We start from the raw sequence: 57,671 nt of genomic DNA, 5'->3' as shown, positions 1-57,671 counted from the left end.
CGCTTTCCCCACGTCTTATGCGGGGAAAGTCCCCTTCAGCTCAGCGCGGCCAGAGTCTCCCCGAAGCTCCGTACGAGTGACTCCAGCACCAGCCGTCCCTTCTCCGCCGTCCCCAGCGAAGGGCGCCCCACCACACCGGACTCCGAGTACGGCCGCAATCCGGCCGTCAGCAGGTGTCGCCGGTCGTCGGCCAGGTGATCCGCCGCCGCGAAACCGGGCCGGACCAGCGAAGGATGTGCGTGCAGCAGAAGGGAGGTCTCCAGTTCCCCGGCGTGCATGTCACTGTCCAGGGACGTCTCCAGCCCGGCCGCGTCGTGCGCGGCCTGCCAGCCTTCGACACCGGGGAACAGCGCCATCGGCGAGGAGGACTCCTGGACCACATTGGACAGGACGTAGTTGCCGCCGTGCGCGTTCACCAGCACCAGTTTCGGCACCCCGGACCGCCGCAGCGAGGCGGCGACGTCGTTCACCACGGCGTACAGCGTCGCGGCCGAGATGCTGACCGTCCCTGCCCAGTCCGCGTGTTCGTGTGAGCACGCGATCGTGATCGGCGGGAGCCGCAGCACCGGGTACGCCGAGGCGAGGGCGTCGGCGATCGTCGTCGCGATCACCGCGTCGGTGGCGAGCGGGAGGTGCGCGCCGTGCTGTTCGAAACTGCCGATCGGCAGCACCGCGACGTCGGCGCCCCGGGCGCGCTCGTCGGCCGTCGTGGCCGTCGGGAACAGGTTCACCGGGCTACGGTACCCATATGTCCGACCACGCCGCATTGTTGTCCATCGCCCGCGAGGCCGTCGCGAAGGCGACCGGGATCATCCGCTCGATGACGTCGTTTTCCGTTGTCACCAAAGGTGATCGTGACATGGTGACCGACGTCGACCTCGCCGTCGAGGACGCCGTGCGCGAATTCCTGGCGCGCGAGACCCCGGAGATCGGCATCCTCGGCGAGGAACGCGGTCACGAGGGTGACAAGGACCTCTGGTGGGCGCTCGACCCGGTCGACGGCACGGCCAACTTCGCGCGCGGCATCCCGCTGTGCGGGGTTTCGCTCGGCCTCGTCGACGGCATGAAGAGTACGGTCGCGGCGATCTCCCTCCCGTTCCTCGACGTCACGTACACCGCTGTCGAGGGCCAGGGCGCGTACGCGGGCGATGAGCGTCTCGAAGCCTCGAAGGCGGCGAAGCTGTCCGACGCGATCGTGTCGATCGGCGACTTCGCGGTCGGTGAGGGTGCGGAGGTCAAGAACCGCGTCCGGATGGCGTTGCTGGCCGAACTCGGTGGCCGCGTGCAGCGGATCCGGTTCCTCGGCTCCGCGGCGATCGACCTGGCCTGGATCGCGCACGGCAAACTCGACGCGAGTGTCATCCTCGCCAACAAACCGTGGGACACGATGGCGGGTGTCCTGCTGGTCCGCGAGGCCGGGGGAGTGGTCGTCGACACCGACGGCGGTGACCACACGGTGCGCTCGGCGGCCACCATCGCGGTCGGGGCGGGCCTGCGCGACGAGATCGTCGCCGCCATCGCGCGCGTGAACGGTTGAAACTTCTTCTCCACGAGTGTGAACCGTTCGGGCGCCGCATCCGTGTCTCCTGGTAAGGCCGCCGTCCGCATCTGGAGGTAATCCGTGTTCACCTCGACTTTCCGTGGCACGGAGCCGGTGGTGTTCGTCCTGCCGGGGGACGTGGAGGACACCAGCGGCGAGTACGACCGCCGCATGTGCCAGAACCTCCCGGCCACCGGTCTCCCGCTGCTGGAACTGCCGATCGCCGGTGACTGGCCGATGCCGGGGCCGCCGGCCCGGTCGAGACTGGCCCGTTCGCTCGCCGCGTTGCCCGACGACACCGTCGTCCTGATCGACGGCACGGTCGCCTGCGGCGTCCCGGAGATCGTGATCCCGCACGCCCGGCGGCTGCGGCTGGCCGTCCTGGTGCACCGGCCGCTCGCCGACGATCCCGCGCTCGATCCGGCGCGGTCCGCCGAACTCGACGCGTGCGAACGGGAGACCCTGCGGCTGGCGGGAATGATCGTCGCCACCGGGCCGTGGCTCGCGCGGCAGCTGATCGACCGGCACGATCTCGACCCCACCCGCGTCTACGTCGCGACACCCGGCACGGACGCGGCGCCGCTCGCCGCCGGCGCCGACGGCGTCTCCCGGCTGCTTTGTCTCGCACCGATGAGTCCGCGCCACGGCCAGGACGTCCTGATCCAGGCGCTCTCGGTGGTCGACGAACTGGCGTTCAAATGCGTGTTCGCCGGGGCGACGCACCACGATCCGGCCTACGTAGACGAACTGCGCTGGACGGTCGAACGGCTCGGGCTCGGTTCCCGGATCAGCCTCATCCAGCCGCCGGACGACCTCGACCTGGTCTACGACGGCGCGGATCTGCTCGTCCTCCCGTCGAGGGGAGGCACGTCCGGGCTGGTCGTCGCCGAGGCGCTGGCGCGCGGGATCCCCGTGGTGGCCACCGAAACCGCCGGCACGCACGACGCGCTCGGCATGGCGCCCGGCGGGGGAGTCCCCGGCATGCTGGTGCCGCCGAACAATCCGTCGGCGCTCGCGACGGCGTTGGCACGCTGGTCGCTCGACGCCGAACTCCGGCATTCCCTGCGGACGTCCGCGCTCGCGCGCAGCAGCGTCCTCGAGGAGTGGGACGTCGCCGCGGGCAGACTCACCGACGTCCTTTCCCGGTTGCAGGCCACACCACGCCAGCTTGCTTGATCATCGCCCGGAAGCAGCTATCGGGCCGATCATCGTCTCGGTTGACTTGGTGGCATGCGAATCGTCGATCTTGCGTCCCGTCCCGATCTCCTCGATCCCGCGCTGAATCTCGGCGATGTCGGGGGTGAGTTCATCTACCGGGGTTTCAGTGGCAAGATGATCACCCCGGAGCGGTTCCTGCGGCACTGGGCCCGGTATTTCCTGATCGCGCTCGACGACGAAGGTGTGCCGATCGCGCGGGCGCTGTCGGTTCCGCTGACCTATCCCGCCGAGGACCGCCGGGAGCTGCCGGAACACGGCTGGGACGAAGCGATCCAGTGGGCCGCGCAAGACCTCATGGACGGCCGCGCGCCGGACACGCTGTGCGCGCTCGAAGTCGTCGTGGCCCCGCATCTGCGTGGCACCGGGCTCTCCACGCCGATGCTGAAGGCACTCAAGGCACGAGCGGCGGAGACACGGCTGGAGCGGCTGATCGTCTCGGTGCGCCCGATCGGCAAGGAGGACGAGCCGAACGTCCCCATGGAGGAGTACGCCGTCCGGCGCCGTGCGGACGGCCTGTTCGCCGACCGCTGGCTGCGCACCCACGAACGGCTCGGCGCGCGGATGATCAAGGTCTGCCCGTTCGCCGTGACCATTTCGGGCTCGATCGCGGACTGGCGGAGGTGGACCGGTGTCAAACTCGCCGACGGTGACAACGCGATCCCCGGCGGGATCGCGCCGGTGCACGCGAACATCGAACGGGACTGCGGGGTCTACGTGGAGGCGAATGTCTGGATGGTGCACCCCTTCTGACCGGCTCGTGAGTGGTAAGGACGGTTAGGGCCAAGGGTGTTTAGGTACCTGCTGCGGTGTGCGGGTGGCGGTTTCGCGTGACCAGAGGGACGACTCGCGTGACGGCCGGCCCGACAAAAGGTCTGGTGAGCGGTAGGACACCGAGGGGCGGAACGGACCTGCTTTCGGGTGGCCGTAGGGGCATTCCTCGCGATTTCCGGCGGGAACATCTCATCGGCCACCCTGGTTCGCGACCATGCTGCACAGTGGGTCCCATGGTCATCTCACGAGTCGGTTTCGCCGGGCTGGGCAGCATGGGCGGGCCGATGGCCCTGAACCTGGCGCGGGCCGGAATCCCGCTGCTCGTCTGGAACCGCACTCCCGGAAAGACTTCGGAGCAGGTGGCCGCGGGGGCCGAGGTCGCCGGGGACGCGGCGGAACTCTTCACGCGGTGCGAGGTCGTGATCCTGATGCTGAAGGACGCGGCCGCCGTCGATGCCGTGCTCGACCGCGGACGGCCGGCGCTCGTCGGCCGCACGATCGTCCACATGGGAACGACGGCACCGGAGCATTCCCGCGGACTCGAGACCGAACTCCTCGCGGCAGGGGCGATGTACGTGGAGGCGCCGGTTTCCGGCTCGAGGGTCCCGGCCGAGGCCGGTGAGCTGGTCGCCATGCTCGCGGGCGACCCGGGGGCGATCGGGGAAATCCGGCCGCTGCTCGGGGCCTTGTGCCGGGAAGCCGTGGACTGCGGGCCGGTACCCAACGGGCTTCTGATGAAGCTGGCGGTCAACGTGCAGCTGACCGCGGTCGTGACCGGGCTGGCCGAGACCGTTCACTTCGCCAGGACGCACGGGCTCGACCTCGGCCTGCTCACCGACGTCCTCGGTGCGGGGCAGCTGGCCAGCCCGATCCTGCGGGTCAAGGCACCCAAACTGGCCGAAGAGGATTTCGCGCCGCAGGCCTCGATCGAGAACGTCCTGGCCAATGTCGAGCTGATCGCGGCGGCGGCAGGGCGAGCGGGACTCACCCTGCCGCTGCTCGACGCGTCCCGTGCCCTTTACGCCGAGGCCGCGCGGCTCGGTTTCGGCGACGAGGACATGGTCGCCGTCGTCAAGGCACTCCGAAGGCGGTGACGTCAGCCGCGCAGGGCCGCGGCGATCCGGCCCGCCGCGGCGAAGGACTCCTCCTCCGGCTCACCGAGCAGGGGGAGCAGGACGACGGATTCGGTCCCGGCCGCGTACAGCGCGCGGACCTGCTCGACACAACGGTCGAGCGGGCCGCTGATGCTCAGCCTGTCGATCCACTCCGGACGGAGCCGCCGCGCCAGATCCGCTCCATCGGCGCTCGCCTCGACCTCGGCCAGCAGTTCGGCGCCGAAGTCCAACGGATTCAGCGCCGGTCCCGAGTTCGGCCCGATCGCGGAAGCGACGTCGGCTCGTGCCCGCTCCCGGGCTCGCTCGGGGTCGGCGTCGAGGGACAGCCAGTTGTAGGTGGCGATCGAATGACCCTCGACCCCGATGAGGTCCCGCGTCGCGCGGACGTACTCCGGGGTCGCCGGTTCGGCCAGTAGCGTCCCGTCGGCCACCCGGCCCGCGGCGGCGAGGGACTTCGGGCCGCGCACGCCGGCGATGAGCTTCGGCGGCACCGCGGGTGGGAACTCCAGCTGGACGTCGTCGAGCCGGACGTGCTTGCCCTCGAAGGAAACGCGTTCACCGGCCAGCAGCCGCCGGATGACCGCCAGCGTTTCCTCGAACGCGGCGAGCGCGGACTTCGGCCACGCGTTGATCTGCCGCATCCAGTCCGGCACGCCGTGCCCGAACCCGACGATCAGGCGTCCCGGATACAGCTCCGCCAGTGCCGCGATCTCCATCGCCGCGATGGCCGGATTCCTGGCCACGGCGGGCATGATGCCGATGCCGAGGGTGATCTTCTCGGTCGCCGCCAGCACCGCCGACGCCGTGGCGATCCCGCCCGCGTAGAAGCAGTCCTCGACGATCCAGACCTCGTCCAAGCCTTCCTGTTCCGCGCGGCGGGCCAGACGATCAGCCGTGCGGCGGGCAGTTCTCGCGGGATCCTGACTCCGAGCCGTGAAACCATGGTGTTCTCCGTTCCTCAGTCACTTGAAAACTCGGACGTGCCGGTAGCCGTGGGAGACGGTCTCCCTCGCACCCTCTCCCCGGGACGCCGAGGGCAGGAAGCGGTGCACCTCATGGGTTTTCGCCGCCGGGATCTCGTCGTCAAGCTCCGCGGTCGTGCCTTTCGTGAGCGTCGTACGCGGGACGGCGTGAGCCCGCGCCAGCAGCGCGGTGACCTGCCCGAGTGTGTCGGCCGGGGCCTGGACGGTGAACCGGTGCATCGGTTCGTGCGCGGTCGTCCCGGCCTCACGCAGTGCCGCCATCGGCACCAGTGGCGTCAGATCACGGAAGTCGCCCGCGGTGCTGGACATGCTCTTGTCGGAGGTGCCGTGGGCGTGGCTTTGCCTGGCGTGGTAACCGGATCGCGTCATCGTCACCACGCAGTGTCTCCTAGGCCGGGACCCGATCTTCCCGACTACACACCCCTGTCGCCCGCTTCGCAACCGAATAACCCCTCAACGCAATTCGTCCTCTAGTTGCGGTAGTTGCACGTGCAACTACCGCAACTAGAGGACGAATTGCGAGGGGCGTCAGGCCAGGTATTCCGCGGCGGCGCGGAGGCTGACGTAGGACCCGCTGAAGGTGTCGATCCGCGGCCCGTCGGTGTCGGGGCCGGGAACGCCGGTCTCGACCCGGATGTAGTCCACGCCTGCCTCCCGGAGCCAGGTCAGGAACTCGCGGACCTCGGGATGCCGGTGCGCCTCACGTGTCACCACGACGAGGTCGCGGGTGCCGTGGACGGCGTCGATCGCGGTCGCGATCCCGTCCGCGGTGACCTTGAGCGCGCGGGTGCCCGGCACGAGTTCGGTCAGCTGCGACCCGAGCCCCCACGGCATCGGACCCGCGGCGATGATCGGCTCGGTCTCGATGTCGATCACCAGCGGCGGCCCGGCCAGCTTCGGCGAACCCTGGATCCGCAACGCCTTGCGCGCCGCCTCCAGGCCGAGCCGGTGATCCACCGGCGAGACTGGCGTCGACACCGGGGGAGTGCCGAGCGCGGCGACCCGTTCCGACGCCTCCACCAGCCGTTCCAGCGGCAGCTCACCGGATTCGACCGCGGCCGCGATGACCGCGGCGATCTGGTTCAGCTCGTCCTCCTCGAACGACACACCGCCGAGGCAGAGCGCGTCGGCGCCGGCGATCAGCGCACGCACCGACGCCCGGCCGACACCCTCGGTCTTGCCGAGTTCGCCCGCGACGGCGCCCATGTCGAGCGCGTCGGTGACCACCGCGCCGGTGAAGCCGAGCTCGCCGCGCAGGACGTCGGTGAGCGCCTTCGGGTTGAGCGTGGCGGGCAGGTCACCCCACGCGGGCACGACGAGGTGCCCGGTCATCACCGCGCGCACCCCCGCCGCGATCGCCGCCTTGAACGGGACGAGTTCGATCTCGTGCAGTTCCGCCTCGGTCCGGGGCAGCACCGGCAGCGCGTGGTGCGAATCGTCGGTCGCCGCCCCGTGCCCGGGGAAGTGCTTCGCCGCCGCGGCCACGCCGTACTTCTGCAGACCGGTGATGTACGCCGCGACGTGCGGCGACGCCTTCACCGGATCCGAACCGAACGCCCTGACCCCGATGGAGGGATCCTCCGCCGCCAGGGTCAGGTCCGCGCACGGGGCGAAGTTGATCGTGACCCCGCAAGCGGCCAGCCGTTCGCCGAGCGCGGCGGCGACCGACGCCGTCAGCTCGACGTCGTCCGCGGCGCCGAGTGCGAGTGGTCCCGGGACGAACGAGCCGGTGGCGACGTCGAGCCGCGTGACGTCACCGCCTTCTTCGTCGATGCCGATGAGCACGTCGGGCCGTTCGGCCCGCAGCTGCGCGCTCAGTGCGGCCACCTGCTCGTCGTCGACCACATTGCGGCCGAACAGGATCGCGCCGCCGAGACCGTCGGCCACTTTGCGCCGCAGCCAATCCGGTGCGGTGGTGCCGTCGAAGCCCGATACGAGAACGGAGCCGGCGAGCTTTTCCGGTGAAGACAAGGATTATCCCTTCACTGCGCCTGCGGTCAGGTTGGACACGAGTTTGCGTTGAACGAGGATGAAGAACACCAGCGCGGGGATGGCGTAGATGACCGACGCCGCCATGATCCCGCCCCAGTCCACGGAAAACGCCGTCCGGAACGACGAAAGCCACACCGGCAGCGTCTGCTTGTTCTGGTCGCGCATGAACACGAACGCGAACAGGAACTCGTTCCACGCGGTGATGAAGCTGAACACCGACGTGGTCACCAGTCCCGGTGCGAGCAGCGGCAGCGTCACCCGGCGGAAGGCGCCCGCCCGGCTGCAGCCGTCGATCATCGCGGCCTCTTCGAGGTCGTACGGGATGCCGTTGACGAAGCCGTAGAGCATCCAGCACGTGAAGGGCAGCGTCGCCGCGAAGTACACCAGCAGGAGGGAAGGCAGCTGGTTGAGCAGCCCGGCGTCCCGCATCAGCAGGTACATCGGGATCAGCAGCGCCTCGAACGGGGCGAGCTGAGCGATCAGCACCAGCATCAGGAAACCCTTGCGTCCGCGGAATCGCATCCGGGACAAGGGAACCGCGGCCAGCACGCCCGCGACGAGCGAGCACAGCACCGCGCCGATCGTGACGATCAGGCTGTTGGCGAGGTACGTGGTGAAACCGGGCTTCGTCAGCGCCGTGACGAAGTTGTCGAACGTCACCGAGAGCGGGATCAGGTCGTAATTCGGCGACAGGACCTCGCCCGGCGTCTTGAGCGCGGACGTGACCATCCAGTACGTCGGGAAGACGAACAGGAACGCCACGAACACCCCGAACGTGCCGAGGCCGATCCGCTGTGCCAGGGACTTCTTCATGACAGGTCGGCCTCCTTCGTGCGCACCAGCAGCTGGACGTACCGGGCGGTGAGCAGGATCAGCACGAGCATCATCAGCAGGGCGGCGGTCGCCGCCAGGCCGAAGTGGTTACCCGCCAGACCCTTGAGGTACATGTAGACCGGCAGCGTCGTGCTGGAGCCGTCCGGCCCGCCCTGGCGGATCGTCCACACCTGGGCGAACAACTTGAAGTCCCACAGGACCGACAGGAACGTGACCATGGTCAGGATCGGCCGGATCGCCGGCCAGCTGACCGCCCAGAACGCCTGCCAGCCGCTCGCGCCGTCGATGCCCGCGGCCTCGTACTGCTCCTTGGGGACGCCGAGGAGCCCGGCGTAGAGCGTGAACGCCACGAACGGCACGGCCTGCCAGACGACCAGCAGGCCGATCACGGTCAGCGTGCTCGGGCCGGTGGAGAACCAGGAATACCCGATGAACCCTTCGAAGCCGAGTTTCGCCAGCGTTTTGTTCAAGATCCCGTACTGCTGATCGAAGATCCACTGGAAGATCGTGGTCGTCGCGAGCACCGGGGTCGCCCACGCGAGGATCAGCGCGACCTGCAGGGTCACCCGGACCACCGGGTTGAGGTGCCGCATCAGCAGCGCCATGAACAGCGCGAGCAGCAGGGTGGCGATCACGACCGTGGCGGTGAACACCAGCGTGCGGACGGTGATCTCCCAGAATTCGGAGTCGGCCAGGATTTCGGAGAAGTTCTCGAACCCGATCCAGACCATCTCTCCGGAGACCAGCTCACGGAGGTCGAGCTTGCGGAAACTGATCCCGATCAGCTGCATCGTCGGCCAGCCCAGCAGGACCAGGATCGCGATCAACGCGGGAAGGATCAGCAGATACGGCGCCGTCCGTTCGCCGAGACGGAGGCGCCGATTGAATTTCGGCGGCTTGATGCGCGGCGAAGCCGGCGGGGTGGCCCCCGCCGGCGTCGTCACATCTTTGGTCGTGGTCATCCGCCGATGAGCTTGTCGAGCGCTGCGTTGGCGTCGGCGGTCGCCTGATCGAGCGATTTCGTTCCGGTCAGGTAAGCGGTCAGCATGTCCTTGATCGGGTTCTGACCGGACTCGACGTCACCCCACTTGGGGCTGGTCGGCACGGCGCGGCCGTTCTTGGACGCCTCGGCCATGACCTTGGTGAGCGGGTTCGCGTCGAGCGCGGACACGTCGGTCGAGGTACCGGGGACGTAACCGGCCTTGGCCAGCTCGGTCTGGTACTTCGGGGTGGAGAACAGCTTGACGTAGTCCTTGGCCGCGGCCGCGTTCTTGCTGTTGGCCGGGATGACCAGGTTCGAACCGCCGAGGAAGACCGGGGCCGACTTGTCGGCGGCCTTGCCGGGGATCGGGAACGCGCCCGACTTCTCCTTGATCGTCGGGTCGGTCTTGGCCGCGGTGTCGGCCTCACCCGGGACACCGATCATCATCGCGACCTTGCCCGCGCCGTAGATACCGGCCTGCTGCGGGGTGGCCTCGTCGGCGTCCTTCGGCGCCTTGGTGCCCGAAGCGTCGGTGAGCTGCTTGTAGAACTCGAGCCCGGCCTTGGCCTGCGGGGAGTCCAGGGTCGCCTTGAAGGACTTCCCGTTGGCCTGCGCGATGTCGCCGCCCTCGTCCCAGATGAACGACAGCAGCTCGTACCAGTTCTGGCCCGGCTGGTAGAGGGCCTGGAACTCGGGGTCGCTGCCGAACTTGGCCTTGAGCTTGGTGATCGCGTCGAGCCACTCCGCGCGGGTCTTGGGCGTCGCGGTGATGCCCGCCTGCTCGAACATGTCCTTGCGGTAGATGACCTCACGGTTGGCCGCGTAGAACGGGACGCCGTAGGTCTTGCCGTCGTACTCGCCCGAAGCCTTGAGGCCCTGGAGCCACTGGGCGCCGTTGAAGTCGCCGACGCTCGAGGTGAGGTCGGCGAGCACGCCCTGGTTCGCGAACGCGGGGGTCTGGGTGTTGCCCAGCTCGATCACGTCCGGCGGGTTGTCACTGGCCAGCGCGGTGGTCAGCTTCTGCTGGATGCCGTTCCACTGCTGGATCTCGTACTTGACCTTGACGCCAGGGTGCGCGTCTTCGAATTCCTTGTGGAGCGGGTTCGTCAATGCTTCCGGGGCGGTCCCGGTCATGAGCCAGACCGTGAGCGCGCCGTTCGAGGCCGGAGCACTCGAATTCGTGCTGTCGCCACTGCCGGATCCGGCGCAGCCCGCCGTCGCGAGGGTGATGGCCGCGGCGCCCGCAGTCATCTTGAGCCAGCGCTTCACTCGTGCCGTCCTTTCGATGCCCGGCCACTGTGCCGGGCTCCCACAAAATGGTGTAGACCAATGCGGGCAGCGTGGTACGTACCACTCCGACTGTCAAGCAGGTGGCCGGTTCGTTGTAAACGAGCCGCAATCTTTCACCTTGAGTGAGCGAATAATCACGCTGCAGGACGGATTTCGCCGCCATCGTCAGTTGCTCGCGAGGCGGGCTGACATGCGGTTTTTCGCTGACTGTTCCGGTGAACGGTGCATTCGGCGGGAGCCTGTTGCGCCGTTCGGAGGAGGGCGGTCTCGCGTTCGCCTAGCGGTAGTCCTCGTCGTCCACGGGAGGCTCGATTCCGAGGAGTGCGCGAGTCTGATCTTGCTGGAACCACGCCAGCGTGGCGGAGACGATCAGCAGAATCAGGGGGAGGACCGGGTCGCCGTTGGTGAGGACGAACAGCTCGGTGACGCTCGCGCCCACCATGACGCCCGCCAGCAGCAATGCCGCGGGCCCGCCGAGGCGGGGGACGAGCAGTCCGATCGCGCCGACGACCTCGAGGACCCCGGTAACGTACCGGAGCCACTGCCCGAGCCCGATCTCGGCGAAGGTCTGTTCGGTGTGCCCGCCCGCGAACAGCAGGTACCCGCTGTAGAGGAACTCGGCGGCGAGCGCGACGCGCACGACCCACAGCACGATCGAGCCGATGGGCAGGCTTCGGGTACCGCTGGCTCCTTCGGACATGCCGGGGATCTTTCTCCTGCCCGTGAGGACAGGCAAGGTCGCCTTTAGAGGACTACTTGCGAGAGTTGGCGCTTCTCAGTACCGGCGCCCCGGTCGCGCCCTCGCTGTGACTGGTGGGGCTACCGGCGAGTGTTCCAAGTCCGTGAAGGACTCCTTGAGGGACCCAGAGTCCCCTAAGGAGTCCTTCACGGACTGCGGTCCCTGCCAAGACTGGCCCGCTGACAGAACAGGGCACCTGTCACTTTTGTTCACCGAGAAGTATTTGTTCGAGCAACAGGTCGACGTCGCGGGCGGACTCGGCTTCGCCTATCCGATGGAAGGTTTCGGCGGCGCGGAGCGCGCGGCGGGCGGCTTCCCGGACGAGGCCGGCGGCGCTGAGCACGTGCGCGGCGACGTGGTCGAGCTGCGCGAAGAGATGTTCCCTCGCGGGCGCGGTTTCGGTTTTCACCGCGTGCACGGCGGTTTCCGCGGCGTCGAGCGCGGTCAGCGCCGCGTCGAGGTCGCCGGAGCGCAGCCGGGAAAGTGTCGCGGCGTTACGGCAGGTGGCGGCCACGTAGCCGCCGCCGATCGCCAGTGCCGCGTCGGCGGCCCGCGCGTAGAAGTCGGCGGCGTTCGCGCCGTAGCCGAGCAGGTCCAGTTGTTCGGCGGCGGCCATGCTCACCGAGATGTAGGAGTGCCCGGTGTCGCCCGATCCCTCGAGGATCTCGGCGAGGACGGCGTATTCGTTGAAGGCGCGCGAAGATTCGCCGAGCGCGCGGTAGGTGTCGGCGTACATCCACCGGCAGCGGTGGCCCCAGTCCGGCAGCCCGCCGAGCAGTTCGATGGTGCGGGGCGCGACGTCGAGCACCTCGTCGTAGCGGCCGGCGCCGTGCAGCGCGGTGACGAGGACATACCACTGTTCCGCGGTGTCCTTGCCTCTCGACGCGGCGACACCGAGGGACGCGTAGGCGTCGTCGACGGCTTCGGCGAAACGGCCGGTGCCGATCAGGGACAGCGCCCGAAGCTGGCGGAGGTGCCCGCGCAACCGTTCCGGGCCACCGACGGGAAGCGTCGACAGCAGGTTCTCCACGAAGACGTCCAGTTCGTCGAGCGATCCGGTGCGCTCGTAGGCGATCCGGACCTGTTCGACGGCTTCGACGGCTTTCTCGCCGACGTTTCCGACGATGAAGGCGTCCGTCGCCGCCTGTGCGAGTTCCAGTGTGGTCACCGGATCTTTGCCGTCGCCGTTCCGCAGCGACGCCTCCAGGCACAGAAGAGTGCCGTGGAGCAAGGGATCGCCCGCCTCGCGGGCACGTTCGGCCCCACGTCGCAAGGCCTCGTACGCTTCGGGCGCCCGGCCCTGTCCGGAAAGCACGTGCCCCAGCCAGTACTCGCCCCAGCAGGCGGCGTGATCGTCGGTGCCTGCGCGCAACCGTGCGGCGGCCACCGTCGTCAGCGCCACCCCGGTCTCGGCCTGATCGTCGAAGACCAGCCACAGGCCGAGCCAGCACTGGTTGAGCAGGAACCGGGTTTCGTCGCCGTGCCGCCGGAACCCGGCGGCCGCGTGGCGCAGCCTTTCCTCGGTGACGTCGTCCTGGAGGAAGATCGCGCGCAGTTCGGCCAGCCGCGGGGCGATCTCGTCCCCGACGGTGCCGATCGCGGCGAGACAGGCTCGCGCCTCCTCCGGTTCGGACCGGTGATTGTGGATTTCGGCCCGGATGACGAGTTCCTCCGCCGACAGGCCCGGCGGCGGCAGGATCGGCACCCGGGGGAGCGCGGAAGGCAGAAGCGGCACGAACTCCGCGACCGGCTTCGCGGTCATCTTCCGCTCGACGTGCTCGATGAAGTAGTCGGTGTGGTCCTCTTCGTCGAGTTCCTCGGCCTCGACGAACGCCGCCGCCCGCATCCGCCGATGCAGCTGGCGCAGGGAAAGGCCGTCGTACGGGCCGTTGAGAACGAACGGGATCTCGCCGTATCCGGTTTCGACCAACCGGCGGGTGAGCAAGGCGGCCGAAGCGAAGAACTCCAGTCTGCCGATGGCGTCCGCGTGGTCACCGACACCGTCCAAAAGCGACAGAAGATCGAAACCGGTGTGCTCGTTGCCGGTGAGCGCGCAGAATTCCAGCCGCAGGGCGTGGTCGCCGTACCGGCGCGGGGCACCGGTCGAGGCCCTGGTCACCCATCGGTAGGTCGACGCGGCCTCGGCGTACTTACCCTCCGCCGCCAGCGGCACCAGGGTCCGGCAGAGCCGGGTGATCTCGGCCCCGCCGGAGTCGGAGCCGCCCGGGTCCGCGCGGCGTGGTTCCACTTCCATGGTCCTGCCCCCAGAACATGACGTCGACGCTGGATCCTAACGCCCGGAGTTCCGTCATGGCCCTGCTTTCGGGTGGTTCAGGGGACGCGTACGGCGGCGATTTGGGTCGCTTGCCCGATCAATCTGTTCTTTTCGTCCCAAAGCTCCGCGACCTCGTCCATCCGGTCGCCGCCGACCGCGCCCGCCCGCATCCGCACCCGGACCGGGCCCGGCGCCGGGATCCCGCGCAGGTACGCGGTGAACTGGACGGTCGGCGCCCAGCCCGCGATGCCGAGGTCGTAGGAGATCGGCGGCACCGGGTCGAGCGCCACGAGCAGGCTCACCGGATCCCAGTCGGTGCCGTCGGCGAGCCGCAACCAGGACGAGATGACGCCTTTCCGCGACGGTTGTCCCACCGCGAACCCCGCCGTAGCCGGGTCGATCCGCTGCTCGACGACGTCCATCAGGCCGATGCGGAACCCGCCGCCACCGTCGGCGGGTACGGGCAGGCAGTCCTGCTCCGCCGGGATCTCGACCGGGTCCACTCCGGACCACCACGCGTCGCCGTCCGCCAGGACGCCCTGCGTGATCAGGGCCTCGGTGCAGGGCGTGCCGCGCTGGCTCAGCCGCGCGCGCAACTGGGTGAGGCCGCGGCCTTCGCGCAGCACCTCGACCTCGACGACCACGGGGCCGGGCTCCGGGGCCACCGAGAACGAGCCGCTGATCGCGGTCAGATGCGGATGCGAGGAGATTTCGGCGGCCGCCTTGGCGAGGACGGCGAGCAGGTAGCCGCCGTGCATTTTCGCCCCGATCGTCCACTGTGCGTCGAGTTCGGTGTCGAATACCGGGTCGTTGCCCCGGCGGACCAGTGCGGTCGCGGTCTGGAAGTGCGCCATGAGGCAAGCTGACATCGTCAAGTTGACGGTGTCAAGTCGATACTGGCAGCATCACGGCATGGGCGCGAAGCGGACGAAGGCGCGGCCGGGTGAAGGGGAGAAGCTACGGGGCGAGATCCTGCTCGCCGCCGACACCCTGCTCGGGGAGACGGGCACCGACGAGGCGCTGACCCTGCGTGCTGTCGCGCGGCGGACCGGCGTCTCCACGCCGTCGGTCTACTCGCACTTCCCGAGCCGCGAGGCCTTGCTGGAGGCGGTCTGCCTGCGCGTGTGGGACGAACTCGCGCACCGGATGCGTGATCGCGCCGCCGAGGTCGCCGACCCGATGCGCGCGCTCAGCCGCTGCGCGCGGGTGTACGCTCGGTTCGCCCTGGATCATCCGGTGCAGTACCGCGTACTCCTGATGCGCCCGTCCAGTGGCTCGTCCCCCGGTGCGGTGGCCTGTTTCCGGCACCTCGCCGACGCGACCGCCGCCTGCGTGCGGGCAGGCATCCTGCGCGGCGAACCGGAAATCCTCGCGATGGGCCTCTGGTCGGCGATGCACGGCTGCGTGAGCCTGCTGATCGCCCAGCCGGGTTTCGACTGGCCGGAGGAGCCGGAGGCGCTGATCGACACCGTCATCCGGATGGCCGGGCTCGGCACGGCGCTCGCCTGCCGGGTCCCGCGAGACGCGATTCCGCCGAGTGTCGTAATGGCCGACGACTTGGACGCACTGGCGGCGGGCTGGACGACATCGCGCGATCGGGCTGGCTAGGCTCAGCGCATGTCCGAGACATCGACGGCCGACGAACGGCTCCAGGTGCTCGAGGCCATCACTGACACGGCGCTGGGTCACCTCGATGCGCACAAGGTGATCGCCACGATCCTCGCGCGCGTGCGGGACGTGCTCAAGGTCGACACGGCCACGGTGCTCCGGCACGATCCGGACGCGCAGCTGCTGCAGGCCATCGCCGCCTCCGGCATCGAGGAAGAGGTCTTCCAGGACGTCCGGATCGCCGTCGGCGCGGGTTTCGCCGGCCGGGTGGCCGCGGAACGGCGCCCGGTGATCCTCGACCACGTCGACGAGACCACCGTCGTCAACTCGCTGCTGCGGGAACGCGGCCTCCGGACGCTGCTCGGCGTGCCGATGGTGGCCGGGGACGACCTGATCGGCGTGCTGCACGTCGGATCGGTGACCCCGCGCGAATTCCCCGAGGCCGACGTCGAACTGCTGCGGCTGGTGGCCGCACGGCTCGCGCTGGCGGTGCAGATCGACCTCTCCGTCACCGACCGCGCCGCCGCGTCGGCTCTTCAGCGTGGCCTGTTGCCGGGACGCCTGCCCCCCGTCGCCGGTATGCAGTTCTCCGCGCGGTACGTGCCGGGAACCGAACCCGGGGTGGGCGGAGACTGGTACGACCTGTTCCCCCTGCCGGGTGACCGCCTCGGCATCGTGATGGGTGACGTCGCCGGGCACGGCCTCAACGCCGCCGTGATCATGGGGCGGCTGCGCAGCGCGCTTCGCGCTTACTCGCTCGAATCGGACGATCCGGCGGAGGTCCTGTCCAAATTGGACCGGAAGGTTCGGCATTTCGAGCCGGGCGCGCTGGCCACCGTCATGTACGGGCTGGTGCCCGCATCGCGGGACAGCGTGGCGATTTCGCTGTCCGGACACCTACCTCCGGTGCTCGCGGTGCCCGGTCACCCGTCGGTGTTCGTCGACGTCCCGGTCGACCCGCCCATCGGTGTCTCCGGGCCGCCGCGGCGAAGTACCGTGGTCGGCCTGCCACCCGGCGCCGTGCTCGCCTTCTACACCGACGGTCTCGTGGAACGCCGGGATCACCTGATCGACGTCGGCTTGCGGAGGCTCGCCGACGTGGTCACCCCCGACGATCCAGGAGTGGTGTGCGCGCGGGCGATGGCGGCGCTCGTCGGCACGACACCCGCGCAGGACGACATCGCCCTCCTCGTGGCCCGGCGCGAACCGAACTGAGTCACCGGACCGGGTGGTTGGCGCGGACGTTCACGGCCGCGAGTTCGACGGTCCTTGCGATCCGGCGCTCCCGGGTTTCCGGCCTCTTCGCCGTCAGAATCCACTCCAGGATCAGCCTTTTCGACGACGGCGGGAACTTCTCGAAGTGGCCGTGAGCCGTCTCGTCGGCGTCGAGGCGGGCGCGCAGGTCACCGGGGACACCTTCACCGTCGGGCACGACCTGCCAGCGGCCCTTCTCCTTGGCAAGGTCGATCATCGCCTGCCCCCGCTCGGTCATCAGTCCCTCGGCGACCAGGCGGGCCGCCCGCTCACGGTTGACCCGGCTCCACGAACTCCGGGGGCCGCGCGGGGTGAACCGCAGCCGGGAACTGGTGGCGTCGTTCTTGCGGTGCAGCCCGTCGATCCAGCCGAAGCACAGGGCCTGCTCCATCGCCTCCTCGATGCGAACGCTGGGAGTGTTGCTGCCCTTGTGCTGGATGATCAGCCAGACCTCCTTCTCGGTACCGGCGTTTTCAGCGAGCCACGCGCGCCACTCGGCGGGGGTGGCGGCGGTGAAGGTGGCCTCGTCCATGACCGGGTTCCTTTCGTCGTACCGTCTGTGACCATCATCGGAAGCAAAGTGCTCATCAAGTGAGCACTTCTCGAAAAGAGGTGGCCTGAGATGGAGATCTGGGTGAACCCGGCATGCGCCAAATGCCGTTCGGCGGTGTCGATGCTGGACGAGGCAGGCGCCGAGTACACCGTGCGGAAGTACCTCGAGGCGCCGCCGACGGCGAAGGAACTGAAGGCCGTCCTCAAGCGGCTCGGGCTCGAGCCGTGGGACATCACCCGCACCGCCGAGGCGATCGCGAAGGAACTCGGGCTGAAGACCTGGGGACGCACGCCCGCCGAGCGCGACCGGTGGATCGAGGCGCTCGTGACGCATCCGAAGCTGATCCAGCGGCCGATCATCACCGCGGACGACGGTACGACCGTTGTCGCGAGGACTCCGGAGGCCGTCCGGTCGGTGCTGCCCGGCTGATCCTCGTGAGTGGTAGGGACGGTTAGTCGAGAGGTAAGGCACAGGTGTCGTGTTCGAGCGCGGTGCCGGTGACCGGTCCCGTTGCGGACCGCGACCCACACGGTCCCGCACGAGGAGTCCCTGTGACCACCAGATCCAGAGGGGGTGTGTGGAAACAGGGACACCCCCTATTTCCACACACCCCTCACCTTGACGGCACCGCCACCCGTGACCCCGGAACCGGTCACGCCAGCTTGCGGAAGAACTCCCGGATGTCGCCGACCAGCAGATCCGGCGCGTCCTGCGTCGCCCAGTGACCGCCGCGGTCGAATTCCTGCCAGGAAACGATGTTCGCGTGGTCGCGCTCGGCGAAGCGCCGCAGCGGCCGGAAGTCGTAGGCGAAACTGGCCAGCCCGGTCGGCGCGGTCGTCGGCTCGGCGGGGTGCTCGGTGTGTTTGTCCTCGTAGTAGAACCGGGCCGCCGAGGCCGCGGTGTTGGTGAGCCAGTACAGCGTGGCGTTGGTGAGCACGTGGTCGTCGCTCGTGCCCGCCAGCAGTTGCGCGCTCCAGGCGAGCTGCCCGGTCGGCGAGTCGGCCAGCGCGTGCGCGAGGTTCTGCGGCGCGCTCTCCTGGAGTTTCGCATAGCCGGACATGTCGTCGTTGAAGGTCTGCAGGAACTGCAGGTACTCCAGTTCCTTCTCGGTCATGCCCTCGAACTCCGCCGGGTCGCCGCTGGGGAACGAGAACAGCTGCGTGACGTGCACGCCGAGCACGTGTTCCGCGTCGACGCGGCCGATCTCGGGGGCGACGAACGAACCGGCGTCGTTCCCGTGCGTGCCGTAGCGCTCGTAACCCAGCCGACGCATCAGCTCGGCCCATGCCCGGGCGGTGCGGTACCGGTTCCAGCCCTTCTCGCGGGTGGCACCCGAGAAACCGAACCCGGGCAGTGACGGGATCACCACGTGGAAGGCGTCCGCCGGGTCCCCGCCGTTCGCCCGCGGATCGGTCAGCTGATCGATCAGGCCGAGGTACTCGAAGACCGAGTTCGGCCAGCCGTGCGTGAGGATCAGCGGCGTCGCGTCCGGCTCCGGTGAGCGGACGTGCAGGAAATGGATGTTCTGCCCGTCGATCTCCGTCGTGAACTGCGGGTACTCGTTGAGCTTCGCCTCCCACTCGCGCCAGTCGTAGCCGTCGCGCCAGTACGCGACCAGGCGCTGCACGTACTCCAGGGGCACGCCGTACTCCCAGCCCGGCGTGACCGGTCCGCGCTGTACCCCGTCGGTCACCTGGTCGGCGGGCAGTTCGTTCGCCCAGCGGACCCGCGCGAGGCGGTCGGCCAGGTCGTCCAGTTCGGCCTGTGGGACGTCGATGCGGAAGGGCTTGATCTCGCTGTTTTCGTTCATGAGACCAAGGTAGAGTGCCATTAGGAACATTACGTTCCTAATGGAGGAGCAGTCTTAAGCTCATGTTGGAGAAAAGCGTGTTGGAGACCTCGGCAAGACTGCTCCGTCTGCTCTCCCTGCTGCAGACACCCCGTGACTGGACCGGCGCCGAACTGGCCGGACGCCTGGAAGTGAGCGCGCGGACGATCCGCAACGACGTCGAGCGGCTGCGCGCGCTCGGCTACCCGGTGAACGCGACCCGCGGTTCCGTCGGCGGCTACCGCCTCGGCGCGGGCGCCGACCTGCCGCCGTTGCTGCTGGACGACGAGGAGGCCGTCGCCGTCGCGATCGGCCTGCGCACCGCGGCGGGCGGCACCATCGCGGGCGTCGAGGAGACGTCGTTGCGCGCACTCGCGAAGCTGGAGCAGGTGCTCCCGTCGCGGTTACGGCGCCGCGTGAACGCCCTGCAGGCGTACACGATCCCGGTGCCCCGCGACGAGCCCGGCCCGCGCGTCGACGCCGGGACGCTGACCGTGCTGACCGCCGCCTGCCGGGATCGCGAGGTGCTGCGGTTCGGCTACCTGGCCCACGACGGGGCGGAGACCGTCCGGAAGGCCGAACCGTACCGCCTGGTGAACTGGGGGCGTCGCTGGTACCTGGTCGCCTGGGACCTCGACCGCGGCGATTGGCGCACCTTCCGCGTCGACAGGCTGACCCCGCGCGTCCCGACCGGCCCGCGCTTCACCGCGCGTGACCTGCCCGAGGACGTCACGGACCGGGTGCGGCGCGGCGTCTCGTCCGCCGCGTGGCGGTACCGAGCCGACGTCACCGTGCACGCGCCCGCCGACGAGGTGACCGCGCGGGTCAACCCGGCCGTCGGCACGGTGGAGGCCGTCGACGCGAGCACGTGCGTGCTGCACACCGGCGCCGACAGCATCGAGACCCTGGCTGTCCACTTAGGACTGCTCGGCTACCGCTTCACGGTCACCGAACCCCCGCAATTAGTCGACTACTTGCGAGAGTTGGCGGACCGGTACCGCGACGCCATCGGCTAGCGCCGGACGTCACGCGTGCTTGGGCGGCGATCTCACGTGATTGGACGGAGATCACGCGTGATTGGACGGAGATCACGCGTGATTGGACGGAGATCACGCGTGATCAGTGGGTGAAAGTGGTCAGGAACCGGTCCCGGAAAGCGTTCATCCGCCAGCTCGGCGCGTTCCGGTCCGGGTTCAGGCCCTCCTGCCAGTTCCACCCGGCGATCTTGTCGAGCACGGCCTTGTCCCGCGTGACGACGGTGATCGGGACGTCGCGATCGGCGCCTTCACCCGCGACGATCGGATGCGGCTGGTGGTCGCCCAAGAACACCAGTACGAGATCGTCGTCCCCGTATGTCTCGACGTACGAGATCAGCGCGTTCAGCGAGTAGGCGATCGAGTCGCCGTACGCGCCGCGCACCTTGGCCGGGTCGGTGAAGATCTCGTCGGGCGTTTTCCCTTGCGAGGGCATGGGGTTGTACACCGAACCATCGCCGACGGCGGTCCAGTCGACCAGGCGGGGGAGCGGCGTCCACGGCCAGTGACTGGTGACGAGGTCGATTTCCGCCATCAGCGGCGGGCGGTCCGGCTTTCGGCTTTCCAGTGCGCGTTCGGCGCGTTGGAAAGCCGAAAGCGTGAACTGGTCCGGCATCGTGGCGTAGGAGAACGGCGGGCCGTGGTATCCGATCCCGCGCGAGTCGTAGTAGCGGTCGTAGCCGTAGACCTTGCCCTCCGGCCAGTCCTCGGTGTGCGCCGGGACGACGCCGACGGTCTCCCAGCCCGCCCGTTCGAACGCGCCACCGAGGGTGAACCGGTCGGTCTTCACGAAGTCGTCGTAGCGGTGCTGACTGTCGATCCAGACACCGGACTGGAACGTCGAATGCGCCAGCCAGCTGCCCGCGCTCGTCGTCGGCGACGTCAGGAACGCGCTGCGCGAGCCGTATCCGGCGTTCTTCAGCCGCGCTGTCCCGGCGTCGAGAACCGCGTCGACCTTGGGCGCGATGTCGGAGTCCTGGACGGCCACCCGCCCGTAGCTCTCGATGAAGGTGAACAGGACGTCCTTTCCGCGTAACGCGCTCAGTAGTTCGGACGGCGGAGTGTCACGAAAGGCGTCGACGGCGACTTCCTCGGCGAAGGCCTCCCGGTCCCGGATGCCGGCTCGCACCTGCCGGAGGTCGTCATAGGCGAAGGCGACCGCGCTGCGCGACGCGAGCGGCTGTCCCGGAGCGAGTTGCACGCCGAACACCGCGCACACGATCCAGCTCACGCTGAGCACGGCGACCACCCGGGTCGACGTGGTGCGGTGCCCGGCCGCCACCCGGCTCAACCGCAGGACGGCCAGCGCCATCAGCACGATCACGGCCACGGCCAGCAGCGCCAGCCCGAGGAACGCCGCGATCGCGCCGGACCGGCCGATGGACGTGCCGAGCAGGTCGACGCCGTTGCCGAGCACACCCCAGTCGAACACCGGGTCGAACCGCCGGTTCAGCGCGAGCCCGAAGCCGATGTCGATGGCCTTGACGACGGTCAGGAGCCCGAGGAACGCGCCGGCCGACACCGCGACGGTCCGCTGGGCGCCGTCGCGCAGCATGAGCACGACAGCCACCCCGAGCAGCGCCTCCACCGGCAGCCGCACGAAGGCTTCCGGCGCCAGCCTGTCGAGGTCGTTCGGCGCGAGCAGGGCGAACAGCACGAGGACGGCCGAGAGCGTGGTCACCGCACTGGTCGCGACCTCGCCCAGCGCCGTCCGGTCGCCCGGCAGGCCCACCAGGGCGGGGCGCGGGAAAACGGACAACTCAGGTTCCTTCCTGGCGACGGCTTCAACTCGTTACACGGATGGCGGGCCGGACCGGTTCAGCCGGTAATCTGCGCCGGTGAGTGACAAGATCTGGGCCGCCCTCGAGGCGACACCCCTCGAAGAGGTGCGACGGCGCGCCGCGGTGGTCGACGCGATCACCGAGATCACGCCCGTCGCGGTGGACGGTGCGGAGCGGTTCGCCTGGAACGACGGCGGCGGGCAGTCGGCCGTCTGGTATTTCACGCCGGACAAGCGCGCCCTGTTGCTGACCTTCGACCACGAGTCGGCGTTGAACCTGTACGCCGAGGAGGACTACTCGGTGCAGGAGGCGCTCTATGGCGGCGTCCCCGGAGACCTCGTCGGACTGGTGCGCGACCGCCCCGAAAACTACGAGTCCCTGAACATCGTCGATGTGGAGACGGGAGCGACGATCCTCTACGCCGGTGGCGTGTTCTGGTTCGACGGTGAGCGGTGGTGGCAGGCCGAGGGCTTCCTCGACCACTGCCGCCGGGAAGGCCTGGACCCGCTGAGCGAGTCGGGATTCACCTACTGCCTCGGCGCCTACCGGTTCGGCGAGGAGTTCACCCCCGAGGCGATCGTCGAAGACCGGGCAGCCGACGGGCACTACGAAGACGACGCGGAACGGCAGGCCGAGCTGACCGAGTTTCAGAAGATCTTCTCCCGGCTCGGCTGACGTGACCACTCAGCGGACGATCTTGGCGCCGCTGTGGCACCGTTTCAGGAATGAGCCTGCGCCTGGGTCCCCTGCTGAGACACGTCGACGAGACATCGGCGACGGTGTGGGTCGAGACCGACACCGCGAGTGAGGTCGAAGTCCTCGGCACCACCGCGAGAACGTTCGAGATCCGCGGCCACCACTACGCCCTGCTGGTGCTCACCGGGCTCGAACCCGGCACCAGCGCCGAGTACGAGGTGCGCGTGGACGGCGAAAAGGTGTGGCCGGAGGCGGGATCGGAGTTCCCGCCCAGCCGCATCCGGACGCTGCCCGAGAACGAGTCCCGGTTCCGGCTCGTGTTCGGCTCCTGCCGCAAACCGCACGACGGCGACTCCTTCGGCCCGGACGCGCTGGCCGCGTACGCCCGCCGGATGGCGGACGGCGAGGAAACCGAGTGGCCGCAGGCGTTGCTGATGCTCGGCGACCAGGTCTACGCCGACGAGACCACCGATGAAACGCAGGAATGGCTGAAGCAGCGTCGTGACACCTCGAAGCCGCCGGGTACGGAGGTGACGGACTTCGAGGAGTACACCCACCTCTACCTCGAGGCCTGGGGTGAACCGTCGATCCGCTGGCTGCTGTCCACCGTGCCCACGTCGATGATCTTCGACGACCACGACGTCCGCGACGACTGGAACACCTCCCACACCTGGCGGGAGCAGATGCGCGCGCAGCCGTGGTGGCAGGAGCGGCTGCGCGGCGCGATCATGTCGTACTGGGCCTATCAGCACCTCGGGAACCTCGGCCCCGCCGAACTCGCCGAGGACGAGACCTTCCAGAAGGCCATCACCTCCGGTGAGGACAACGCCAACCTGCTCGTCGCGTTCGCCGACGAGGCCGACAACGAACGCGACGGCACCAAGGGCGCGCGGTGGAGTTACCGCCGCGACTTCGGCCAGGTGCGGTTGCTGGTCATCGACAGCAGGGCGGGCCGGATCCTGGCGGGCGGCACCCGGTCCATGGTGGACGACGACGAGTTCGACTGGATCGAGGACAACGCCGCGAACGACGAAGACCCCTGCGACCACCTGCTCATCGGGTCCTCGCTGCCCTGGCTGCTGCCGCCGGTGATCTCCCACCTGCAGTCGCTCAACGAGCAGGCCTGCGGCCGCCCCGGATGGCGCGGCCGTCTCGCGGAGAAGATCCGGCAGGCTTGCGACCTCGAACACTGGGCGGCGTTCCGCGCGTCGTTCGACCGGCTCGCCGCGATGATCGCGCGCGAGGGACGGCGGGAAGACCCGCCCGCCACCATCGCGGTGCTCTCCGGCGACGTCCACCACGCCTACATCGCCGAGGCGCGTTACCCCGAGCCGGTGACATCGGCGGTCTACCAGCTCACCTGCTCGCCGGTGCACAACGCGATGCCGCGACCGCTCCGGCTGGCCTTCGCCGCCACCTGGTCGGCCCGGCTGGCGTCCCTCGCGCGCCGATGGGCGGCGCGCGGCGGTGTCGAACCGCTTCCGGTCGACTGGCAGAAGACGTCGGGGCCGCATTTCTCCAACGTGATCGCCACGGTCGAGACCACCGGCCGGACCGCCGTCACGGTGATCGAACAGGCCACCGGCGACGGGCTGGTGGAGGTGGCGCGGCAGAGGCTGGCTTGAGCCGGTTCCGCGCTCGGTAATATCGCCGCGTGACCACCTCTGCCGAAACACTCGAGTTCCAGTCGGAGGCACGTCAGCTGCTTCAGCTGATGATCCACTCGATCTACTCGAACAAGGACACCTTCCTGCGGGAACTGGTGTCCAACGCCTCCGACGCACTGGACAAACTCCGCCTCGAAGCGTTCCGCGACAAGGAACTCCAGGCGGATACCGACGATCTCCACATCGAGATCGACACTGACACCGAAAACCGCACCCTGACCGTACGGGACAACGGAATCGGGATGAGCCGGGACGACGTCGTCGCGTTGATCGGCACGATCGCGAAATCCGGTACCGCCGAGTTCCTGAAGAAGTTGAAGGAAACGAAGGACTCCGCGGCCTCGCAGGATCTGATCGGCCAATTCGGCATCGGGTTCTACGCCAGCTTCATGGTGGCCGACAAGGTCACGCTGCTGACGCGCCACGCGGGATCGGACGAGGGCGTCCGGTGGGAGTCCGAGGGCGAAGGCACGTACACCATCGAGACGGTCCCGGACCTGCCGCAGGGCACGTCGGTCGTCCTGCACCTCAAGCCCGAGGACACCGAAGACCAGCTCTTCGACTACACCTCGGCAACGAAGATCAAGCAGATCGTCAAGAAGTACTCGGACTTCATCACCTGGCCCATCCGGATGACCGAAGGCGAAGAGGTCGTCACGGTCAACTCGATGAAGGCGCTGTGGGCCCGTTCCTCCAGCGATGTCACCGAGGACGAGTACAACGAGTTCTACAAGCACGTCGCGCACGACTGGAACGACCCGCTGGAGACGATCCGGCTCCAGGCCGAGGGCACCTTCGAGTACCAGGCGCTGCTGTTCCTGCCAGGACAAGCGCCGCTCGACCTGTTCATGCGGGAGCGCAAGCGTGGCGTCCAGCTGTACGTGAAGCGCGTCTTCATCATGGACGACTGCGAAGCGCTGATGCCGGAGTACCTGCGCTTCGTCAAGGGTGTCGTCGACGCGCAGGACCTCTCGCTCAACGTTTCGCGCGAAATCCTGCAGCAGGACCGGCAGATCCAGCTGATCCGCCGTCGCCTGGTCAAGAAGGTCCTCTCGACGGTCAAGACCCTGATGGCGGACGAGAACCCGGACAAGTACGAGACGTTCTGGAAGGAGTTCGGCCGCGCGGTCAAGGAAGGCCTGCTGGACGACTTCGAGAACCGCACCGCGATCCTCGACATCTGCTCCTTCGCGTCGACCAACGACGTAGACGGCACCGGGAAGCTCACGTCGCTGCGCGAGTACGTCGAACGGATGAAGGACGGCCAGGAGCACATCTACTACCTGACCGGCGAGTCGCGGCAGAGCATCGAGAACTCCCCGCATCTGGAAGCGTTCCAGGCCAAGGGTTACGAGGTGCTCGTGCTCACCGACCCGATCGACGAGATGTGGGTCGACGCCGTCTCCGGGTACGAGGAGAAGCAGTTCCAGTCGGTCGCGAAGGGCGAGGTCGAACTCGACGAGACCAGCGACGAGCAGAAGGAAGAGTTCTCCGGGCTGCTGACCTGGCTGACGACTTCGCTCGCGGAACAGGTCAAGGAGGTCCGGCTCTCGACGCGGCTGACGACGTCTCCCGCCTGCATCGTCGGTGACACGAACGACGTCACCCCGACGCTGGAGAAGATGTATCGCGCGATGGGGCAGGAAATGCCGCAGATCAAGCGGATCCTGGAACTCAACCCCGGCCACCCGCTGGTGTCCGGGCTGCGGTCTTCGTTCGCCGAGAACGGCGAGTCCGAGGGCCTGGCGGAGACCGCGGAACTGCTCTACGGCATGGCTCTGCTGGCCGAGGGCGGGGAACTGGGCGACCCCGCCCGCTTCACGAAGCTCCTCGCGAGCCGCCTCGAAAAGACCCTGTAGCGGGAGCTGAAGGGGACTTTCCCGCTCCATCCATGCCCCCGCCACCACCCTCAACGCGCCCAGCCCTGATTCAACGCCACGAAGGGGCCTTCACCGCATCGCATGCGGTGAAGGCCCCTTCAGCTCCCCTAGGGCCGGGTCCGCCAGAGCACCAGGATGAAGTACGGCGTCCCGACCATGGCGATGACCAGGCCGGCGGGGATCTGGGCCGGCGCGATGACCGTCCGTCCGAGGGTGTCCGCGACGCTCACCAGAAGTGCCCCGAGCGTCGCCGCCACCGGGATGACCCGGCCGTGCCGTCCGCCGACCAGCGACCGCGCCAGATGCGGCGCGACCAGCCCGACGAAGACGACCACGCCGATCGCGGACACCGCGGTGGCCGCCAGGATCCCGGAAGCTCCCAGGATCACCAGCCGCGACCGTTCGATGCGCATCCCGAGCACTCGCGGCGTGTCCTCGTCGAGGGCGTGCAGGTCCAGTTCGCGATGCTTGATCCACAGCAGCGGCGTCAGCGCGATCAGGGACAGCGCCACCGGCGCGACCTGTTCCAGCGTGCGCCCGTAGGTCGAGCCCGAAAGCCAGGTCAGCGCCTTGGCCGAGTTCCACGGGTCGGAGACCACGATCAGCAGCGTGATCAGCGCCATCCCGGCCGACCAGACCGCGATACCGATGATCACCAGCCGGTCCGAATCCAGCCCCGACCGCCACGCCAGCCCGTAGACCAGCAGGAACACCACGGTGGCACCGGCACCGGCGGCACCGGCGATCGCCCAGGCGCCGACCGTCGGGACGATGGTGATCAGCGTGATCGCCCCGAGTCCGGCGCCCGCGGTGATGCCCAGCAGTCCGGGTTCGGCGAGCGGGTTGCGGCTGACCGATTGGATCCCGCAGCCGGACACCGCCAGCGCGGCACCGGCGAGCAGCGCGGCGAGTACGCGCGGAAGCCGTTGGTCCAGCACGAAGGTGAGCGCGGTCCCGGTGTCGCCGGTGACCCAGTTCATCAGGTCGCCGAGCAGCACCATCCGGTCACCGAACATCATGCCCACCACGGGGATCACGGCGAGCAGCACCACCAGCGCGCCGGAGATCAGCACGAGCCGCCGCTTCGATCCGGCGAGCCCGACCCGCCCGGCCGGAGCCTGCCGTCGTGAGCCACTGCCGCGGCCGCGCCGGGCCAGCCACACCATCACGACGGCGCCGATGATCGTGGTCACCACACCGGTCGGCACCCGCACCGCCGCGGCCGAGCCCATGATCGCCCGCAGGACGACGTCGGCGCCGAGCACCGTCACCACGCCGACCAACCCGGACACCGGCAGCAGCACACGATGCTTCGCGATCGGCAGCAGCAGCTTCGTGATCACCGGCGCGCTCAGCCCGACGAACCCGACCGGTCCGGCGACGGTCACGGCCGCCGCCGTCAGCGCGACGGTCAGCACGATCGCGCCGACCCGCGTCCGGCGGACCCGCAGACCGAGCACGGTCGCGTTGTCGTCACCGAGGGCGAGGACGTCGAGTTTGCCGCCCATCGCGATCAGCGCCACGACGGCGATCACCACGATCGGCGTCATCTGGCCGGTCGCCCGCAGGTCGGACACCGTCAGGGAGCCGCTGCCCCAGGCGAACAGGCCGGACGTCTCCTGCTCGAACATGAGCAGCAGCAGGATGGTCACCGACTGGAGCGCCAGCAGCACCGCGGAACCGACGAGCACCAGCCGCGGACTCGCCGAACCGCCGCCCGCCAGGCCGAGCACGATGATGGCCGCGGCGAGCCCGCCCGCGAACGCCGCCCCGCCGACCGGTACGAGCGGCAGCGAAAGACCGAACGCCGAAATGGCCACCACGGCGAAATGCGCGCCCGCGTTGACCGCGAGCGTGTCGGGTGAGGCGAGCGGGTTCCGCGCCACGGACTGCATGCCAGCGCCCGCGACACCGAGCGCGACGCCGAGCAGCAGCGCGGCGAGCAACCGGGGAACGCGCGAACCCTCGAGTACCGCAAGGGTTTGCGCGTCCCCCTGGCCGAAGATCGCCTGCACCACGTCCAGTGGTCCGGACGTCGACGTGCCCTGGGTCAGGTGGATGCCGGCGAGGACGACGATCAGCGTGACCAGCCCGGCCGACACCACCGCGGTGCGCACTGCTTGCGGCGCCCGCACTTCCGTCGGCATCAGGCGGTGATGGCCTTCACGATCTGGCCGGCGGTCAGGATGATCGACTTCGGGCCGCCGAAGGTCCACGTTCCGGACTCCAGTTTGTGGATCTTCTTCGACACCACGAACGGCAACCGCTGGTAGACGGCGTTCTGCGCGAGTCCGGTGGTGAAGACGTCCTCTTCGGACGCGCTGTAGAACAGCACGGTCTTCGGGTCGGTGATCGCGGTCAGGCCCTCGACGTCGGTCTGGCCGAGGCCCCACTGCGGGTCGACCTGACCGGTCCAGACGTTCTTCAGGCCGACGGCCTCGGCGGTGTCGGAGACCAGCGAACCCTTGCCGAACGGGCGGATACTGACGGTGCTGCCCTCGAGGTAGGCGTCGGCCATCAGGAACGGGGTGCCCGCGGCGCCCTTGGCCTCGACGGCCTTCTTGCCTTCGGCGAGCTTGGCGTCCATTTCGGACAGTTGCTTGTCCGCCTCGGCCTCCTTGCCGACCGTCTTCGCGATCAGCCTGAAGTCCTCACGCAGGCGGTCGAAGTTCCGGCTCGCGTCGCTGGCCTTGGTGACCACGACCGGCACGTACTTCTCGATCTGCGGCACCAGCGGCGAGTCGCGCTCCTCGGCGATGATGACGACGTCGGGGTTCAGCCCGACGATCGCGTCGACGCTGGGCTCGTTGCGCTTGCCGACGTCCTTGACCTCGGCGGTCAGCGGGACGGCCTTGTCCCAGACGTGGTAGCCCGCGACGTCCGCCGCGCCGACCGGCATGACACCGAGCGAAGCGACCATCTCGGCCTCGCCCCACTCCAGCGCGACGACGCGCTTCGCGGGGGCCTTGAGGGTGACGGCCTTGCCGCGCGCGTCGGTCACCGTGACCGGACCGCTCGGGGCGGCGGACTCACTCGGCGCCGCGGCGGTGTTCTCGGAGGTGCCGCAGGCGGACAGCAGCAGCGCCGCCGTCGCGACGAGGGCGGCAGGGGTCAGCAAACGCATGGTTCTTCCTGGTTTCTCAGGCGGGCCTGGGCGAATGCCGCCCGAGTGGCCTGCAGTGGATCGCGCCCGTCACCGGGTCGTTCGCGACGTGGACGGTGACGCCGTAGGCCTGGGAGAGATGCTCGGTGGTGAGCACCCGCCCGATGTCACCCGTGGCCACGATGGTTCCCTCGCTCAGCAGCACGACCTCGTCGGCGATGATCGCCGCGTGGTCGAGGTCGTGCAGCACCACGCCGACCGCGACGCCTTCGTTGGCCAGATCGCGGACGACGTCGAGGATCTCGACCTGGTAGCGCAGGTCGAGATGGTTGGTGGGCTCGTCGAGCAGCAGCACGGAGGTCTGTTGGGCGAGGCAGGACGCGAGCCAGGCACGCTGGAGTTCGCCGCCGGAGAGTTCGTCGACACCGCGTTCGGCCATCGGCGTCACACCGGTCAGATCCATCGCGCGGCGGATCGCGGCGGCGCCGTCGACGTCGACCCCGCGCCAGCCCGCGCGATACGGGTAGCGGCCGTAGGAGACGACGTCGCGCACGGAGACCCCGCTCGGCGTGGGCCGATGCTGGGTCAGCAACGTGACCTGGCGAGCGAACTCCTTGCCGGACAACGCGCTCCCGCCCCAGACGGTGCGGTCGCCGAGGCGGACGCTGCCCTCGCGGGGTTTGTGCAGCCGCGCCAGCGAACGCAGGAGCGTCGACTTGCCGGAGCCGTTCGGACCGACCAGCGCGGTCACCATGCCCGCGCGCAGCGACAGGGAGACGCCGTCCACCACGGCCCGCTCTTGGTGCGCGAGCACCAGGTCATGGCCGGTGAGCAGCGCGTCTTCCGTAGACATGAGGGGAGCCTAACCTAATCAAGCGGTCAGGCCGATGTCGCAAGAGACACAGAGCGCGGGGTGGTTGTCCGGTCACCGAAGGTTCCGAGTCCGTGAAGGACTCCTTGAGGGACCCAGAGTCCCTCAAGGAGTCCTTCACGGACCGCGGGGCCCGTCCCGGCTGGACTTCGCCGTCCTGCTCAGCCGAGGGCCGCGTCCCGCCTGCGCTTGGCCAGCCGCTTCCCGACGATCCCGTGCCTCGGCCCGAACAGGTACACGAGGGTGAATCCGGCGCCCTGCACCAGCACGATCATCCCGCCGGACGCGGTGTCGAGGTGGTAGCTCAGGTACAGCCCGATCACTCCGGCGAGCACCGAGAACGACGGCGCGATCACGAGCATGCGGCCGAACCGGTCGGTCAGCAGATACGCCGTCGCGCCGGGGATGATCAGCATCGCCACCACCAGGATCACGCCGACCACCTGCAACGCCACCACCGAGGTCAGCGCGAGCAGCCCGAGCAGCGCGGCGCCGAGCAGCCGCGGGTTGAGCCCGATGGCGTGCGCGTGTGTGGGATCGAAGGCGTACAAGGTGAAATCGCGGCGTTTGAGCATCAGCAGGGCGAGGGTGATCGCGCCGAGGACGCCGATCTGGATCAGATCCGAGACGTCGACGCCGAGCAGGTTGCCGAAGATGATGTGGTTCAGGTCGGTCTGGCTCGGCGTCACCGAGATCAGCACGAGACCGAAGGCGAACAGGGTGGTGAACACGATGCCGATCGCGGCGTCCTCCTTGACACGGCTGGTGTCGCGGACGACGCCGATCAGGGCCACGGCGAGGAAACCGAACACGGCGGCGCCCAGCGCGAACGGCGCGCCGAGGATGTACGCGAGCACCACGCCGGGCAGCACCGCGTGTGAAACGGCGTCACCCATCAGCGACCAGCCGATCAGCACCAGCCAGCAGGAGAGCACCGCGCAGACCGTCGAAGCGACCACTGTGGACGCGAGCGCCCGCACCATGAAGTCGTAGGAGAGCGGTTCGAGGAAGAGGTCGTACAAACTCATGCCTACTCCTCGTAGCGGGTCGCTTTGCGCCGCATGAGCGGGCACTGTGTTGATGGTTCGCTCGCGAGCTCGCTCACGCGGGTTCTTCCTCCCGTTGCAGGACATCGAGGCCGAAGGCCAGCGCGAGATTCTCGGGCCGGAGCACTTCGCCGGGGGAGCCGTGCGCGAGCACCTGGCGCATCAGCAGGATCGCCTCGTCGGCGAGGCCGGGCAGCGCGTGCAGGTCGTGGGTGGAGATCAGGACGGCGGCGCCGTCGGCCGCGAGTTCCTTGAGCAGCCGGGTGATCGTGGCTTCGGAACGCTTGTCCACGCCGGCGAACGGCTCGTCGAGCAGCAGTACGCCCGCGCCTTGCGCGATGCCGCGCGCGACGAACGCGCGTTTGCGCTGCCCGCCGGACAACTGGCCGATCTGACGTCCGGCGAGTTCGGTCAGTTCGACCCGCTCCAGCGCCTGCCCGACGGCTTCATGGTCGGCGCGGCGCGGACGCCGGGTGAAACCGAGATGCCCGTAGCGGCCGGTCATCACGACGTCCCGCACGGACAGCGGGAACGACCAGTCGACGTCCTCGCTCTGCGGCACATAGCCGATCACGCCGGTCTTGCGGGCGCGGGCGGGCGTGCCGCCGTCGACCGTGACCGTGCCGGTGTCCGGCCGGACCATGCCCATGATCGTCTTGAACAGCGTCGATTTGCCGGAGCCGTTCATCCCGACCAGTCCGCAGACGCGGCCGTGTTCGAGCGTGACGTCGACACCGTCGAGGGCGAGGACGTCGCCGTAGTGGACGGTGACGTCCTCGACCCGGATCGCGGCGGTCACGGCTTCGACCCGGTGAGCGCGGCCACGATCGTCTTCGAGTCGTGGCGGATGAGGTCGAGGTAGGTCGGCACCGGCCCTTCGGGACCGGACAGGGAATCGACGTAGAGGACGCCGCCGAACGCGGCACCGGTGGCGGAGACGACCTGGCGCATCGGGGCGTCGGAGACGGTCGACTCGCAGAACACCGCGGGCACCTTGTTCTGCCGGACGAATTCGATGGCGCGGGTGATTTGCTGAGGCGTCGCCTGCTGTTCGGCGTTGACCGCCCAGATGTACTGCTCGGTGAGGCCGGTGTCGCGGGCCAGGTAGGAGAAGGCGCCTTCGCAGGTGACCAGCGCGCGTTCGTTCTTCGGCAGCCCGCTCAGCGCGCTGGTCATCTCGTCCTGGACGGCTCGCAGTTTCGCCTGGTAAGCGTCGCCGTTGGCCTTGAATGTGGCGGCGTCGCCGGGGGAGACCTCGTTGAACGCCTTCACCATGTTGTCCACGTAGATCCCGACGTTCTTCGGCGACATCCACGCGTGCGGGTTCGGCTTGCCCTGGTAGGAGTCCTCGGCGATGTCGATGGGCTGGACGCCGTCGCTGAGCACCTTGTGCGGCGCGTCGCTTTCCGAGACGAACCGGGCGAACCAGGCCTCCAGGTTCAGCCCGTTGTCGAGGATCAGGTCGGCCTTCGCGGCCTTCTTGATGTCGTCCGGAGTGGGTTCGTAGCCGTGGATCTCAGCGCCGGGTTTGGTGATCGACTCGACCCTGAGCTTGTCGCCCGCGATATTCGAGGCGATGTCCGCCAGCACCGTGAACGTGGTCAGCACCATCGGCCGCTTGTCGTCCGTGCCACCGCTCGTTCCGTTGCCCGCGCCGCCGCACGCGGACAAGACGAGCGCGGACATCGCCAGCGCGCAGACGGTCTTGAACGGATTCGCCATCCCGTGAGTCTAGAGTTCGGTGTGCCGAACTTCCAACTCTCGTGTGCCTCAAATCTCCGTGGTCGACCGGTCCCGTTCCTTGACCGTTTCCAGCAGGAGCTGGGAGACGTCGCGCACGGTGACGTTGTCGCCACGCTGCTCGCTCTGCCGCTGGACGAGGCCGTCGTTCAGCATCACGCGGCAGAACGGGCAGCCGGTGACGATGGTCTCGGCGTCCGTGCCGAGTGCCTCGTCGACGCGTTCGAGGTTGATGCGCTTGCCGATCTGCTCCTCCATCCACATCCGCGCGCCACCGGCGCCGCAGCAGAGGGAGCGGTCGGCGTGCCGGGGCATCTCGCTGAGCGTGGCGCCGGTCGCGCCGACGAGTTCACGCGGCGGCTCGTAGACCTTGTTGTGGCGGCCGAGGTAACACGGGTCGTGGTAGGTCACCGGGCCGGCGTCGACCGGTTTGACCGGGGTCAGCTTCTTGGCGCGGACCAGGCGGTTCAGCAGTTGCGTGTGGTGCAGGACCTCGTAGTGCCCGTCGAGTTGCGGGTACTCGCGGCCGAGCGTGTTCAGGCAGTGCGGACAGGTGGTGACGATCTTGCGCGTGCCCGCTTCGCGGCCCTCGAACACCGCGTTCAGGGTCTCGACGGTCTGCTGCGCGAGCATCTGGAAGAGGAATTCGTTGCCCGAGCGGCGGGCCGGGTCGCCGGTGCAGGACTCGTCGGTGCCGAGGATCGTGTACTTGACCCCGGCCAGGTGCAGCAGTTCCGCGGTGGCGCGGACCGTTTTGCGGGCGTTGTCGTCGAACGCGCCCGCGCAGCCGACCCAGTAGACGTACTCGACGTCGTCGGCGAGTTCACCGTCGAAGATCGGCACCTCGAAGTCGAGGTCCTTCGTCCAGGCGAGGCGATCGGAGTTGTTCTGGCCCCAGGGGTTTCCCTTGGCCTCGAGGTTCTTGAACAGGACGCCGAGTTCGCTCGGGAAGGCGGACTCGATCATCACCTGGTAGCGGCGCATGTCCACGATATGGTCGACGTGCTCGATGTCGACCGGGCACTGCTCGACGCACGCCCCGCAGCTGGTGCACGACCAGAGGACGTCCGGATCGATGACGCCGTTGTCGTCCTTGGTGCCGACGAGCGGACGCTCTTCGGGGGCTTCCTTGCCGTCCAGGATGTACGGCGCCTTGTCGAAGAGGTGGTCCCGCAGGTCCATGATCAACAACTTGGGCGACAACGGTTTCCCGGTGTTCCACGCCGGGCACTGCGACTGGCAGCGGCCGCATTCGGTGCAGGTGGCGAAGTCGAGCATGCCCTTCCACGTGAAATCTTCGATCTTGCCGCGGCCGAAGGTGTCGTCCTCACCGGGATCCTCGAAGTCGATCGGCTTACCGGCCGATTCCATCGGCAGCAGCGGACCGAGCGCGTCCGGCAGCCGTTTGGCGGTGACGTTGACCGGCGCCAGGAAGATGTGCAGGTGCTTGGAGTAGAGCACGATCGACAGGAACGCCAGCATCACGCCGATGTGCAGCAGCAGCCCGACGGTCTCCAGCGGCTCGGTGATCGAGGCGCCCAGTGGCTCCAGGAGTTCGCCCACGCCAAGGGAAACCCACGCGCCCGACTCGTACGGGAAGACACCGACCGCCGCCGACGCGCCGCGGAAGAGGAACATCGTCCAGATGACGTTGAAGATCATGAACAGGATCAGCCAGGCGCCACCGGTGTGCGATCCGAAGAACCGGGACGCGCGCTCCTTGCGTTCCGGGGCCTGACGGATCCGGATGACCGCGAAGACCGCGAGTGAGACGACCACCGCGACCGCGATGAAGTCCTGCAGGAAGCCCAGCGCCGCCCAATGCCCGATGAGCGGGATGTGGAAGTCGTGGTCGAACAGGGCGCCGTACGCCTCGAGATAGACGGAGCCGAGGATCACGAAGCCCCAGAACGTGAACAGATGCGCGAGGCCGGGGACGGACCACTTCAGCAGCTTGCGTTGTCCGAAGACTTCGGCGAGATGCGTTTTCGCGCGGACGGCCATGACGTCCGAGCGTTTTTCGTCCGGCTGACCGGACCGGATCAGGCGGTAGAGCCAGGCGGCGCGGCGGGCGGCGAAACCGAGTCCGACGACCGTGATGAGCAGACCGAGGATGAGACGAACGAGCACGAGTCCTCCGGGGGAGAATCGGCTCAGTGAGAGCCGGTGTAGTACCGGCACGCCTTGCAGGCGTACCGCATTTTGGCCACTCGCCACCGTTTTCGGTAGATCTCGAGGTGCCCCGGCCGTGGTGGGTGCACGCCGAGTCTGCGGTGACGACGGATCCGTCGTCCCATTTCGAAGAGTTCGGTCGCCAGTCCGAGATAGGCGCGTCTGAGCGCGATGCCGGTTTCCCGCGGGTGGTCGCCCGTATGGTTGTCCCGGCAGAACCGGTGCAGCAGGGCGAGGTCGGGGAGGCCGGGTGTGGTCGCGCCCCGAAGGTGTTCGACGACGCCGAGGCCGGGATGCCCCGCCGGAAGGGAGAAACGCGTGGGTAGTCCACAATGGACGCAGGTGAGCGTGCAGCTCAGACATCGGGTGACATGGCGGATCCGCCGTTCGCGCTGATCCCCGTCGATCACCTCGCGAACGTGCCAACCCAAGGGAGCCTCCAAGACCGTGGTGTGTCCTGTGTCACTCTTAATACTGGAGAGTAGGGCGCGTTCCGGTGGTGCGAAAGGTCCAACCGGATGGCTTCGGGGCCGCCGGTCGGCTTAACGCTCCGCACCCGGTCGCACCTTCCGCAACTAGAGGACTACTTGCGGCGGTGGGCGCTTTGCCGAGTAAATGAAGGCCCCTTCCTGTGCTCAGGCGCAAGGAAGGGGCCTTCATGTCCTTCGGGCCACGCAAGGCGCCGGAGCGCGTGGGTCGCCGGAGTAGGGCTTGGGTGGTGTGCACACGCTTCGGCTTGCGTGTTCCCAATGTCGCATCTGAGTCGCTGAGTTGTCCCCAATGTGGCATTGGGGACCCTCAACGATCGGGAGCGCTCCGATCCAGGACGACGGCCCGCCGCAAGTAGTCGACTACTCGCGCACCCCGCACGCTTCCGCACACCGTGACCCACTCGTAGCCGAAAACCGCCCGCCCGGCGTCACTCGCTGGTTATAGTCCGGACCCGGGGTAATGGGGGAGGGAAACGACGGCGATGGGCGGGTTCGTCACCGCGGCTCTGGGGTTTCCGGCCGCGCTTTTCAGCTTCCTGCTGATCGTGGTGGTCGGCTATTGGCTGCTGGCACTGCTCGGCGCCGTCGACACAGACGACTTCGACGGTGGCGACGGGCTCCTGGCAGGCTTCGGCGGGGTCCCACTGTCCATTTCGCTCTCTTTGCTGATCGCGTTCACCTGGTTCGCCAGCCTGGCAGGGACGGTCCTACTCGATGACCTGGAACTTTCGACACCCGCGAGGATCGGGTCCGGTGTCGGCGTGCTCGCCGTCGCGCTCGTCCTCGGCACACTCGGGACGAGGGTGATCGTGGTGCCGCTGCGTCGCGTCTTCGGTCCCGCGAAAGAACCGAGCAGGCGAGACTTCGTGGGTCGCGCCGCGGTCATCCGCACCTCGTCGGTGACCCACGACTTCGGCCAGGCCGAGGTCGCCGCCGCCGACGGGTCGACGGCCATTGTGGACGTTCGTCAGGCGGGTCAAGGCAACCTGACGGCGGGCAGCCGCGTAGTTCTCTATGACTACGACTCCGAAGGCGAGTTCTTCTGGGTCGAGTCTTTGGACATCTGAAGCAGAAAAGGAACACTATGGGTGCCATCAGCGTGGGGGCCGGCGTTCTGATCGCCGTGATAGTTGTCATCCTCCTGGTCTTGCTCTTCACGATCACCAGGTTGTTCAAGAAGGTGCCGCAGGGGAAGGCGCTGATCATCTCGAAGGTCCGCCGGGTGGACGTCACGTTCACCGGCGCGGTCGTCCTGCCGGTGCTGCACAAGGCCGAGATCATGGACACCTCGGTCAAGGCGATGGAGATCACCCGTACCGGCCGTGAAGGCCTGATCTGCCGGGACAACATCCGCGCCGACATCCGGATCTCGTTCTTCGTCCGGGTCAACAAGACCGTCGAGGACGTGATCAAGGTCGCGCAGGCGATCGGCACCGAGCGGGCGAGCGACGAGGCGACGCTGCAGGAACTGTTCAACGCCAAGTTCTCCGAGGCGTTGAAGACCGTCGGCAAGCAGCTCGACTTCGTGGATCTCTACACGAAGCGGCACGAGTTCCGCGACCAGATCATCCGCGTCATCGGCACCGACCTCAACGGGTACAGCCTCGAGGACGCGGCCATCGACTACCTCGAGCAGACGCCGATGGCACAGCTCGATTCCGCGAACATCCTCGACGCGCAGGGTATCCGCAAGATCACCGAGCTGACCGCGATCGAGCACGTGCGCACCAACGAGTTCCGCCGCAGTGAGGAAAAAGAAATCACCCGCCAGAACGTGGACGCCAGGGAGGCGATCCTCGAACTGGAGCGGCGGCAGGCCGACGCGGAGATCAAGCAGAACCGCGAGGTCGAGACCATGCGGGCGCGCGAAGAGGCCGAGATCGCCAAGGTGCAGGCGGAGGAGCGGCTCAAGTCGCAGGCCGCGGGACTGCGCACCGACGAGCAGCTCGGTATCCAGCACCAGAACCAGCAGCGTGAGATCGAGGTCGCGGGCAAGAACCGCGAGCGCGTCATCGCCATCGAGAGCGAGCGTATCGAGAAGGACAGGCTGCTCGAGGTCATCGGCCGCGAACGCGAGACCGAGCTGTCCCGCATCGCCAAGGACAAGGAAGTCGAGACCGAGAAGCGGTCCATCGCCGAGGTGATCCGCGAGCGGATCGCGGTCGAGAAGACGGTGGCGGAGCAGGAAGAGAACATCAAGAAGCTCCGCGTCGTAGAAGAGGCGGAGCGTCAGCGCTCGGCCATCATCATCCGGGCCGAGGCGGAAGCGCAGGAAAGCCTCGTCAAGGACATCAAGGCCGCGGAAGCCGCCGAGGTGGCGTCGAAGCACAAGGCGCGCGAGGAACTCACGCTGGCCGAGGCGCGCCAGCAGGCCGCGGAACTGGATACCCGTGCGAAGATCCGCCTGGCGGAAGGGATCCAGGCCGAGGAGGCCGCCACCGGTCTCGCCGCGGCGCAGGTCAGGGAACGTGACGCGGACGCGCTGGAGAAGGTCGGCCGCGCCGAGGCGATCGTCGCCCGCGAGAAGGCGATCGTGCTCGCCGACGGGATGCGCGACAAGCTCAAGGGCGAGGCCGAAGGTCTCACCGAGAAGGCCGCCGCGATGGCCGCGCTCGACACCGCCAGCCGCCAGCACGAGGAGTACCGCCTGCGCCTGGAGGCCGAGAAGGAGATCCGGCTCGCCGCGCTCACTGTGCAGCGTGAGGTCGCCGAGGCACAGGCCACGGTTCTCGGCATCGGACTGGAGAAGGCCGACATCGACATCGTCGGCGGTGAGACGATGTTCTTCGAGAAGATCATCGGCTCGATCGGCCTCGGCAAGAGCGTCGACGGGTTCGTCGAGCACTCCGACGTCGTCCAGACACTCGCGAAGCCGTGGCTCGACGGGTCGGGCAGCTTCACCGACGACCTGACGAAACTGCTCGGCGCGGTGAACACCGAGGACGTGAAGAACCTGACGCTGTCGGCCTTCCTGGCCAAGCAGCTGCAGGCGGGCGGCCCGGACAGCGACAAGCTGCGTGAGCTGCTCACCGTGGCACAGCGGCTCGGCCTCGCCGAGACGCCGGTCGCCGCTCTCACCCCCGTGAAGCAGTGACGGCGCCCGAACCGGCGGCAGGAACCGAGCTGGACGCGGGCACCTATGAGGTGCTCCGCGTCCGGCTCGCCGCACAGGCCGCCGAACTGGCGAAACGCGCGGACGAGCTCAACACGGCACGGCTGGGCGTCTTCGGCAGCGCGCAACTCGCGCTGATCGGCACGGAACGGATCCGCACCGCGAACAACTGCGTGCCGCGGGACGTCGTGTCGGTCGGCGGGCGGATGTTGTTCGGCTACAACGTCTTCATCGGGCTCAAACCCGAGACGACGGTCGATGACGTCTTCTCGCTGCACAGGTTCAGCCACGACGAACAAGCCTTCCGCTTCGACGACGTGCCCGCCGAAGAGCTGCCGGAGCTGTTGCGCGACGAGCAGTTCGTCCGCGACTTCGCCGAGCTGTACCGGTACTACCGGCAGGCGAAGCTGCTGCAGCTGCGGCGGGTCGAGGGCAAGCTGCTCGCGGTGTTCCAGATCGGCCCCCGGACCGAGGACATCCGGGTGCTGCGCTGGGGCATCGCCGCCGACGGCAAGGTGTCCTATGTGGACAACCGGGGTGAACGTGACCACGTCTTCCCGCCGTCACACGACTTCGAATGGGTCGAGACCGGCCGCGAGCAGCACGTTCTCGGGCGGCACCCGCACATCTCGATCGAGGACGAGGTGTTCGTCGAGACCGTCGGCGGAAACCTGACGATCAAGGTCGAGAACAACACCGAAAGCGGCGAAGGCGTCTACTCCGAACCGGTCGCCGAGCCGCTGCAGAGCCTGGCCGACGCCGAGGTCTCCTACGCCAGGATCGGCCCCCTGATCCTGCTGCGGATTCTGCCGTACAAGGAGACCGAGCACCGGTACCTGGTCTTCAACACCCGCACGCGGGACGTGGTGCGCCTCGATGGGATCGGACAGGCGTGCCAGCGGCTGCCCGAGGACCACGGGATCATCTTCCCCGGCGGCTACTACCTCGACACCGGTGTCAGCAAGACGTTCGACACCACTGTGGACGGTCTGGAATTCGAGCGCGTGATCCGCTCGCCCAACGGGGAAGACGTGCTCTACGTTTTTCACGCGCGGGTCGAGGGGCGCTCGCTTCTCCTGCCGTACAACGTGATCCGCAAAGAGGTCTCGAACCCGATCCCGTGCCACGGGTATTCGCTGTTCGACGACGGCACCATGGTCCTTTTCCGCGCGCTGTCCGACGAGCCGAGCCGCGTGCATCCGATGCAGGTGTGGCGGACGCCGTTCCAGTCGGACACGTACGCCGCGTCGCAGCCGGCCGGGACTGGGCCGCTGGAGCGGGTCGGCAACGCCGATCTGGTCCGCGGGATCTCCGACTGCCTCTCGATCGGCCGGATGATCGAGGACATGGCGCCGTCGGCGGCCGTCTTCGAGGCGCTGATCGCCGCGTGCGCGCGGGTTTTCGACCACTACCACTGGCTCGGCGAGGCCGAACTCGGTGATCTGCGGTCGCCGTTGTCGGACGTCCAGGTCACCGCCGAGCAGGTGCTCGACGAATTCGAGACGGTCACCTCGCTCACCGCGCAAGCGGCCGAAGCCGTCGAAGAGGCGGCCGCCGAAACCGCTTCACTCGTGCGGAGGGTGCGGGGTGAGGCGCTCAACGCGGCCGACGCGTGGGTGCGCAGGCTCGCCGAACTGCATCGCGCGCGGGGACATCTCGTCACCGTGCGGGAACTGCGGTATGTCGACACCGACCGGGTCGACGAACTGATCGCCGACCTCGACGAGAATTTCGGCGAGGCCGCGCAGCGGGCCGTCCGGTTCCTGCAGGGCGAGGACGCGTTCACGAGCTACCACACCGAGGTGGACGGGCTGATCGCCGCCGCGGGCGCGATCGCGACCGTCGCGGAGGCGGTCCCGGTCGCGGAACGGCTGGACGAGCAATCCGGCGGGCTCGAAGTCCTCACCGACGTCGTCGGCGGGCTGGAGATCGCGGACGCCGTGGTGCGGACCAAGATCCTCGAACGTGTCGGCGAGGTCATCGGCGGGGTCAACCGCGCCAGGGCCACCCTCGAAGCGCGGCGCAAGGAACTGCTGGAGACCGAGGGCCGGGCGGAGTTCGCCGCCGAGTTCGCGCTGCTGGCGCAGGCCATCACCGGCGGGCTCGCGGTGGCGGACACCCCGGACCGCTGCGACGAACAGCTCGGCAGATTGCTGTTGCAGCTGGAAAACCTCGAATCACGGTTCGGTGAGTTCGACGACTTCCTGATGTCGCTCGGCGAGAAGCGCACCGACGTCTACGAGGCGTTCTCCTCGCGCAAGCAGGCGCTGCTCGACGAGCGGGCACGCCGTGCGGACAGGCTGGTCGACTCGGCCGAGCGGATCCTCACGAGCGTGACCCGGCGGGTCGGCACGCTCGGCTCCGTCGACGAGATCAACACCTATTTCGCCTCCGACCCGATGGTCGCGAAGCTGCGCAGCGTCGTCGCCGAACTGCGCGGCCTCGGCGACCAGGTGCGGGCGGAAGAACTCGAAGGGCGGGTGAAGGCCGCCCGCCAGGAGGCCGGTCGCGCGCTGCGCGACCGGCTCGACCTGTACGGCGAGGGCGGGGAGACGATCCGCCTCGGCCGCAACACCTTCGCGGTCAACACGCAGGACATCGACCTCACGCTGGTGCCGCACCAGGGCGGGATGAAGTTCGCGATCACCGGCACCGACTACCGCTCGCCCGTCCGGGACGAGTCGTTCGAGGCGACGCGGCCGTACTGGGACCAGCTGCTGGTCTCGGAGTCGCCCGAGGTCTATCGCGCCGAGTACCTGGCGACGTCGATCCTGCTCGAGAAGCCGGACCTGCCGGAGACCGACCTGCTCGAGGTCGTCCGGCACGCCGCGGGGGACCGGTACGACGAGGGTTACGCGCGTGGCGTGCACGACCATGACGCGGCCGCGATCCTGTCCACGTTGCTGCGGCTGCGTTCCGGTGCCGGATTGCTGCGCTATCCGCCCGCCGCGAGGGCCGCCGCTCAGCTGTTCTGGGCGTTCGGCGCGGAAGAGTCGGCGAAATCCGCGTGGACGACGCGGGCGACGTCGCTCTCGCGGGTGCGGGAGGCGTTCGGCCACACCACGGCGATCGACTCGCTGGCGCGGGAATTCACCGAGGCGATGGCCGGGTTCACCGCGTCGTCCGGGCTGGCGCTGGACCTCGAATTCGCCGGTGAGTACCTGTTCGAGGAACTCGCCGACGCGTCGCCGGGGTTCGTCACCAGCGGCGGTGCGCGAACCTTGCTCGACAAGTTCCGGCTCGACAGGCGCAGTTTCGCCGAAGACCTGCGCGCACTCGAAGACCTCGCCGACCGGTATCAGCTCGCCGAAGCCTGGCTGTCGTCCTTTGTGGACTCCGCTGGCCTGTCCGCCGACGAGCTGACGGAAGCCGTCGCGATCGAACTGGCCGACCTACACCGCTACGATTCTTCGGCGGAACTTACGGCCACTGTGGACGGTCTGCTCGGTTCGCATCCGCGGATCGTCAACCGGTCACTGACCCTGCGGCTCGACGAGACGCTGGCAAGGACGGGGCGGTTCCGGCGTGACCGGGTGCCGGGTTTCCGGGCGTACCAGCGGCAGCGCAACGAACTGGTGGCGGCCGAGCGGGACAGGCTGAGGCTGACGGAGTACAAGCCGAAGGTGATGAGCGCCTTCGTGCGCAACAGGCTGCTCGACGAGGTCTACCTGCCGTTGATCGGAGACAACCTCGCCAAGCAACTCGGGGCGACCGGCGATGCCCGGCGCACCGACCAGTCCGGCCTGCTGCTGCTCATCTCGCCGCCCGGGTACGGCAAGACGACGCTCATGGAGTACGTCGCGAGCCGCCTCGGACTGGTGTTCGTCAAGGTGAACGGGCCGGCACTCGGGCACGAGGTCACTTCGGTGGATCCGGCGGACGCACCCAACGCGACCGCGCGGCAGGAGGTCGAGAAGATCTCGTTCGCGCTGGAGCAGGGTAACAACGTGTTGCTGTACCTGGACGACATCCAGCACACGTCGCCGGAGTTGCTGCAGAAGTTCATTTCGCTGTGTGACGCGCAGCGGCGGATGGAAGGCGTGTGGGAAGGCCGGACGCGGACCTACGACCTGCGTGGCAAGCGGTTCGCGGTCTGCATGGCCGGCAATCCGTATACCGAGCAGGGCAAGCGGTTCCGGATCCCGGACATGCTCGCCAACCGTGCCGACGTGTGGAACCTCGGCGATGTGTTGTCGGGCAAGGAAGATCTGTTCGCGCTGAGCTACGTCGAGAACTCGCTCACCGCGAACACTGTGCTGGCACCGCTGGTCTCGCGCGAACAGTCCGATGTGGACGTTCTGGTACGGCTGGCCCGCGGCGACGACGCTGTCCGGGCGGATCAGCTGAAGCACGCGTACTCGGCGACCGAACTGGAGCAGATCCTCGCCGTGCTGCGGAAACTGATCCGGATTCAGCGGATCGTGCTGAAGAACAACCAGGCGTACATCGCTTCGGCGGCGCAGGCGGACGCGTCCCGGGTCGAACCGCCGTTCCAATTGCAGGGTTCGTACCGGAACATGAACAAACTCGCGGGCCGGATCGTGCCCGCGATGAACGACGCCGAACTGGAAGCGCTGATCGACGACCACTACGCCGGTGAAGCGCAGACGCTGACCTCGGGTGCCGAGGCCAACCTGCTCAAGCTGGCGGAATTGCGTGGACGGCTGAGCGCCTCGGAGGCGCAGCGGTGGGCGGACGTGAAGGCGGCTTACCTGCGGGCGCAGGCGCTCGGCGGGAACGACGAGGACCCGATGAGCCGCGTGGTCGGCGCGGTGGGCCTGCTGGCGGACCGGGTCGGTGCGGTGGAAGCGGCGATCGAGCGGGCTTCGGAACGGATGGTCGTGCGCGAGGTGACCTGAAGCCAGGTCTCCGTGAGTGGTAAGGACGGTTGGAACCGTCCTTACCACTCCCGAGCCTCAACGGTCACCTCTTGGAATAGTCGCCGAAAAACGGCAACATCCTGTTGTGGTCGCGTGTTCGGAAACTGTCGGTGGTCGGTTGTATGTTCGCTGAGTGGACATTCACAAAGCCGCACCTGTGGCACTACTCGAAGACACAACCAACCCAAGAGTCTTGGAGGAGATCAACGCTTCCTTGAACCTCTTGGATGACAAGGGTTCTGTGGCTGTGGCTGTTGCGGCGTCGGTGGGGATCGCTCGTTTGGAGGCGGTTCGGTTCCGGGCGTTGGCGCAGTTGAATCGGCATCGTGGGGGCGCGCGGAGTGTTGCTCAGGAAGTCGCGTTCGAGTTGTCTCTTGTGGATGGTCATGCGGGTGCGATGGTCGCCGCCGCTGACGCGTTGACCACTCGTCTGCCCCGGACACTGGACCTGTTGGATCAGGGGAAAGTGAGTGGTTTCGGGGCGATGAAGGTCGCCGCGGCGACGGTGTGGTTGTCGGATGAGAACGCTCTCGCCGCTGATGCTGTGCTGGGGGACCGGTTGGCGGGGAAGAACTGCGAGCAGATCCGGAAGGCGGCGAGTCACGTCGCGGCGACGGTCGACCGCGAGGGCGCCGACAAGCGTGCCGAGCATTCTCGCGAAGGTCGTCGGCTGGCGGTGCGGCAGGGCGAGACGGGGGTGGCGTCGATCGAGGTCGAGGACGGTCCTGTCGAGAAGGTGAACGCCGCCTACACCCGGATCGATCGTGCGGCGCGGGCGCTCAAGACCGGCGACGAAACCCGCACTCTTGATCAGCTGCGCGCCGACGTCGCCCTCGACCTCCTACTGAGCGGGCGAGGCGGGGTGAGTGAACGCACGGAGGTGTTCCTCTATATGGACTTGTTCACCTACCTCGGGCTGAATGGTGATCCGGCGGAGATGGCCGGGCACGGTCATCTTCCGGCTACGCTGGCCCGTCACATCGCGACCGGACCCGACACGGTATTACGCCGGATCATCACCGATCCGCTGTCCGGGCAGGTAGTGGACCTGGGCCGGGACCGGTACCGGCCCACCGCGGGGCTTGACGAGTACGTCCGGGTCCGCGATCGCGAATGCCGAAGACCTGGCTGTCACCGTCCCGCCCAGGCCTGCGACCTCGACCACACCGTGCCGTGGCAGTTCGGTGGCCGTACCGACGCCGCCGACCTCGTCAGCTTCTGCCGCCGAGACCACCGCCTCAAAGACGAACCCGGCTGGACCTACCACCTCACACCCGACGGCACCCTCACCATCACCACCCCCACCGGACAGCGGCACGACAGCACGCCCCCACCCCTGCACACGCCCCGCCCGAAAACACCCCAAGACGAACCACCACCGTTCTAAAAGCACATTGCCGACAAACGGCTACTGGCTTGTTCGCGCTGTCAGGACCCGGTGTCGTCTGCTGCGCGGTTGTCAGCCGCTCCGCCAGCGGGGCCGCTGTCACGTCCGTTGCCGAGAATCGGCTATCGCTGTTCCGTGCCACTACAAGCCAGTGCCGCCGGCCGCGCGGCCGCCGGTCGTTCCGCGCGCGGGACTGGTGACGTGCGGTCGGTCCTCCGCCACCGTGCTGAAACACTTTGCCGAAAGATGGCTACTCGTTTGTTCGCGCGACGTATGCCACCGCCCGCCTCCAATGCCGAAAACCGGCCACACGTTCGTTCAAGCCGCTTACGAGCCCCGTGTCGTCAGCCGCTCCGCCAGCGGGGCCGCTGTCACGTCCGTTGCCGAGAATCGGCCATCGCTCCCGTGCCACTACAAGCCAGCGTTGCCGGCTGCGCGGCCGCCGGTCGTTCCGCGCGCGGGACTGGTGACGTGCGGTCGGTCCTCCGCCACCGTGCTGAAACGCTTCGCCGAAAAACGGCTACTCGTTCGTTCGCGCGACGTATGCCACCGCCCGCCTCCAATGCCGAAAACCGGCCACACGTTCGTTCAAGCCGCTTACGAGCCCAGTGCCGTCAGCTGCGCGGTCGTCAGCCGCTCCACCAGCGGAGCCGCTGTCACGTCCGTTGCCGAAAAGCGGCCGTGTGGCCGCCAGTCGTTCCGCGAGCGGGACCGGTGACGTGCGGCCGGTCCTCCACCCCCGTTCTGACCCATCGCCGAAAAGCGGCTATCCCTCGCCACTCACGAATCCAGCGCCGCCACTTGCGCCGCCGTGAGCCGCTCCACCAACGGAACCGCCCGATACTCCCCGCCGCCGGAAACCACCGTCACCGGACCGGCCACGTGCGGATGTTCGACGGCGACCCGCACAGCCTCCAGCACCCGATCCGAAGACCATCCGAGAGCGATCGACAGCGACTCCAGGGCGAGCGGGCGCCCGGCGTGCAGCAGGGCGGCGAGCACGGTGACCGCGTCCGCGACGAACACCGCGACCCGGTCGTCCAGCATGACTTCGTTGATGCGCGCGTGGAATCGGGCGAGGTCGTCCATGCGGGCGCCCGCGGGTGTCGACGTGCCGAGGACTTCGGTGCCTCGCCGGGCGATCTTGACCCACTCCTGATTCGCACGGACGCTCTCGGCCCACACCCGTTGCGGCATCTCTTCGTCGACGACGTACCGTTCCCGCCGCCCGTCCCGTTCCCGCTTGAGCATCGCCTGCGTTTCGAGATAGCCGACGGCGTTCGAGATCGACGCCGGGCTGACCTGGAGCCGCTGGGCGAGTTCGGTCGCGGTGTGCACGCCGTCGTCGCTGACGGACAGGCACGCGAGCACTCGCGACATCATTCGCGGCAGTCCGGTCTCGACCATCATTTCGGTGAAGTCCGTCTCGAAGCGGCGCACGGCTTCCGGGTCGCGGTCGTAGCCGCGGGAGACGGCGGGAGCTGCCGGGGCGGGTGGTTTCCGACGGCGCCGAGCCCGTTCGCCGGTCACCCGGCTCGCCTCTTCGGCGCGGTAGCCGGAATGACCGCTGTTGCGCGCGACCTCACGGCTGATGGTCGACGTCGGGCGCTCGAGTCGCCGGGCGATCTCGGCGTATCCGAGGCCGTCTTTGAGCCACGCCGCGATCAGCCGCCGGTCCTCCAGCGTCAGCCTGCCGCCCGGCATGGGTGCCTCCTGTGCGTTCACGCGCAGATCAATGCAACGAAGCGTTGCATTCATCGGCAAAACAGTTGCAACGATTTCACGAACTCTACCAGCTGTAACCGTTAAATTCCGCAAGTGAACTTTTGAGCGATCAATGAATGCAACGTAGCCTTTTGTCATGGCTGAAGATCTGGGAGGAACAGCTGTGACGAACTCAGTACCCCATCTCGCGGAATTGCCCCTCGAACGACCGACGGGCTGCCCGTTCGACCCACCCGCCGAACTCGCCGGGCTGCGTGACGAGCACCCGCTCGTCCGACTGACTTTCCCCAACGGCCACGAAGGCTGGCTCGCGATGGGACACGCGGTCGTCCGGAACGTCATCGCGGATCCCCGGTTCAGCGCGCGACAGGAGCTGCTGCGGTCGCCACTGCCGGGCGCCGCCGCGATGGAGGTGTTTCCGCCGGCGGAGCCGGGGATGTTCATCAAGATGGACGATCCCGAGCACGGCCGCTATCGCAAGCTGCTCACCGGCAAGTTCACCGTCCGCCGGATGCGGCTGCTCACCGAGCGGGTCGAGCAGGTGACCACCGAGCACCTCGACGCCATGGAGCGTCAAGGGTCGTCAGCCGATCTGGTGACGGCCTTCGCGCAGCCCATTCCGGCGCTGATGATCTGCGAACTGCTCGGTGTCCCGTTCGCCGACCATGAGTTCTTCCGGCGCAATGTCATGCCGTTGAACAGCCCGGCCGCTTCACTGGCCGAGCAGGAAGTCGCGATCAACGCCCTCGGGGAGTACCTCTACAAGCTCGTCGTCGCGAAGCGGGCCGAGCCGACCGACGACATCCTCGGCGAGCTGGCCACCACGGAACTCACCGACGAAGAACTCACCAGCATCGCGTTCCTCTTGCTGGGGGCCGGTTTGGACACCACGGCCAACATGCTGGCGCTGGGCACTTTCGCGTTGCTCCAGCATCCGGACCAGCTCGAAAGTTTGCGCCAGGACCCGGAGAGTGTCGACGGGGCGGTCGAGGAACTTCTGCGCTACCTGACCATCGCGCACACCGGTATGCGCACCGCGCTGGAAGACGTGGAAATCGGCGGGCAGATCGTCAAGGCGGGGGAGACGGTCGCGCTCTCGGCGATGGCCGCCAACCGCGATCCGCTGAAGTTCCCCGAACCCGACCGGCTCGATCTCCGCCGGAACGCCGCCGGGCACGCGGCCTTCGGGCACGGCGTCCACCAGTGCCTCGGCCAGCAACTCGCGCGAGTGCAGATGAAGGTCGCCTTCACCGGGCTGTTCGCCAGGTTCCCGGCGCTGCGGCTCGCTATTCCCGCCAGCGAGGTTCCGATGCGGACGGACTCCGACATCTACGGGGTGCACGCGCTCCCGGTGGCCTGGTGAACGCGATGAAACTCGAAGTCGACCGCGAACGCTGCGTGGGCGCCGGAATGTGCGTGCTGACCGCGCCCGAGGTGTTCGGACAAGACGAAGTCGACGGCAGGGTCCGGTTGCTCGAACCGGAACCGGCCGAGATCGGCGACGTCGTGCAGTTGTGTCCCGCGTCGGCGATCACGGCGAACGACTGACCAGCCAGGGGGTGCCGGGCGGGCACCCCCTGGCGTGGGATCAGCCGACGTCCACGAGGACCTTGCCGGCGTCGGCGCTCTGCACGGCGGTGCCGGCGTAGAGCTGCTGAACCCTGGCCTTCTCCTGGGCGTTGGGGTTCACGCTGGTGCAGCTGACGCCGCCGGTCGAGCCGGACATCAGCGACGAGCACGGCCCTGGCTTCACGTCGGGCAGGCCGAGGCTGTGCCCGAGTTCGTGGGAGGCGATCCGGGGCGTGTGGTAGCCCTGCTGGACGGCCTGCCTGCCCATCCACACGGTGACCGTGCCGCTCGGGCGGACCGGGCCGAGGGTGGCGCGCGGCCAGCCGTTGTCGGCGATGATCCGGATGTTGACCCGCTGCCCCGCGGTCGCCTTCACGAGGCGGACGTTGGTGACGTTGGTGTTCCACACGTTGACGCCCGCCGCCACCGCGGACTTGAACTCCGCGGCCTGGCTGTCGTCGTAGGTCAGGGTGGTCGCCATGATCTCGGCGGCACCGGCGGAGGGTGCCGAGAGCATCGAGGTGGAGAGCGCGGCGCCGGTGAGCACCGCGGCGAAGGTACGTCGAAGCACGTTGAACTCCTCGCGTTAAGGCGTGCTGGAATTTCGGAGCAGTGTCGACACTTTGTTCTGGCGGGAGGAATCTGTGAGTAGTCCTCCGTTGCCTCCGCGTGATGTTAGGACCTGTAAAGGTCGTCGCGTAACCCGCCGATAGTCGCCTGTCGTTAACCATGATCTTGACGCACCCGGAAGACTGTGCGGCTATGACGACCGCGCGATTCACCGGACACGAAGAACCCATTCTCGCGGTCGCCGTGCACGGAAACCGGCTGGTCACCGGGGGTGCGGACCGAACGGTGCGGGTATGGGACCTGGAGACCGGCGCGCAGCGGTTCGCGTTGAGCGGCCACGATCGGCCGGTGCTCGCGGTGGGCATCTCGGGTCGGTACGTGGTCGGTTGCGATGGGGCGACGGTACGGCGCTGGCGGCTCGCCGGTCGCGAGGTGCGGCCCCCGGAGATCCAGACCACCAGGCGGACGCTCGCGGTCGCGGTGGCGAAGGATTTCGCCGTGTCCGGCGCGGGAAGCACCGTCGAGGTCCGGCGGCTGGACGGGGTGACGGTGCGCGGTCTCCGCACCGGTGGCCCGGAGATCGAATCCGTCGCGGTGACCCCGGACGGCCGGGTGGTGGTGGCCGGCGACGACACCGGCGGCGTGCGCCTGTGGGACAGGGAAGTCGTTTCCCACTACCGGTTCGGCGGTGCGGGTGCGGTCCACGTGGTCGCGGTTTCCGCCGACGGCGAGCGGGTGCTGTCCGGTGAGGGCGAGACGGTGCGCTTGTGGGGGCGCAGGGGTGATCCGGCCCTCGTCTTCCCCGGGCACCTCGGCGTCGTACGGGTACTGGGCTTCAGTCCGGACGGCAAACTGGTGTTCACCGGCGGTTCCGGCGGCGAGATCTACGTCCGCGAGATCGACGACCCCGCCGACTACACCCTCCTCAAGGGACACGAGGGGAACGTCCGGGCGATCGCCTGCACCGCGGGCAACGAGAAGATCGTCTCGGTCGGGGACGATCACACGATCCGGGTGTGGGACCGCTTCGGCAACCAGATCGACGGCACCGGTTTCGTCGAGCCCAAACCGGGGCGGGCGCGCCCGCGGATCACCCCCGACGTCGAAAGCGCGATCGACCTGATCGGCTTCCAGGACGACGTGCGCACCCTCGCCGCGGTCATCGCCGACCGCGAGACCAGCCCGCCGCTGTGCGTCGCGCTGCTGGGGCCCTGGGGTTCCGGCAAATCGAGTTTCGTGCGCCAGGTGGCCGACCGGGTGGCCGAACTGGCCCGCCGGTCCCGCGGCGACGCCGCCAACAGCGTGTTCGCCGGGGAGATCCGGCAGATCCGGTTCAACGCCTGGCAGTACCACGACGACCACCTGTGGGTCGGACTGGTGGACCACCTGTTCCGTAACCTCGGCGCGCCCGAGACGCACGCGGACGCCGGCGAGGTCCGGGCCGAACGCGAGGCACTGCGGACCCGGCTCGCGAGCCTTCGGGCCATCAAGGCGGATTCCCCGCTCACCTGGCGATGGCGGCTCCTGGTGTCCGGCGTGGACCGGGCCGAACGCAGACGACGGCGGCTCGCCGTCGCGGGCTACGCGGTCTTGGGGGTGCTCGGCATCGTCGCGGCGATCACCGGATGGGCTCTATGGCACAACGCGATCCTCGCCGCGGCGGGCGCCATCGTCGCGCTCGGTGCCGTGCTGACCCCGGCGCTCACCACCGCCAGGGCCGCCCTCGCACCGGTCAAGTCCACATTGGACAGATTGCGGTCCGATGTCGACAAACGGAGGGAGCGATTCGAGACCGAGGTGCGGGAGACCGAGGAACGGCTTCGGCGCCTGGACGCGGCCACGCGGCTCGGTGAGCTGATCGAAGAGGCGACGACCGGCAGATACGGGGACTACCAAGGGGTCTTCGCCCGGGTCCGGGAAGATCTCGCGGAGCTAAGCGCCGATCTGGCGGACGCGCGGACGGAATGGCTGCTGGCGGGTGGCAAGGGCGATCCGCCACTGGAACGGATCGTGCTCTACATCGACGATCTCGACCGTTGCCCGCCGTCGAAGGTGATCGAGGTGCTCGCCGCCGTGCACCTGCTGCTCGCCCTTCCCGCGTTCGTCGTGGTGGTGGCCGTCGATCCACGATGGTTGCGGCGATGCCTGGACCAGCACCACGAAGAGTTGTTCGGCGCGGGGGAGGCCCGGCGGGCGGAGTACCTCGACAAGATCTTTCAGATCGTGTTCGCGTTGCGCCCCATGGGAACCGCGGCGGACGAACTGATCGACGTCCTGATGCCGATCGAAGGACGGGAACCGGTGCCGCCAGGGCACGAAGAATGGCCGGAGGACGAGGAGGCCTTCGAGCCAGGGGAACGCGGCGAACCGGTGGAGGTCATCGTCAAGGACACGGCCCCGCCGACGTTCTACAACATGCGGCCGGACCGGTTGCGGCTCACCGAGGTCGAACGCGATTTCGTCCACGTTCTCCGGAAACGGTTGAAGACACCGCGGGAGATCCGGAAGCTGGTCAACCTCTACCGGCTCGTGCGCATCGGCATTCCCGACGCGGAGCTGACGCGGTTCGTCGACGGCCCCTACCGGGCGGTGCTCGTCCTGCTGACCCTGCTGGTCGTCGATCCGGACTCCGCACGCACGACCTTCATCGCGCTTTCCGCCGGGGAATCGTTGTCCGACGCCTTTCCACCTGAATGGCGGCTAGACGCCGAATCCTTCGATGATCTATCGGTCTACCGGAACTGGGTGGGTACCCTCGCCCGCTTCAGTTTCGAAACCTACGATCTGGTGACCGAGGAAACAGAACCGGGAACCACGTTGTAGCTACACTTGCCCGCTACAACGGCTAGGGGGCGGCGCATGCGGAGATCAGGCTGGCTTTCGCTCGTCTTCGGCGCGCTCGTCGGGACACTTGTGATCGTGCTGCTCGCGACCACGGTCACCGCGCCCTCGAACGCGGCCAGGAACGACTGCGTCCGGCTGGTCGCCAGTTCCTCCACGGAAAAGGGTGACCTGATCCGCGAACTGGCCGACCGGTACAACAACACCGACCGGACGTTCGACGGCGGCCGGTGCGCGAAGGTCGAGGCGTACAAGAAGACCTCGGGCGCCACACTCGACCTCATCGCCGACGGCTGGAACGACATCGACGATCAGCAGCCCGAACCCCAGGTCTGGCTGCCGAGTTCGTCGCTCTGGCTCGATCTGCTGCGCCAGCGCGGCAAAGGCGGCTTGATCGACGACGGCCCCAAGACCTCGCTCGCGACGAGCCCGATGGTGATCGCGATGCCCGAGCCGATGGCCGCGGCGATGGGCTGGCCGAAGAAGACCATCGGCTGGAACGACGTCCTCCAGATGAACCAGAAGGGCGGCTGGGCCTCCACCGGCGGGGAGAACGCGAAGTGGGGGAACTTCACGCTGGGCAAGGACAACCCGCGCCGGTCGACCTCGGGGCTCGCCGCGACCATCTCGACCTACTTCGCGGCGACCGGCGGTGACTACGGCAAGAGCGAGACGGCGGACGCCGTGCAGTTCGTCCGCGGCATCGAGGCGTCGGTCGCCTACTACAGCGACGATTCGGTGGCCTTCCTGAAAACGCTGTACGAAGAGGACAAGAAGCCCACGCCCTACATCAGCGCGATGGCGATGCAGGAGCAGATGGTCTACCTCTACAACCACGGCGCGCCGACCGGGGATCCGAAACAACTGCAGGACAATCCCGTCGCCCTGAACCGGCCGCTCGTCGCCGTGCACCCGAGCGAGGGGACGGTGCTGATCGACCATCCCTTCCTGACCACGGCCAAGGCGTCGCCGGAGCAGCACGCGGCGGCCAAGGACTTCTACGACTACATGCGGGAACCCGGGCAGCAGGAGAGTTTTCGCGGTCTCGGCTTCCGTGATCCGGAGGGCCGGAGCAACCCGAAGCTGGCAAAGGGCGCGCACACCGCGGAAACCGGTGACTCCCGGAAGATCGAGCTCCCCACCGGTGAGCAGATCCAGCGAATGCTGGACGGCTGGCAGTACACGCAGCGGCGCGGCCGGATCCTGCTGGTGCTGGACCTGTCCGGGTCGATGAAAGAACCGTTCGACAAGACCCGTAAGGACAAACCGTACTCCGAGTCCCGGATCGAACTGCTGAAACCCGCGATCCGGAAACAGCTCGAATACCTGCATCCCGAAGACGAGGTCGGGCTGTGGACGTTCGCCTCGAACGGGTACGAGGAAAAGATGCCGATCGGCAAGGTGAAGGTCGTCCGCGGCCCGATGATCGACCTGGTCGGCAAGCTGACCCCGAACGGGGAAACGGCCCTCTACCAGTCCGTGGTGGACGCCAACGACAAGATGCGGCGGGAGTTCGATCCGAACCTCATCAACGCCGTCGTGTTCCTGACCGACGGCGAGAACACCTCTGGCAAGACCACGAAGGAGCAGATGCTGCAGAACGTCGACGCCGAACGGCTGGACAACTCCGTCCGGATCTTCACCATGGCCTACGGCGCGCAGGCGGACAGCCGTGTTCTCGACGAGATCGCGCAGAAATCCAAGGCACGCAGCTACAAGGCCGTCGATCCGCAGGGCATCGACAAGATGTTCGTCAACGTCTTCAGTAACTTCTGACATGGCCGATCACGACAATCGCGCGTTCCACACCGTCGCCGGAGTGCTCACGCTGATCGCCGCCCTGCTCGGGCACGCGGTGACGGTGCCGCATCCGCAGGCGTGGTTCTTCGGCGCCGCCGCCGCCTTCGCCGTGCTGCTTCCCGCCGAAGTCGCGTACTTCGTGTTGAACGCCAAGCGATCCAGGCCGGTGAGAGAGGCACGCGCACCGGAGCCCGCCGACGGCCATGACCACTACAGCCTGCTCGGGCGCGCGCTGACGGCCATCGAAACGGTGCAGCCGGGTGAGGTGGACCTTTCGGGAACCTTCCGGCGGGCGGTGGCGAGGCTCGAAAGCCGGCCGGACCGGGACTCGCCCGAGGTCGTCGAACTGCGGGTGTCGGTGAGGCAGACCACCGAGAAGCTGGAACGGCACGCGCGAGACGAGAACCCGGATCCGGTGATGCTCGTTCAGCGGATGCGGGTGTACCGGGAAGATCTCGAAGACGCCATCGCGGTGGTCCAACCGGGTTGAGTGCGGGAAGAGCGATGAAGACATCTCAGCTCCGCCAACCGGGGTGAGTGTTCGGTGCCGAACAGACTACGGCCGTGCGTCATGCTGATCTGACAGTATGCCGTTGATCGGGCGCCGGGTTGTCGAGGGCGTGGAACATGTGGTCGTACCGGTGGAGCACCGGTTCAGCCTGGAGGAGGCCGTGCTGGCGGTGATGGCCGCCAAGAGCACCGTGCGGCCCGCGCCAGGGATCAAGGTCGCTCCGCTGAAGGTGTCAGAGGTACGGTCAGCGCTGCTATACGCGGCGAAACACGCCGACAGACGACACCAGATCGTGGACAGCTACTTCGTCGAGGCCGAAGACGGACCCTTGCACAGACTGGCCGAGTGGATCAGGTCGGAGCTGGTCCGGTTGGGCATCTTCACCACGCACGATGGTTCCGCCGCCGGATCGGGTGGCCGATTCGGTTACTCTCCGCGATAGGTGTTCACGACTGCCTGGGAGGGTGTTTCGTGGGTTTGGGCCCGGAGGCCGCCGAAGAAAGAGAACGTCCGTTCCTGGAGCGGCTGGACGAACCCGTCCGTGCCCGGTTGCTGGAGATGGGCACCCCGCAGACCTATGAGAGCAGGCAGGCGCTGATGCGGGCCGGTGAGCCCGGCGACTTCGTCATGCTGCTGCGGCACGGTTATGTGAAGGTGACCAGCGCCGACCGGATGGGGGCGACGGTCATCCTCGACGTCGGGGTGCCCGGCGATCTGCACGGCGAGATCGCGGTGATCGCGGGTGGAATCCGGATGGCCGACGTCGTCGCCATCGAGGAGGTCCACGTCCGGCGGATCGCGGCGAGCGAATTCAACCGTTTCCTGCTGGACCATCCGTCGGCGATGCGGGAGGTACTCGTCTCCGTCGCCCGCCGGTTCGTGCTCGCCCAGCGGCAGCGGACGCAGTCCTGGAAGCCACAGGCGGTGGCGCGGGTCGCGACGCGACTGGATTACCTGGTCGACGTCTGTGGCATCCGGACTCCCGCCGGCTGGCGGATCGGGATCCCGCTGAGCCAGGACGAACTCGCGCAGTTCATCCCGATGGGACGGACGATGGTCGCGCAGGCACTGGACAAGCTCCGGAAGGCGGGAGTTGTGGCCAGCTCGCGCCGTGCGATCACCGTCGTCGACCGCGAAGCGTTGCGGGTGATCACGGAAAAAGGTGTGACTTAGCTCACTGGCGTTGACCATGGCGGGGTCAGGTTCTGTTCGGTTCCGAACAGAACTTCCGGTGAGGAGTGGGAACACTGCTTCCTGCCGCCAGTTTTCACCGATCAGGGGAGGGGTCGCAGAGATGCAGGTGCTGACCTCAGGCCAATACAACGCGCGCACCCACGCCGTGCTCGCCGTCGACATCGTCGGTTCGTCCAAGGCCAGTGATGACCTGCTGGATCCGATGAAGACCGAGATGGAGACGCTGGTTTCCCGCTCCTTCAACGCGGTCGGGCTCGCGCCGGGGGAAGCACGCCACTTCCGGGAGACCGGGGACGGGCTGATGGTCGCGTACCCGGACCGGACCGTCGGGCAGCTCTGCGAGGTCGTGTTCCACCTGGACCATCTGCTTCGGTCTCGCAACCGCTACGCCCGTGTCCCGATGCGAGCGCGGATAGCCGTCCACATGGGACCGATGGCGGACAACCATCGTTATCACCGCACCTACATCACGCTGACCCGGTTGCTGTGCGCCTCGACCTTCAACGACGCCGTCGGCTACTGGTGCCGTCTCGACCCGACAGGGGACAAGTTCGGTGCCGGGATGATCGTGTCGCAATCGGTGTGGCGCAACGTGGTCGAGCCCTTCGGTGTCGCGCTGATCCCGCCCGCGCGCTGCGGCCGGATCAGCGTCACGACGCCCGATTTCGCCGACAGCGCGTGGATCCACCTGCCAGGCCTGGACGCCGACGCCGTACTGGCCGAGGTGAACCCGGCGATGCCGGCGCCGCTCGTGTTCGACCGGGTGAGCCGGTTGTCGACGACGGCCTAGCCCCGAGACCGGGCGGTCCGGCTTCCAGGGAGGGAGAGCCGTGCCGCTCGCCGGTTTCTGGTCCGGTACCCCTACGCCGGGCCAGAAACCGGACCCCCGGCGTGGGGGGTGGGGGCGCGGGTCATCCCCGCCGCGCCCCCGCACAGCGGTGAGCTGAAGGGGACTTTCCCCGCTTCCGACGCGGTGAAGGGCGCTTTCTCCGCATGGCATGCGGGGAAAGTCCCCTTCAGCTCCCACCTACTGCCGGCAGCGTTTCCCGCTGTTAACGCACTTCACGAGCTGGTTCATCAGCCGCTGCGACATGACGTTCGCGAAGTCGTCGTGGTCGGAGCGCGGGTTGTGCTTCTCCTGCGCGAACGCGTCGACCGCGTACTGCCCGGCGGCCTGGATGTTCGCCGGGATGTCGTACACCAGGGTGATCCGCAGCTGCGGCACGTTCTTGAAGCCGCGCGGGCATTTCCCGTTGCGGTCGGAGAACACGATATGCGTGCGGTGGTTGGCGCTGTCGGTGTTCTTCCCGTCCCAGCAGTTCGGGAACGCGTGGACGCGCGCGACCTTGCTGCCCCGCGGGCAGATCGGGTACAGCTCGGTGAGCCGGTCCTCGAAGCCGGTGCAGGTCCAGCTTGGCCGGGCGTTGGCCGGTCCGTTGGTGGTCTGCTTGGCGTCGCCGTAGAGCACCCGCAGGAACTTCGGCATCGCGACGACGCGGCGGGCGCCGCCGCTGGTGAACGTCAGGTCCACCTTCTCGGGTCGCTGGATCTCGCCCTCGTTGTCGCCGATCTCGTTGTTGTCGTCGGTGCCGGGAAGATCGGCCGCCTTGCCGTCGGACTTCTTCTTCTCGACGTCACCGGCGGCGTTGACGGTGCTGTTCTCGCCGCCGTTGTCGAGGCCGCCCTCACCGTTCTGCTTCACCGCGCACCCGGCGAGCTGGTCTTCGGGCTTCGCGACCGGTGTGCCCGCCTGCTTCATGGTGTCGCTGATCTTCTTGATCGACGGCTTCCGCTTGTTCTTCAGCTCGTCGAGCACCTGGCCCGCCTGTTTCCCTTGCGCCAGCTGGTCGTTCGCGTTCTCGGACTCCTGGTCGAGTTTGTCGAGGCTCTCGTCGACCGCGGGCATCGCCTGGTCAGGGACCTCTTCGAGTTCGCTGGCGACGTCGGGACAGTCGACCTGGGCGGCTGCCTCGTCCTTGGCCGCGTTCGCGCGGTCGGCGGCGAGTTTCTCCTCGTTCGCCGCCTCGTTTTCTTCCTCTTCCTCGGTGTTGATCCGGATGACGGGCCAGAAGTAGGCCGACTTGTCCCCGTTCTTGCAGGTCGTGCCCGCGCGGGACAGGCTCTTGTTGTTCGAGTCCGCGTTGGTCGAGAGGTTCCCGACGTAGTCGTGGAGGTGCTCGGCTCCATTGCGGACGCCGGGCTGCGCGATGAAGTTGTCGCCGTTGAAGTGGCCGTTCTCGTTGCGGCCGCAGTCCACGGTGAACGTTCCTCTGGCGCCTCGTTTCGCGAGGTCGAGGTTGACGTTGTTGCCGCGGGGGACCTTCGCGATGTCGATGAAGAACGCTTTGTCCGCACCGTCGGCCCTGGCGGCGTCGGGGGTTCCGGTCGTGTTCACCACGACGATCCCGCCGACGGCGAGGGACAGCGCGATGGCGCCGGTGGCGACCTTGGTGCGGCGTGCCATGCGGTGGCGGCCGGTGGTTCTAGGGTTGCGGGGCATGAAATTGTTCACCTCGTTCGGTGTCGTTGCGCGGAGTCCGGGGGATGCGTCACCGGCATCGCCGGCGACACTGACTCCGTGTTGGCTGAAACGGTCCCGACGCGAAAGCGGTTCAAAAC

General features: G+C 68.0%; 46 protein-coding genes and 1 pseudogene. 23 read left to right on the top strand and 24 right to left on the bottom strand.

Annotation, left to right across the window (positions count from 1 at the left end):
- Window positions 1-35 precede the first annotated feature (35 nt).
- Window positions 36-731, bottom strand: coding sequence for a creatininase family protein (locus tag ACM6LU_RS24445; protein ID WP_414940082.1), 696 nt, complete (start codon window positions 729-731; stop codon window positions 36-38).
- A 17-nt stretch (window positions 732-748) separates the two neighbouring features.
- Between ACM6LU_RS24445 and ACM6LU_RS24440 the strand changes: the two genes are divergently transcribed.
- The 4 genes from ACM6LU_RS24440 (at window position 749) to ACM6LU_RS24425 (ending at window position 4,623) form a co-directional block, all read left to right on the top strand.
- Complete coding sequence (locus ACM6LU_RS24440) at window positions 749-1,537, top strand: inositol monophosphatase family protein (protein WP_414940081.1); 789 nt, start codon at window positions 749-751, stop codon at window positions 1,535-1,537.
- A gap of 84 nt (window positions 1,538-1,621) precedes the next feature.
- A complete protein-coding gene (locus ACM6LU_RS24435; protein WP_414940080.1) occupies window positions 1,622-2,716 on the top strand; it encodes a glycosyltransferase family 4 protein in 1,095 nt (364 codons plus the stop codon).
- Window positions 2,717-2,770: 54 nt separating this feature from the next.
- On the top strand, window positions 2,771-3,508 hold the full coding sequence (locus tag ACM6LU_RS24430; RefSeq protein ID WP_414940079.1) for a Long-chain-fatty-acid--CoA ligase: 738 nt from the start codon (window positions 2,771-2,773) through the stop codon (window positions 3,506-3,508).
- Between the two features lie 254 nt (window positions 3,509-3,762).
- Complete coding sequence (locus ACM6LU_RS24425) at window positions 3,763-4,623, top strand: NAD(P)-dependent oxidoreductase (protein WP_414940078.1); 861 nt, start codon at window positions 3,763-3,765, stop codon at window positions 4,621-4,623.
- Between the two features lie 2 nt (window positions 4,624-4,625).
- Here the strand turns inward: ACM6LU_RS24425 and ACM6LU_RS24420 are convergent.
- From ACM6LU_RS24420 to ACM6LU_RS24380, 9 genes and pseudogenes are all read right to left on the bottom strand, one after another.
- Window positions 4,626-5,587: pseudogene (locus ACM6LU_RS24420) on the bottom strand (LLM class flavin-dependent oxidoreductase).
- Window positions 5,588-5,606: 19 nt separating this feature from the next.
- On the bottom strand, window positions 5,607-5,996 hold the full coding sequence (locus ACM6LU_RS24415; protein ID WP_414940203.1) for a hypothetical protein: 390 nt from the start codon (window positions 5,994-5,996) through the stop codon (window positions 5,607-5,609).
- Window positions 5,997-6,155: 159 nt separating this feature from the next.
- Complete coding sequence (locus ACM6LU_RS24410; RefSeq protein ID WP_414940077.1) at window positions 6,156-7,598, bottom strand: glycoside hydrolase family 3 protein; 1,443 nt, start codon at window positions 7,596-7,598, stop codon at window positions 6,156-6,158.
- Window positions 7,599-7,601: 3 nt separating this feature from the next.
- Window positions 7,602-8,432, bottom strand: a complete 831-nt coding sequence (locus ACM6LU_RS24405) for a carbohydrate ABC transporter permease (RefSeq protein ID WP_414940076.1) — start codon at window positions 8,430-8,432, stop codon at window positions 7,602-7,604.
- Entirely contained in the window at window positions 8,429-9,415 is a 987-nt protein-coding gene (locus ACM6LU_RS24400) for a carbohydrate ABC transporter permease (RefSeq protein ID WP_414940075.1), read from the bottom strand. The genes ACM6LU_RS24405 and ACM6LU_RS24400 overlap by 4 nt, the downstream gene beginning before the upstream one ends.
- A complete protein-coding gene (locus ACM6LU_RS24395) occupies window positions 9,412-10,704 on the bottom strand; it encodes an extracellular solute-binding protein (RefSeq protein WP_414940074.1) in 1,293 nt (430 codons plus the stop codon). The genes ACM6LU_RS24400 and ACM6LU_RS24395 overlap by 4 nt, the downstream gene beginning before the upstream one ends.
- 298 nt (window positions 10,705-11,002) lie before the next feature.
- Complete coding sequence (locus ACM6LU_RS24390; protein ID WP_414940073.1) at window positions 11,003-11,425, bottom strand: DoxX family protein; 423 nt, start codon at window positions 11,423-11,425, stop codon at window positions 11,003-11,005.
- A gap of 238 nt (window positions 11,426-11,663) precedes the next feature.
- Entirely contained in the window at window positions 11,664-13,718 is a 2,055-nt protein-coding gene (locus ACM6LU_RS24385; RefSeq protein WP_414940072.1) for a hypothetical protein, read from the bottom strand.
- Between the two features lie 77 nt (window positions 13,719-13,795).
- Entirely contained in the window at window positions 13,796-14,593 is a 798-nt protein-coding gene (locus ACM6LU_RS24380) for a thioesterase family protein (RefSeq protein ID WP_414940071.1), read from the bottom strand.
- Between the two features lie 58 nt (window positions 14,594-14,651).
- On the opposite strand from ACM6LU_RS24380, the gene ACM6LU_RS24375 reads away from it, so the two are divergent.
- Window positions 14,652-15,347: a TetR/AcrR family transcriptional regulator gene (locus ACM6LU_RS24375; RefSeq protein ID WP_414940070.1), complete on the top strand. Its 696-nt coding sequence runs from the start codon at window positions 14,652-14,654 to the stop codon at window positions 15,345-15,347.
- Between the two features lie 9 nt (window positions 15,348-15,356).
- Window positions 15,357-16,562, top strand: a complete 1,206-nt coding sequence (locus ACM6LU_RS24370) for a PP2C family protein-serine/threonine phosphatase (protein WP_414940069.1) — start codon at window positions 15,357-15,359, stop codon at window positions 16,560-16,562.
- Between the two features lies 1 nt (window position 16,563).
- Here the strand turns inward: ACM6LU_RS24370 and ACM6LU_RS24365 are convergent, their stop codons facing one another.
- A complete protein-coding gene (locus ACM6LU_RS24365) occupies window positions 16,564-17,133 on the bottom strand; it encodes a YdeI/OmpD-associated family protein (protein ID WP_414940068.1) in 570 nt (189 codons plus the stop codon).
- Between the two features lie 90 nt (window positions 17,134-17,223).
- Between ACM6LU_RS24365 and ACM6LU_RS24360 the strand changes: the two genes are divergently transcribed.
- The gene (locus tag ACM6LU_RS24360) at window positions 17,224-17,583 is read left to right on the top strand and encodes an arsenate reductase family protein (RefSeq protein ID WP_414940067.1); all 360 of its coding nucleotides are present in this window, start codon (window positions 17,224-17,226) and stop codon (window positions 17,581-17,583) included.
- A gap of 223 nt (window positions 17,584-17,806) precedes the next feature.
- On the opposite strand, the gene ACM6LU_RS24355 is transcribed toward ACM6LU_RS24360, so the two are convergent.
- The gene (locus ACM6LU_RS24355) at window positions 17,807-18,964 is read right to left on the bottom strand and encodes an epoxide hydrolase family protein (RefSeq protein WP_414940066.1); all 1,158 of its coding nucleotides are present in this window, start codon (window positions 18,962-18,964) and stop codon (window positions 17,807-17,809) included.
- Between the two features lie 77 nt (window positions 18,965-19,041).
- Here ACM6LU_RS24355 and ACM6LU_RS24350 point away from each other — a divergent pair, with 77 nt between their 5' ends.
- Window positions 19,042-19,998 carry a helix-turn-helix transcriptional regulator gene (locus ACM6LU_RS24350; protein WP_414940202.1) on the top strand — a complete coding sequence of 319 codons (957 nt, stop codon included), beginning with the start codon at window positions 19,042-19,044 and terminating at the stop codon, window positions 19,996-19,998.
- A gap of 103 nt (window positions 19,999-20,101) precedes the next feature.
- On the opposite strand, the gene ACM6LU_RS24345 is transcribed toward ACM6LU_RS24350, so the two are convergent.
- On the bottom strand, window positions 20,102-21,775 hold the full coding sequence (locus ACM6LU_RS24345; protein WP_414940065.1) for a sulfatase: 1,674 nt from the start codon (window positions 21,773-21,775) through the stop codon (window positions 20,102-20,104).
- Between the two features lie 79 nt (window positions 21,776-21,854).
- Between ACM6LU_RS24345 and ACM6LU_RS24340 the strand changes: the two genes are divergently transcribed.
- Genes ACM6LU_RS24340 through htpG form a run of 3 tightly spaced genes read left to right on the top strand, consistent with a single transcriptional unit; the run spans window position 21,855 to window position 26,019 of the window.
- The gene (locus ACM6LU_RS24340; RefSeq protein ID WP_414940064.1) at window positions 21,855-22,472 is read left to right on the top strand and encodes a hypothetical protein; all 618 of its coding nucleotides are present in this window, start codon (window positions 21,855-21,857) and stop codon (window positions 22,470-22,472) included.
- Between the two features lie 50 nt (window positions 22,473-22,522).
- Window positions 22,523-24,118, top strand: a complete 1,596-nt coding sequence (locus tag ACM6LU_RS24335; protein WP_414940063.1) for an alkaline phosphatase D family protein — start codon at window positions 22,523-22,525, stop codon at window positions 24,116-24,118.
- Window positions 24,119-24,147: 29 nt separating this feature from the next.
- The gene (gene htpG, locus ACM6LU_RS24330) at window positions 24,148-26,019 is read left to right on the top strand and encodes a molecular chaperone HtpG (RefSeq protein WP_414940062.1); all 1,872 of its coding nucleotides are present in this window, start codon (window positions 24,148-24,150) and stop codon (window positions 26,017-26,019) included.
- A 128-nt stretch (window positions 26,020-26,147) separates the two neighbouring features.
- Here the strand turns inward: htpG and ACM6LU_RS24325 are convergent, their stop codons facing one another.
- From ACM6LU_RS24325 to ACM6LU_RS24290, 8 genes are all read right to left on the bottom strand, one after another.
- Window positions 26,148-28,187 (bottom strand): iron ABC transporter permease, encoded by a 2,040-nt coding sequence (locus tag ACM6LU_RS24325; RefSeq protein ID WP_414940061.1) that lies wholly within the window; start codon window positions 28,185-28,187, stop codon window positions 26,148-26,150.
- A complete protein-coding gene (locus ACM6LU_RS24320; RefSeq protein WP_414940060.1) occupies window positions 28,187-29,164 on the bottom strand; it encodes an ABC transporter substrate-binding protein in 978 nt (325 codons plus the stop codon). The genes ACM6LU_RS24325 and ACM6LU_RS24320 overlap by 1 nt, the downstream gene beginning before the upstream one ends.
- A 16-nt stretch (window positions 29,165-29,180) precedes the next feature.
- Window positions 29,181-29,996: an ABC transporter ATP-binding protein gene (locus ACM6LU_RS24315; RefSeq protein WP_414940058.1), complete on the bottom strand. Its 816-nt coding sequence runs from the start codon at window positions 29,994-29,996 to the stop codon at window positions 29,181-29,183.
- Window positions 29,997-30,175: 179 nt separating this feature from the next.
- Window positions 30,176-31,042 (bottom strand): metal ABC transporter permease, encoded by an 867-nt coding sequence (locus ACM6LU_RS24310; RefSeq protein ID WP_414940057.1) that lies wholly within the window; start codon window positions 31,040-31,042, stop codon window positions 30,176-30,178.
- Window positions 31,043-31,115: 73 nt separating this feature from the next.
- Window positions 31,116-31,859 carry a metal ABC transporter ATP-binding protein gene (locus ACM6LU_RS24305; protein ID WP_414940056.1) on the bottom strand — a complete coding sequence of 248 codons (744 nt, stop codon included), beginning with the start codon at window positions 31,857-31,859 and terminating at the stop codon, window positions 31,116-31,118.
- Window positions 31,856-32,782 (bottom strand): metal ABC transporter substrate-binding protein, encoded by a 927-nt coding sequence (locus tag ACM6LU_RS24300; RefSeq protein ID WP_414940055.1) that lies wholly within the window; start codon window positions 32,780-32,782, stop codon window positions 31,856-31,858. Before ACM6LU_RS24300 ends, ACM6LU_RS24305 begins: the two co-directional genes overlap by 4 nt.
- A gap of 48 nt (window positions 32,783-32,830) precedes the next feature.
- On the bottom strand, window positions 32,831-34,930 hold the full coding sequence (locus tag ACM6LU_RS24295) for a (Fe-S)-binding protein (protein ID WP_414940054.1): 2,100 nt from the start codon (window positions 34,928-34,930) through the stop codon (window positions 32,831-32,833).
- A 23-nt stretch (window positions 34,931-34,953) separates the two neighbouring features.
- Window positions 34,954-35,403: a hypothetical protein gene (locus ACM6LU_RS24290; RefSeq protein ID WP_414940053.1), complete on the bottom strand. Its 450-nt coding sequence runs from the start codon at window positions 35,401-35,403 to the stop codon at window positions 34,954-34,956.
- 542 nt (window positions 35,404-35,945) lie between these two features.
- On the opposite strand from ACM6LU_RS24290, the gene ACM6LU_RS24285 reads away from it, so the two are divergent.
- The 4 genes from ACM6LU_RS24285 to ACM6LU_RS24270 all read left to right on the top strand — a co-directional run bounded on the left by ACM6LU_RS24285 (window position 35,946) and on the right by ACM6LU_RS24270 (window position 44,842).
- Complete coding sequence (locus tag ACM6LU_RS24285; protein WP_414940052.1) at window positions 35,946-36,530, top strand: hypothetical protein; 585 nt, start codon at window positions 35,946-35,948, stop codon at window positions 36,528-36,530.
- A 17-nt stretch (window positions 36,531-36,547) separates the two neighbouring features.
- Window positions 36,548-38,557, top strand: a complete 2,010-nt coding sequence (locus ACM6LU_RS24280) for a flotillin family protein (protein ID WP_414940051.1) — start codon at window positions 36,548-36,550, stop codon at window positions 38,555-38,557.
- Window positions 38,554-43,434 carry a DNA repair ATPase gene (locus ACM6LU_RS24275; protein ID WP_414940050.1) on the top strand — a complete coding sequence of 1,627 codons (4,881 nt, stop codon included), beginning with the start codon at window positions 38,554-38,556 and terminating at the stop codon, window positions 43,432-43,434. Before ACM6LU_RS24280 ends, ACM6LU_RS24275 begins: the two co-directional genes overlap by 4 nt.
- Before the next feature lie 178 nt (window positions 43,435-43,612).
- Window positions 43,613-44,842 (top strand): DUF222 domain-containing protein, encoded by a 1,230-nt coding sequence (locus ACM6LU_RS24270; protein ID WP_414940201.1) that lies wholly within the window; start codon window positions 43,613-43,615, stop codon window positions 44,840-44,842.
- A 780-nt stretch (window positions 44,843-45,622) separates the two neighbouring features.
- On the opposite strand, the gene ACM6LU_RS24265 is transcribed toward ACM6LU_RS24270, so the two are convergent.
- Complete coding sequence (locus tag ACM6LU_RS24265; RefSeq protein ID WP_414940049.1) at window positions 45,623-46,546, bottom strand: helix-turn-helix domain-containing protein; 924 nt, start codon at window positions 46,544-46,546, stop codon at window positions 45,623-45,625.
- Window positions 46,547-46,730: 184 nt separating this feature from the next.
- Between ACM6LU_RS24265 and ACM6LU_RS24260 the strand changes: the two genes are divergently transcribed.
- Both ACM6LU_RS24260 and ACM6LU_RS24255 read left to right on the top strand, forming a co-directional pair.
- A complete protein-coding gene (locus ACM6LU_RS24260; RefSeq protein ID WP_414940048.1) occupies window positions 46,731-47,930 on the top strand; it encodes a cytochrome P450 in 1,200 nt (399 codons plus the stop codon).
- A 5-nt stretch (window positions 47,931-47,935) separates the two neighbouring features.
- Window positions 47,936-48,115 carry a ferredoxin gene (locus tag ACM6LU_RS24255; protein ID WP_414940047.1) on the top strand — a complete coding sequence of 60 codons (180 nt, stop codon included), beginning with the start codon at window positions 47,936-47,938 and terminating at the stop codon, window positions 48,113-48,115.
- A 40-nt stretch (window positions 48,116-48,155) separates the two neighbouring features.
- On the opposite strand, the gene ACM6LU_RS24250 is transcribed toward ACM6LU_RS24255, so the two are convergent.
- Complete coding sequence (locus ACM6LU_RS24250) at window positions 48,156-48,707, bottom strand: snapalysin family zinc-dependent metalloprotease (RefSeq protein ID WP_414940046.1); 552 nt, start codon at window positions 48,705-48,707, stop codon at window positions 48,156-48,158.
- Window positions 48,708-48,898: 191 nt separating this feature from the next.
- On the opposite strand from ACM6LU_RS24250, the gene ACM6LU_RS24245 reads away from it, so the two are divergent.
- The 6 genes from ACM6LU_RS24245 to ACM6LU_RS24220 all read left to right on the top strand — a co-directional run bounded on the left by ACM6LU_RS24245 (window position 48,899) and on the right by ACM6LU_RS24220 (window position 55,842).
- A complete protein-coding gene (locus tag ACM6LU_RS24245) occupies window positions 48,899-51,529 on the top strand; it encodes a P-loop NTPase fold protein (protein ID WP_414940045.1) in 2,631 nt (876 codons plus the stop codon).
- Between the two features lie 36 nt (window positions 51,530-51,565).
- Entirely contained in the window at window positions 51,566-53,323 is a 1,758-nt protein-coding gene (locus tag ACM6LU_RS24240) for a substrate-binding and vWA domain-containing protein (protein WP_414940044.1), read from the top strand.
- Between the two features lies 1 nt (window position 53,324).
- Complete coding sequence (locus tag ACM6LU_RS24235; RefSeq protein WP_414940043.1) at window positions 53,325-53,837, top strand: hypothetical protein; 513 nt, start codon at window positions 53,325-53,327, stop codon at window positions 53,835-53,837.
- 97 nt (window positions 53,838-53,934) lie between these two features.
- The gene (locus ACM6LU_RS24230; protein WP_007034234.1) at window positions 53,935-54,300 is read left to right on the top strand and encodes a hypothetical protein; all 366 of its coding nucleotides are present in this window, start codon (window positions 53,935-53,937) and stop codon (window positions 54,298-54,300) included.
- Window positions 54,301-54,329: 29 nt separating this feature from the next.
- Complete coding sequence (locus ACM6LU_RS24225; protein WP_037307965.1) at window positions 54,330-55,031, top strand: Crp/Fnr family transcriptional regulator; 702 nt, start codon at window positions 54,330-54,332, stop codon at window positions 55,029-55,031.
- Window positions 55,032-55,152: 121 nt separating this feature from the next.
- On the top strand, window positions 55,153-55,842 hold the full coding sequence (locus tag ACM6LU_RS24220; protein ID WP_414940042.1) for a hypothetical protein: 690 nt from the start codon (window positions 55,153-55,155) through the stop codon (window positions 55,840-55,842).
- A 237-nt stretch (window positions 55,843-56,079) separates the two neighbouring features.
- On the opposite strand, the gene ACM6LU_RS24215 is transcribed toward ACM6LU_RS24220, so the two are convergent.
- Entirely contained in the window at window positions 56,080-57,516 is a 1,437-nt protein-coding gene (locus ACM6LU_RS24215) for a DUF1996 domain-containing protein (protein WP_414940200.1), read from the bottom strand.
- Window positions 57,517-57,671: the final 155 nt, after the last annotated feature.

This window comes from Amycolatopsis sp. cmx-11-51 (assembly GCF_047608665.1).
In the GTDB taxonomy this organism is placed as follows: Bacteria; Actinomycetota; Actinomycetes; order Mycobacteriales; family Pseudonocardiaceae; genus Amycolatopsis.
Note: the sequence above shows the minus strand (reverse complement) of the source record. Positions and strands in the feature narration are given on the sequence as shown.

Excerpts from the sequence above, each read along its gene's own strand:
- ACM6LU_RS24440 (WP_414940081.1), top strand. The coding sequence starts at position 749 with ATGTCCGACCACGCCGCATTGTTGTCCATCGCCCGCGAGGCCGTCGCG.
- ACM6LU_RS24430 (WP_414940079.1), top strand. The coding sequence starts at position 2,771 with ATGCGAATCGTCGATCTTGCGTCCCGTCCCGATCTCCTCGATCCCGCG.
- ACM6LU_RS24425 (WP_414940078.1), top strand. The coding sequence starts at position 3,763 with ATGGTCATCTCACGAGTCGGTTTCGCCGGGCTGGGCAGCATGGGCGGG.
- ACM6LU_RS24415 (WP_414940203.1), bottom strand. The coding sequence starts at position 5,996 with ATGACGCGATCCGGTTACCACGCCAGGCAAAGCCACGCCCACGGCACC.
- ACM6LU_RS24405 (WP_414940076.1), bottom strand. The coding sequence starts at position 8,432 with ATGAAGAAGTCCCTGGCACAGCGGATCGGCCTCGGCACGTTCGGGGTG.
- ACM6LU_RS24400 (WP_414940075.1), bottom strand. The coding sequence starts at position 9,415 with ATGACCACGACCAAAGATGTGACGACGCCGGCGGGGGCCACCCCGCCG.
- ACM6LU_RS24390 (WP_414940073.1), bottom strand. The coding sequence starts at position 11,425 with ATGTCCGAAGGAGCCAGCGGTACCCGAAGCCTGCCCATCGGCTCGATC.
- ACM6LU_RS24385 (WP_414940072.1), bottom strand. The coding sequence starts at position 13,718 with ATGGAAGTGGAACCACGCCGCGCGGACCCGGGCGGCTCCGACTCCGGC.
- ACM6LU_RS24380 (WP_414940071.1), bottom strand. The coding sequence starts at position 14,593 with ATGGCGCACTTCCAGACCGCGACCGCACTGGTCCGCCGGGGCAACGAC.
- ACM6LU_RS24375 (WP_414940070.1), top strand. The coding sequence starts at position 14,652 with ATGGGCGCGAAGCGGACGAAGGCGCGGCCGGGTGAAGGGGAGAAGCTA.
- ACM6LU_RS24370 (WP_414940069.1), top strand. The coding sequence starts at position 15,357 with ATGTCCGAGACATCGACGGCCGACGAACGGCTCCAGGTGCTCGAGGCC.
- ACM6LU_RS24365 (WP_414940068.1), bottom strand. The coding sequence starts at position 17,133 with ATGGACGAGGCCACCTTCACCGCCGCCACCCCCGCCGAGTGGCGCGCG.
- ACM6LU_RS24360 (WP_414940067.1), top strand. The coding sequence starts at position 17,224 with ATGGAGATCTGGGTGAACCCGGCATGCGCCAAATGCCGTTCGGCGGTG.
- ACM6LU_RS24355 (WP_414940066.1), bottom strand. The coding sequence starts at position 18,964 with ATGAACGAAAACAGCGAGATCAAGCCCTTCCGCATCGACGTCCCACAG.
- ACM6LU_RS24335 (WP_414940063.1), top strand. The coding sequence starts at position 22,523 with ATGAGCCTGCGCCTGGGTCCCCTGCTGAGACACGTCGACGAGACATCG.
- ACM6LU_RS24325 (WP_414940061.1), bottom strand. The coding sequence starts at position 28,187 with ATGCCGACGGAAGTGCGGGCGCCGCAAGCAGTGCGCACCGCGGTGGTG.
- ACM6LU_RS24320 (WP_414940060.1), bottom strand. The coding sequence starts at position 29,164 with ATGCGTTTGCTGACCCCTGCCGCCCTCGTCGCGACGGCGGCGCTGCTG.
- ACM6LU_RS24315 (WP_414940058.1), bottom strand. The coding sequence starts at position 29,996 with ATGTCTACGGAAGACGCGCTGCTCACCGGCCATGACCTGGTGCTCGCG.
- ACM6LU_RS24310 (WP_414940057.1), bottom strand. The coding sequence starts at position 31,042 with ATGAGTTTGTACGACCTCTTCCTCGAACCGCTCTCCTACGACTTCATG.
- ACM6LU_RS24300 (WP_414940055.1), bottom strand. The coding sequence starts at position 32,782 with ATGGCGAATCCGTTCAAGACCGTCTGCGCGCTGGCGATGTCCGCGCTC.
- ACM6LU_RS24285 (WP_414940052.1), top strand. The coding sequence starts at position 35,946 with ATGGGCGGGTTCGTCACCGCGGCTCTGGGGTTTCCGGCCGCGCTTTTC.
- ACM6LU_RS24280 (WP_414940051.1), top strand. The coding sequence starts at position 36,548 with ATGGGTGCCATCAGCGTGGGGGCCGGCGTTCTGATCGCCGTGATAGTT.
- ACM6LU_RS24265 (WP_414940049.1), bottom strand. The coding sequence starts at position 46,546 with ATGCCGGGCGGCAGGCTGACGCTGGAGGACCGGCGGCTGATCGCGGCG.
- ACM6LU_RS24255 (WP_414940047.1), top strand. The coding sequence starts at position 47,936 with ATGAAACTCGAAGTCGACCGCGAACGCTGCGTGGGCGCCGGAATGTGC.
- ACM6LU_RS24245 (WP_414940045.1), top strand. The coding sequence starts at position 48,899 with ATGACGACCGCGCGATTCACCGGACACGAAGAACCCATTCTCGCGGTC.
- ACM6LU_RS24240 (WP_414940044.1), top strand. The coding sequence starts at position 51,566 with ATGCGGAGATCAGGCTGGCTTTCGCTCGTCTTCGGCGCGCTCGTCGGG.
- ACM6LU_RS24235 (WP_414940043.1), top strand. The coding sequence starts at position 53,325 with ATGGCCGATCACGACAATCGCGCGTTCCACACCGTCGCCGGAGTGCTC.
- ACM6LU_RS24230 (WP_007034234.1), top strand. The coding sequence starts at position 53,935 with ATGCCGTTGATCGGGCGCCGGGTTGTCGAGGGCGTGGAACATGTGGTC.
- ACM6LU_RS24220 (WP_414940042.1), top strand. The coding sequence starts at position 55,153 with ATGCAGGTGCTGACCTCAGGCCAATACAACGCGCGCACCCACGCCGTG.
- ACM6LU_RS24215 (WP_414940200.1), bottom strand. The coding sequence starts at position 57,516 with ATGGCACGCCGCACCAAGGTCGCCACCGGCGCCATCGCGCTGTCCCTC.